58 protein-coding genes, 1 tRNA gene and 1 riboswitch (1 of these 60 running past the window's edge) are annotated in these 57,671 nt (G+C 33.4%); of the genes, 5 read left to right on the forward strand and 54 right to left on the reverse strand.

Annotated features, from left to right (window positions below; genetic code table 11):
• Positions 1 to 320 precede the first annotated feature (320 nt).
• From topA to dprA, 3 genes are all read right to left on the reverse strand, one after another.
• Positions 321 to 2,399: a type I DNA topoisomerase gene (gene topA / locus C7954_RS04120; RefSeq protein WP_134058829.1), complete on the reverse strand. Its 2,079-nt coding sequence runs from the start codon at positions 2,397 to 2,399 to the stop codon at positions 321 to 323.
• Between the two features lie 24 nt (positions 2,400 to 2,423).
• The gene (locus C7954_RS04125; RefSeq protein WP_073155643.1) at positions 2,424 to 2,912 is read right to left on the reverse strand and encodes a DUF494 family protein; all 489 of its coding nucleotides are present in this window, start codon (positions 2,910 to 2,912) and stop codon (positions 2,424 to 2,426) included.
• 63 nt (positions 2,913 to 2,975) lie between these two features.
• On the reverse strand, positions 2,976 to 4,118 hold the full coding sequence (gene dprA / locus C7954_RS04130; protein WP_073155646.1) for a DNA-processing protein DprA: 1,143 nt from the start codon (positions 4,116 to 4,118) through the stop codon (positions 2,976 to 2,978).
• 149 nt (positions 4,119 to 4,267) lie between these two features.
• Here dprA and C7954_RS04135 point away from each other — a divergent pair, with 149 nt between their 5' ends.
• Entirely contained in the window at positions 4,268 to 5,767 is a 1,500-nt protein-coding gene (locus C7954_RS04135; protein ID WP_235817768.1) for a TrkH family potassium uptake protein, read from the forward strand.
• A 52-nt stretch (positions 5,768 to 5,819) separates the two neighbouring features.
• Positions 5,820 to 6,494 (forward strand): potassium channel family protein, encoded by a 675-nt coding sequence (locus C7954_RS04140; RefSeq protein ID WP_073155652.1) that lies wholly within the window; start codon positions 5,820 to 5,822, stop codon positions 6,492 to 6,494.
• Positions 6,495 to 6,581: 87 nt separating this feature from the next.
• Here C7954_RS04140 and C7954_RS04145 read toward each other — a convergent pair whose 3' ends face one another.
• The 5 genes from C7954_RS04145 to C7954_RS04165 all read right to left on the reverse strand — a co-directional run bounded on the left by C7954_RS04145 (position 6,582) and on the right by C7954_RS04165 (position 11,543).
• Positions 6,582 to 7,361 (reverse strand): SIMPL domain-containing protein, encoded by a 780-nt coding sequence (locus C7954_RS04145; protein WP_073155655.1) that lies wholly within the window; start codon positions 7,359 to 7,361, stop codon positions 6,582 to 6,584.
• Positions 7,362 to 7,542: 181 nt separating this feature from the next.
• Positions 7,543 to 7,941, reverse strand: coding sequence for an ExbD/TolR family protein (locus C7954_RS04150; protein ID WP_073155658.1), 399 nt, complete (start codon positions 7,939 to 7,941; stop codon positions 7,543 to 7,545).
• Positions 7,925 to 8,572 (reverse strand): MotA/TolQ/ExbB proton channel family protein, encoded by a 648-nt coding sequence (locus C7954_RS04155; RefSeq protein WP_073155660.1) that lies wholly within the window; start codon positions 8,570 to 8,572, stop codon positions 7,925 to 7,927. The genes C7954_RS04150 and C7954_RS04155 overlap by 17 nt, the downstream gene beginning before the upstream one ends.
• Positions 8,573 to 8,586: 14 nt before the next feature.
• Entirely contained in the window at positions 8,587 to 9,702 is a 1,116-nt protein-coding gene (locus tag C7954_RS04160) for an energy transducer TonB (RefSeq protein WP_073155663.1), read from the reverse strand.
• Between the two features lie 38 nt (positions 9,703 to 9,740).
• Positions 9,741 to 11,543: a TonB-dependent receptor plug domain-containing protein gene (locus tag C7954_RS04165; RefSeq protein ID WP_089719138.1), complete on the reverse strand. Its 1,803-nt coding sequence runs from the start codon at positions 11,541 to 11,543 to the stop codon at positions 9,741 to 9,743.
• A gap of 135 nt (positions 11,544 to 11,678) precedes the next feature.
• A riboswitch (cobalamin riboswitch) is annotated at positions 11,679 to 11,861 on the reverse strand.
• Positions 11,862 to 12,040: 179 nt separating this feature from the next.
• Between C7954_RS04165 and C7954_RS04170 the strand changes: the two genes are divergently transcribed.
• Together C7954_RS04170 and C7954_RS04175 are read left to right on the forward strand one after the other, a co-directional pair.
• Complete coding sequence (locus C7954_RS04170) at positions 12,041 to 12,406, forward strand: YraN family protein (protein WP_073155668.1); 366 nt, start codon at positions 12,041 to 12,043, stop codon at positions 12,404 to 12,406.
• 40 nt (positions 12,407 to 12,446) lie between these two features.
• Positions 12,447 to 13,973 carry a YifB family Mg chelatase-like AAA ATPase gene (locus tag C7954_RS04175; RefSeq protein WP_073155671.1) on the forward strand — a complete coding sequence of 509 codons (1,527 nt, stop codon included), beginning with the start codon at positions 12,447 to 12,449 and terminating at the stop codon, positions 13,971 to 13,973.
• Here the strand turns inward: C7954_RS04175 and C7954_RS04180 are convergent.
• The 35 genes from C7954_RS04180 to C7954_RS04350 all read right to left on the reverse strand — a co-directional run bounded on the left by C7954_RS04180 (position 13,956) and on the right by C7954_RS04350 (position 47,986).
• Complete coding sequence (locus C7954_RS04180) at positions 13,956 to 14,402, reverse strand: QueT transporter family protein (protein WP_073155674.1); 447 nt, start codon at positions 14,400 to 14,402, stop codon at positions 13,956 to 13,958. The two genes, C7954_RS04175 and C7954_RS04180, sit on opposite strands and share 18 nt — an antisense overlap.
• A gap of 117 nt (positions 14,403 to 14,519) precedes the next feature.
• A complete protein-coding gene (locus tag C7954_RS04185; RefSeq protein WP_081374468.1) occupies positions 14,520 to 15,386 on the reverse strand; it encodes a ribonuclease HII in 867 nt (288 codons plus the stop codon).
• Complete coding sequence (gene ylqF, locus C7954_RS04190) at positions 15,376 to 16,260, reverse strand: ribosome biogenesis GTPase YlqF (RefSeq protein ID WP_081374469.1); 885 nt, start codon at positions 16,258 to 16,260, stop codon at positions 15,376 to 15,378. Before ylqF ends, C7954_RS04185 begins: the two co-directional genes overlap by 11 nt.
• 94 nt (positions 16,261 to 16,354) lie before the next feature.
• Positions 16,355 to 16,708, reverse strand: a complete 354-nt coding sequence (gene rplS, locus C7954_RS04195) for a 50S ribosomal protein L19 (protein WP_073155681.1) — start codon at positions 16,706 to 16,708, stop codon at positions 16,355 to 16,357.
• A 31-nt stretch (positions 16,709 to 16,739) separates the two neighbouring features.
• Entirely contained in the window at positions 16,740 to 17,324 is a 585-nt protein-coding gene (locus tag C7954_RS04200) for an RNA methyltransferase (RefSeq protein ID WP_073155684.1), read from the reverse strand.
• Positions 17,317 to 18,069, reverse strand: coding sequence for a tRNA (guanosine(37)-N1)-methyltransferase TrmD (trmD, locus tag C7954_RS04205; RefSeq protein WP_073155686.1), 753 nt, complete (start codon positions 18,067 to 18,069; stop codon positions 17,317 to 17,319). Before trmD ends, C7954_RS04200 begins: the two co-directional genes overlap by 8 nt.
• Positions 18,070 to 18,080: 11 nt before the next feature.
• Positions 18,081 to 18,593 (reverse strand): ribosome maturation factor RimM, encoded by a 513-nt coding sequence (rimM, locus tag C7954_RS04210; protein WP_073155689.1) that lies wholly within the window; start codon positions 18,591 to 18,593, stop codon positions 18,081 to 18,083.
• A gap of 21 nt (positions 18,594 to 18,614) precedes the next feature.
• Positions 18,615 to 18,842 (reverse strand): KH domain-containing protein, encoded by a 228-nt coding sequence (locus tag C7954_RS04215; RefSeq protein WP_073155692.1) that lies wholly within the window; start codon positions 18,840 to 18,842, stop codon positions 18,615 to 18,617.
• Positions 18,843 to 18,861: 19 nt separating this feature from the next.
• Complete coding sequence (gene rpsP / locus C7954_RS04220; protein ID WP_073155695.1) at positions 18,862 to 19,122, reverse strand: 30S ribosomal protein S16; 261 nt, start codon at positions 19,120 to 19,122, stop codon at positions 18,862 to 18,864.
• Between the two features lie 91 nt (positions 19,123 to 19,213).
• Positions 19,214 to 20,554 (reverse strand): signal recognition particle protein, encoded by a 1,341-nt coding sequence (gene ffh / locus C7954_RS04225; RefSeq protein ID WP_073155698.1) that lies wholly within the window; start codon positions 20,552 to 20,554, stop codon positions 19,214 to 19,216.
• 12 nt (positions 20,555 to 20,566) lie between these two features.
• Positions 20,567 to 20,911, reverse strand: coding sequence for a YlxM family DNA-binding protein (gene ylxM / locus C7954_RS04230; RefSeq protein WP_073155700.1), 345 nt, complete (start codon positions 20,909 to 20,911; stop codon positions 20,567 to 20,569).
• Positions 20,912 to 21,056: 145 nt separating this feature from the next.
• Positions 21,057 to 21,980, reverse strand: coding sequence for a signal recognition particle-docking protein FtsY (gene ftsY / locus C7954_RS04235; RefSeq protein ID WP_089716686.1), 924 nt, complete (start codon positions 21,978 to 21,980; stop codon positions 21,057 to 21,059).
• On the reverse strand, positions 21,981 to 25,589 hold the full coding sequence (gene smc / locus C7954_RS04240; protein WP_134058832.1) for a chromosome segregation protein SMC: 3,609 nt from the start codon (positions 25,587 to 25,589) through the stop codon (positions 21,981 to 21,983). It lies immediately after the preceding gene.
• 70 nt (positions 25,590 to 25,659) lie between these two features.
• Positions 25,660 to 25,920: a stage V sporulation protein S gene (locus C7954_RS04245; protein WP_073155710.1), complete on the reverse strand. Its 261-nt coding sequence runs from the start codon at positions 25,918 to 25,920 to the stop codon at positions 25,660 to 25,662.
• Positions 25,921 to 26,082: 162 nt separating this feature from the next.
• Positions 26,083 to 26,793, reverse strand: a complete 711-nt coding sequence (locus C7954_RS04250; protein WP_089722702.1) for a pseudouridine synthase — start codon at positions 26,791 to 26,793, stop codon at positions 26,083 to 26,085.
• 15 nt (positions 26,794 to 26,808) lie between these two features.
• Entirely contained in the window at positions 26,809 to 27,486 is a 678-nt protein-coding gene (scpB, locus tag C7954_RS04255) for an SMC-Scp complex subunit ScpB (protein ID WP_081374470.1), read from the reverse strand.
• 55 nt (positions 27,487 to 27,541) lie between these two features.
• Entirely contained in the window at positions 27,542 to 28,270 is a 729-nt protein-coding gene (locus C7954_RS04260) for a segregation and condensation protein A (protein WP_073155716.1), read from the reverse strand.
• Positions 28,271 to 28,285: 15 nt separating this feature from the next.
• Entirely contained in the window at positions 28,286 to 28,927 is a 642-nt protein-coding gene (locus C7954_RS04265; protein WP_073155719.1) for a site-2 protease family protein, read from the reverse strand.
• A 28-nt stretch (positions 28,928 to 28,955) separates the two neighbouring features.
• On the reverse strand, positions 28,956 to 30,584 hold the full coding sequence (locus C7954_RS04270) for a tRNA nucleotidyltransferase/poly(A) polymerase family protein (protein ID WP_134058835.1): 1,629 nt from the start codon (positions 30,582 to 30,584) through the stop codon (positions 28,956 to 28,958).
• 97 nt (positions 30,585 to 30,681) lie between these two features.
• Positions 30,682 to 32,010, reverse strand: a complete 1,329-nt coding sequence (locus C7954_RS04275; protein WP_073155724.1) for a nicotinate phosphoribosyltransferase — start codon at positions 32,008 to 32,010, stop codon at positions 30,682 to 30,684.
• Between the two features lie 22 nt (positions 32,011 to 32,032).
• On the reverse strand, positions 32,033 to 33,337 hold the full coding sequence (locus C7954_RS04280; RefSeq protein ID WP_073155727.1) for a pyrimidine-nucleoside phosphorylase: 1,305 nt from the start codon (positions 33,335 to 33,337) through the stop codon (positions 32,033 to 32,035).
• 15 nt (positions 33,338 to 33,352) lie between these two features.
• The gene (locus C7954_RS04285; RefSeq protein ID WP_073155730.1) at positions 33,353 to 34,165 is read right to left on the reverse strand and encodes a purine-nucleoside phosphorylase; all 813 of its coding nucleotides are present in this window, start codon (positions 34,163 to 34,165) and stop codon (positions 33,353 to 33,355) included.
• Between the two features lie 103 nt (positions 34,166 to 34,268).
• On the reverse strand, positions 34,269 to 35,453 hold the full coding sequence (locus C7954_RS04290) for an endonuclease Q family protein (RefSeq protein WP_089722700.1): 1,185 nt from the start codon (positions 35,451 to 35,453) through the stop codon (positions 34,269 to 34,271).
• Complete coding sequence (locus C7954_RS04295) at positions 35,453 to 35,986, reverse strand: NUDIX hydrolase (protein WP_073155736.1); 534 nt, start codon at positions 35,984 to 35,986, stop codon at positions 35,453 to 35,455. The genes C7954_RS04290 and C7954_RS04295 overlap by 1 nt, the downstream gene beginning before the upstream one ends.
• A 13-nt stretch (positions 35,987 to 35,999) precedes the next feature.
• The gene (spo0A, locus tag C7954_RS04300) at positions 36,000 to 36,785 is read right to left on the reverse strand and encodes a sporulation transcription factor Spo0A (protein ID WP_134058838.1); all 786 of its coding nucleotides are present in this window, start codon (positions 36,783 to 36,785) and stop codon (positions 36,000 to 36,002) included.
• Between the two features lie 56 nt (positions 36,786 to 36,841).
• Entirely contained in the window at positions 36,842 to 38,521 is a 1,680-nt protein-coding gene (recN, locus tag C7954_RS04305; RefSeq protein WP_089722699.1) for a DNA repair protein RecN, read from the reverse strand.
• 17 nt (positions 38,522 to 38,538) lie between these two features.
• On the reverse strand, positions 38,539 to 39,393 hold the full coding sequence (locus C7954_RS04310) for an NAD(+)/NADH kinase (protein WP_073155742.1): 855 nt from the start codon (positions 39,391 to 39,393) through the stop codon (positions 38,539 to 38,541).
• A gap of 2 nt (positions 39,394 to 39,395) precedes the next feature.
• The gene (locus C7954_RS04315) at positions 39,396 to 40,220 is read right to left on the reverse strand and encodes a TlyA family RNA methyltransferase (RefSeq protein WP_073155745.1); all 825 of its coding nucleotides are present in this window, start codon (positions 40,218 to 40,220) and stop codon (positions 39,396 to 39,398) included.
• On the reverse strand, positions 40,199 to 42,130 hold the full coding sequence (gene dxs, locus C7954_RS04320) for a 1-deoxy-D-xylulose-5-phosphate synthase (RefSeq protein ID WP_089719168.1): 1,932 nt from the start codon (positions 42,128 to 42,130) through the stop codon (positions 40,199 to 40,201). The genes C7954_RS04315 and dxs overlap by 22 nt, the downstream gene beginning before the upstream one ends.
• Complete coding sequence (locus C7954_RS04325; protein ID WP_081374471.1) at positions 42,130 to 42,687, reverse strand: hypothetical protein; 558 nt, start codon at positions 42,685 to 42,687, stop codon at positions 42,130 to 42,132. Before C7954_RS04325 ends, dxs begins: the two co-directional genes overlap by 1 nt.
• A 634-nt stretch (positions 42,688 to 43,321) precedes the next feature.
• Positions 43,322 to 44,203, reverse strand: a complete 882-nt coding sequence (locus C7954_RS04330; RefSeq protein ID WP_133505348.1) for a polyprenyl synthetase family protein — start codon at positions 44,201 to 44,203, stop codon at positions 43,322 to 43,324.
• Between the two features lie 2 nt (positions 44,204 to 44,205).
• Positions 44,206 to 44,478: an exodeoxyribonuclease VII small subunit gene (gene xseB, locus C7954_RS04335; protein ID WP_089722695.1), complete on the reverse strand. Its 273-nt coding sequence runs from the start codon at positions 44,476 to 44,478 to the stop codon at positions 44,206 to 44,208.
• Positions 44,471 to 45,727, reverse strand: coding sequence for an exodeoxyribonuclease VII large subunit (xseA, locus tag C7954_RS04340; protein WP_133505347.1), 1,257 nt, complete (start codon positions 45,725 to 45,727; stop codon positions 44,471 to 44,473). Before xseA ends, xseB begins: the two co-directional genes overlap by 8 nt.
• Before the next feature lie 13 nt (positions 45,728 to 45,740).
• A complete protein-coding gene (gene gltA, locus C7954_RS04345) occupies positions 45,741 to 47,156 on the reverse strand; it encodes an NADPH-dependent glutamate synthase (protein ID WP_089655062.1) in 1,416 nt (471 codons plus the stop codon).
• Positions 47,156 to 47,986 carry a sulfide/dihydroorotate dehydrogenase-like FAD/NAD-binding protein gene (locus tag C7954_RS04350; RefSeq protein WP_073155759.1) on the reverse strand — a complete coding sequence of 277 codons (831 nt, stop codon included), beginning with the start codon at positions 47,984 to 47,986 and terminating at the stop codon, positions 47,156 to 47,158. Before C7954_RS04350 ends, gltA begins: the two co-directional genes overlap by 1 nt.
• Positions 47,987 to 48,208: 222 nt before the next feature.
• Here C7954_RS04350 and C7954_RS04355 point away from each other — a divergent pair.
• Positions 48,209 to 48,295 (forward strand) — tRNA-Leu (locus C7954_RS04355).
• A 121-nt stretch (positions 48,296 to 48,416) separates the two neighbouring features.
• On the opposite strand, the gene C7954_RS04360 is transcribed toward C7954_RS04355, so the two are convergent.
• The 11 genes from C7954_RS04360 to C7954_RS04410 form a co-directional block, all read right to left on the reverse strand.
• Positions 48,417 to 49,619 (reverse strand): pyridoxal phosphate-dependent aminotransferase, encoded by a 1,203-nt coding sequence (locus C7954_RS04360; RefSeq protein WP_089722692.1) that lies wholly within the window; start codon positions 49,617 to 49,619, stop codon positions 48,417 to 48,419.
• 120 nt (positions 49,620 to 49,739) lie between these two features.
• Positions 49,740 to 50,141 carry a transcription antitermination factor NusB gene (gene nusB / locus C7954_RS04365; RefSeq protein ID WP_089655061.1) on the reverse strand — a complete coding sequence of 134 codons (402 nt, stop codon included), beginning with the start codon at positions 50,139 to 50,141 and terminating at the stop codon, positions 49,740 to 49,742.
• A 24-nt stretch (positions 50,142 to 50,165) separates the two neighbouring features.
• Positions 50,166 to 50,402: a DUF2273 domain-containing protein gene (locus C7954_RS04370; RefSeq protein WP_073155768.1), complete on the reverse strand. Its 237-nt coding sequence runs from the start codon at positions 50,400 to 50,402 to the stop codon at positions 50,166 to 50,168.
• A 13-nt stretch (positions 50,403 to 50,415) separates the two neighbouring features.
• Positions 50,416 to 50,955 carry an alkaline shock response membrane anchor protein AmaP gene (gene amaP / locus C7954_RS04375; protein ID WP_089655059.1) on the reverse strand — a complete coding sequence of 180 codons (540 nt, stop codon included), beginning with the start codon at positions 50,953 to 50,955 and terminating at the stop codon, positions 50,416 to 50,418.
• Positions 50,956 to 50,987: 32 nt separating this feature from the next.
• Positions 50,988 to 51,440, reverse strand: coding sequence for an Asp23/Gls24 family envelope stress response protein (locus tag C7954_RS04380; RefSeq protein WP_089716676.1), 453 nt, complete (start codon positions 51,438 to 51,440; stop codon positions 50,988 to 50,990).
• A gap of 27 nt (positions 51,441 to 51,467) precedes the next feature.
• Positions 51,468 to 52,595, reverse strand: a complete 1,128-nt coding sequence (locus tag C7954_RS04385; RefSeq protein WP_073155776.1) for an NAD(P)/FAD-dependent oxidoreductase — start codon at positions 52,593 to 52,595, stop codon at positions 51,468 to 51,470.
• Between the two features lie 43 nt (positions 52,596 to 52,638).
• Complete coding sequence (gene efp / locus C7954_RS04390) at positions 52,639 to 53,202, reverse strand: elongation factor P (protein WP_089655056.1); 564 nt, start codon at positions 53,200 to 53,202, stop codon at positions 52,639 to 52,641.
• A 154-nt stretch (positions 53,203 to 53,356) separates the two neighbouring features.
• Entirely contained in the window at positions 53,357 to 54,424 is a 1,068-nt protein-coding gene (locus tag C7954_RS04395; RefSeq protein ID WP_073155781.1) for a M24 family metallopeptidase, read from the reverse strand.
• Positions 54,424 to 54,870: a type II 3-dehydroquinate dehydratase gene (gene aroQ, locus C7954_RS04400; RefSeq protein WP_073155784.1), complete on the reverse strand. Its 447-nt coding sequence runs from the start codon at positions 54,868 to 54,870 to the stop codon at positions 54,424 to 54,426. The genes C7954_RS04395 and aroQ overlap by 1 nt, the downstream gene beginning before the upstream one ends.
• Positions 54,852 to 56,456 carry a 3-dehydroquinate synthase gene (aroB, locus tag C7954_RS04405; protein WP_073155786.1) on the reverse strand — a complete coding sequence of 535 codons (1,605 nt, stop codon included), beginning with the start codon at positions 56,454 to 56,456 and terminating at the stop codon, positions 54,852 to 54,854. Before aroB ends, aroQ begins: the two co-directional genes overlap by 19 nt.
• Before the next feature lie 118 nt (positions 56,457 to 56,574).
• Positions 56,575 to 57,671 carry the 3' portion of a type IV pilus secretin PilQ gene (locus tag C7954_RS04410; protein ID WP_073155789.1) on the reverse strand. 256 nt of this gene lie beyond the right edge of the window, so only the last 1,097 of its 1,353 coding nucleotides appear in the window; its start codon lies beyond the right edge, outside the window; its stop codon occupies positions 56,575 to 56,577.

The raw sequence follows: 57,671 nt of genomic DNA on the forward strand, positions 1-57,671 counted from the left end.
TTTATTCCTTTCATATTTGTTGTAGGTAACAAATATTATATCAAAAGAAGGAATAAGTCGCCAATTTTTTATCTAATTTTTTTGTAAAGTGGTGTTTTGTTTATATTAACATGTTTTTATAAAAAAAGTCAAGTTTTTGCTCTTAAATTCACAATATTTTTCATATATATTTTAAAAATTCATGTTGTTAACGTTATTATATTAGTTATAATTATCTGATTATCGAAAACGCTTTCGCAAAATGAATTTTTAAAGCTTTCCCCAAAATTATAAACAAACGCAAAAATTGGAGAAAGCTAGCTAGTCAAAAAGTTCAGTAATTAATCTGCTTTTTCAGTATGTCCACATTCTTTGTTCGTACATTTATAATGTTTACCTTTGGCCTTAGTGGTTTTTTCTACCATTAAACTGCCGCATTCGGGGCAGGGCTTTTTAACCGGTTTGTTCCAACTCATAAAATTACAATCAGGATAATTACTGCAGCCATAAAATGTTCTACCTTTTTTAGATGTTCGCTCAATAATTTCTCCATCTTCACATTCCGGACAGTCAACCCCAGTTTTGATCAAATAAGGTTTAGTATTTTTACATTCCGGATAACTTGAGCAGGCTAAAAACTTACCATAACGACCATACTTAACAACCATTGGACTACCACATTTTTCGCAAACTTCATCTGTTTCTTCTACAATTTGAACACTTTCCATATTTTCTCTCGCATTTTCTAAACGTTTATAGAAAGGTTCATAAAAATCTCTTAAGATTTTTTTCCAATTTTCATTACCTTTTTCAATTTCATCAAGTCTCTTCTCTAAATCAGCAGTAAACTCAATATCTGTTACATCAGGAAAATATTCGGTTAATAATTCAGTAACAGTTTCTCCAAGCTCTGTTGGTTTAAAATACCTTCCTTCTTTTTCCACATAATCTCTAGATTCAATTGTAGAAAGTGTAGGAGCATAAGTACTTGGACGTCCAATCCCTTCTTCTTCCAGAGTTTTTACCAGTGTTGCCTCAGAGTATCTTGGAGGTGGAGTGGTAAAATGCTGTTCAGGGTTTGTTTTAACTAAAGAATATTTATCTCCCTCGTTTAAAACAGGAAGATCAATATCATCTTCTTTTGCTTTACCAGTTAAAATTAAATGTCCCGGAAATAAGAGGCGGGATCCACTTACTCTAAATTTATATTTTTCTCCAGCTTTAAATTGAGCTGAAATGCTTTCGTAAAGTGCAGAACTCATCTGGCTTGCTACAAATCTTTTCCAAATTAAATCATACAGCTTAAATTGATCTTTAGATAAATGTTTTTTCATCTTCTCAGGTGTTCTCTGAGTATCAGTAGGTCTGATTGCTTCATGAGCATCCTGAGCATTAGAATTATTTTTAGATTTCTTCTTTGAATTTTTTAAGAATTTATCGCCAAATTTATTTAAAATATAATTTTTAGCTCCATTTTTTGCTTCATTAGATAATCTTGTACTATCAGTTCTGATATATGAAATCAAACCAACTGTACCCTCACTACCAACATCTATACCTTCATATAGCTGCTGAGCTATATACATAGTTTTTTTAGCAGTAAAGTTTAATTTATTTGAAGCGCGCTGCTGTAAGGTTGAAGTTGTAAAAGGAGATTTAGGATTTCTTCTTCTTTTTCTCTTTTTTACCTTTATTATTTCAAACTCTTCATTTTTTATGTCTTCAATTACCTGATCTGTTTCTTCTTTACTTTTTAAATTGAATTTTTTATTATCAATTCGATATAAATCAGCCTTAATTACTTCCCCGTTTTCATTTTTTAATTCAATTTCTAAACTCCAATATTCTTCCTCTTCAAAATTTCTTATTTCTTTTTCTCTCTCACAAATTATTTTAACAGCCACTGATTGAACTCGACCTGCACTTAAACCCTTACGAACTTTTTTCCATAACAAAGGACTTAAGCGATAACCAACTATGCGGTCCAATAATCTACGAGCCTGTTGTGCATCTACTAAGTCTTTATTAATTGTACGCGGATTTTTTATTGCATTTTTAATTGCGGTTTTAGTTATTTCATTAAATTCTATCCGGTTATTTTCTTCCTCTGATAATTTTAAGGCATAAGCTAGATGCCAGGAAATAGCTTCTCCTTCACGGTCAGGGTCAGTTGCAAGAAAAACTTCGTCACTTTTTTTAGCAGCTTTTCTTAATTTATTTAATGTCTTACCCTTACCTCGAATTGTAATATAATTAGGTTCAAAATCATCTTCTAAATCAATACCTAATTTACTTTTTGGTAAATCTCTAACATGCCCCATCGAAGCTTCTACCTTATAATTTCTTCCCAAAAATTTCTTAATTGTCTTTGCTTTTGCAGGTGACTCTACAATCACCAGATTCTTTTTTTTCTTTGCCATTAAATTTATACCTCCAGTAAACTCTTAGTTTACTCTCTGTTGTTTTAATAAACCACTGTTAAATTCCTTAAATTCAGCCGAAATTGTCATTAATGATTCAGAATCATCTACTACCTCATTAATTATTTCCCAAACAAGATCTGTTTCTAAATTATTAGCAGCAGCCAGCTGAGACATCCTAAATATAATAATTTCTAACTCATCTGCAGTCAAAATACCCATTGCATTGAGTTTTAGAATTATAGATTTCATTTCTTTAGTAAAATAAAAATTTTCTACTTTTGTAAACACGCGATTATAACCACTAGGCATTTCTTGATCTATATAATAGTCATTATCACTAACAGAAATCACTTCACTAAATAGAATATCAAATGCTTCACTAATATTTTCAATAGTATGTCCTTTGTCTTCAAGTTCTATTACTATATCTTCTTGTTTTTTCCATAAATCTACATCATTCAGCATCTTATGAATTAATATACTTAAAATTTCTATGACTTTTTTATTCATATTATTCTGGCATTTCTGCCTTTAGGCCTCCCTACATTAAGAAAATCTTTAACTAGTATATTATTATATTGGTTTAAGTAGATTTTGTAAACCCTTAAACTGATATTTTTTTCCTTTTAATCGAATTATAATATTCATCAATTCTAATTTTACCAGTATTCTATCAACTTTTTCTGTAGTCAAATTACTTAATTTAATTAAATCATCATAATAAATTTCTATTTCATGCTGAAAAAGTTTTAATATTTTTAGCTCATCATGATTTAAATCTGGATATACCTTATTGATCAGCTTCTTACTTTCTAAAAAGTCATTTTTACTTTCTTGCTGCTGCAGATATTGGTTCAGATAATCGGTAATATCACTCACCTTCGTAAAAATTGCTGCTCCCTTTTTTATAAGTTTGTTGCAGCCAACAGAATTAGGCCTATCAATATTTGCCGGTACAGCCATGATATCTTTACCCTGCTCTAAAGCATAATCAACTGTAATTAGAGTTCCACTTTTGGCTCCGGCCTCTACTACTAGTATTAAATCTGCGAGAGCACTAATAATCCTATTCCTTCTGGGAAAGTTTTGAGCTCGAGGCGGAACTTCTGGATTAAATTCCGTTATCATTAAACCATTATCAGCTATTTTTTTAGATAATATATTGTTTTGAGAAGGATAGAGATAATCAAAGCCATTGCCTAATACGGCTGTTGTTATTCCAGCTTCTACAGATAATGCCCCTTTATGAGCAGTACCATCTATCCCGTTGGCTAAGCCGCTAATTATATTTACACCCATTTTAGCTAATTCTGCTGCAGTTCTAGCGGCAATTTTTCGACCATAAACAGTAGAATTTCTGGAACCGATGATGGCAACTGCTGGCAGCTGAAAGTTTAAGGTCCCCTTATAAAAGATAACAGGGGGTGGATCATAAATGTTTCTTAACTTTTGAGGATATTTATTATTATAAAGCGTTAGATATTTAATTTTTTTGTCATTTAATTCCGCTATAATTTTTTTAGCATTAAAATTATTTTTAGTTTTATTAAACTCTTTAATTTGAGAATTCTTTAAACCTAATTTTTTTAACCTGTAATTACTAAAGTGCCAGATTGATTCTAGATTATCTAATTTAACAGTTAAATTCTCAATAGTTTTAGGCCCAAAACCACTTATCCTGTTCAAAAAAATTATTACCAGAGCATTAATATCCATAATTTACCTCCTTGAGTTTATTTATATTATATATCCAAAAAAATCTAATAGCAAATTTAATTTAGAATTTAAAGGAAGATTCCAATTGTTATTGAATAGTATAATTAATCGAGACTATTTATATTTTATTTCTGGATTTTTATTAAGGAGTGATTTTATTGCTCAAATCTACCAAATACAACACTATTCTATATTTTCTAAGCATACTTGCGTTTATTATAGGCTTTATTATTGTAATCCCTTTATTACTAGCTTTTTTTTATCAGGAGGGAATTAATATTTATCAAGCCTTTTATTACACGATAATTATTTCTTTAATCACAGGCACAATTTTAAAATTGCCAACCGATCCCGAAAATATTTATATTGACCTGACAACAGCAATGCTCTTATGTGCCTTGGGCTGGATTATAGTTTCAATTTTAGGAGCTCTTCCTTTTATGATCGGTATTGAAAAATCTTTTGTGGATTCATTTTTTGAAGCAGTCAGTGGTTTTACAACAACTGGAATTACTGTCTTTACCGGACTTGACTCAATGCCCAAGTCTATTATTTTTTGGAGAAGTTTAATGCAGCTTTTGGGTGGTTTGGGTATTTTAACTTTTTTCCTTTTAATTTCAACTAGAGCTAAGGGAGAAACCTGGCAGTTATTTAGTGCAGAAAGCCATAAAATTAATGTTTCGAGGCCGGTGCCAAATGTTTTTAAAACTGTAAAAATACTCTGGATGATTTATTTAGGTTTTATGCTTTTAGAAAGTATAATCTTGATTTCTCTGGGTTTAGCTCCATTTGATGCTTTAACTCATAGTTTTACAACCCTCTCAACCGGTGGGTTTTCACAGTATGATGCCAGTATAGCCCATTTTGCCGATAGTGGTTACAGCAATTATATTTTAATTGAATATGTTATAACATTTTTTATGTTTTTAGGTGGAGTCAATTTTTTACTTCACTTTAGATTTTTTACTAAAGACTATGAAAGCATTAAGAAAAATAGTGAATTGAAGACCTTTTTGAGATTAATCTTATATTCTACAGTTTTTATTAGTTTTTTAATTATAATTTTAAATACTGCTGGTGATTTTAATGCTGAAGAAATTTTCAGAAAAACAATTTTTCAGGTAACCTCTATCATTACAACTACTGGTTTTGGAACTCATAATATTAATTCTAATTTTTTTCCAGCTGCAGCCAGACAGATTTTTATAGTCTTTATGTTGATCGGAGGTAGTGTTGGTTCTACATCTGGTGGAATTAAAGTAATGCGTTTAAATATTTTAGGGGGTTTATTTAAAAGAGAAGTCAAAAAAATATACCTACCAAACCATGCAGTACTACCTGTAACTTTAGATAAAAGTATTATTAATAGTGATGAAATAAATAAACTTACAGGCCTATTTTCTTTCTGGCTGTTCATGATTGTTATTGGAGGTATAATAACTTCTATTTTTTCTGATCTCAATGGCTGGCAGGCTTTTTCAGGTATGTTTTCTGCAATGGGAAATATAGGGCCATTCTTCTTTTCTGTTGAAAAAATGGCTTCACTTTCTCCGATCATTAAACTGACTTATATTATTGGAATGCTGGCCGGAAGGTTAGAAATTTTACCGATTATTATCTTATTTTCTAGAAAAGCCTGGAGAGATTAAGAACTATTGAAATTATTATTATAAATTTATATCAAAATTGGAGGTAAAATAAATGTATATAATTATAGCTGGTGGAGGTATTGCCGGTAGGAATCTAACTAAAAATTTAGTTCAAAAACATGATGTAATTGTAATTGAGAAAGAACAAAGTGTTGCTGAAAAAATATACAGCCGTTATGGAGCAGTAACTGTCTTAGGAAGTGCGACTAGAATTGATATTTTAAAAGAGGCTGGTATTGAAAAGTGTGATATAGCAATAGCAGTTATGAGAGATGATGCTGATAATCTTTCTTTTTCACTTTTAGCTAAAAACTTTGGGGTAAAAAAGATCTTAGTCAGAATGAGAGAGCCTGAATACGAAAATGCCTATCAGATGGCTGGTGCCACCAACATTGCAGCTACTATGGAATTAATTGTTGATCGTTTTATTACTGATATTGAAGAACCTGATGTAAGAAAAGTTGCCTCTTTAGGTGATGGAAAAGCTGAAGTTTCGATCTTAACTATCCCACCTGAATCATCCATTTCGGGTATGAAGATTTCAGAAATAGTTAGTCAAAAAAACTTTCCTGAAAACTGTGTAATTGCAGGTATTTTTGACAAGGCTCAGGATAGATATATAGTCCCCCGAGGAAATAGGGAAATATTTGCTGGTAATCAAGTTTTTTTAGTGGCCTCAAAAGATGATATGGAAAGTGCAGCTGATTTTTTACTTAATAAAAAATAGGACATTTGCCTAAATGTAAATAATTAACAAAAGCTGAGTACAGAAAACCGCACTCAGCTTTTATTATCTGTTCTATAAAAATTATATTTAGTATAATTCTACTTCTGCTGAAACTGAAACATTTATATTTACCTTTTGTTCAGCCAGTGGAACTTCTGAAAATTTAGCTGATTCAGCACTTCTTGTCATTGACCTCAAAACATCATTACCGTAAATATTCTGCTGACCAAAACTAATTTTTTTAATTCTGTAATTTTCTTTATCTAAGTTTTCAGCCATAAAAGCTGCCTTTTCTTTTAAAGAATTCAAAGCCATAGCTGTAACTTCTTCTAAAGCCTTTTCATTACTTTCCAAGCGGTAATTTATATTTACAACTCTATTAGCCCCGGCATTTAACAATTTCCCCAGCAATACCGGAAGTTCTCCTAAATTCTTAGTACTAAACTTAATCTGATTACTAACTCGATAGAAGGTTACTTTTTCTTCTTCATCTTCATCATCTAATGATATATAATTAGTATAAGGATAAACTCTAAAACCCTGTGTTTCAATGTTTTCTAATTCTTCTGCTTCTAGAATTGACATTAATTTACTTACAATTCTATTATTTTCTTCAACTGCAGTTGACTGTTCTCTGCTTTCATTTTCAAAACCAAGTACTACCTCAACTACCTCCGGATCATATTCACGCTGTTGATTAATACTTAAACTAGTAGTAATATAGTCTTCTTCAACCTTTTTTTCTGCAGGCCCTTCTTTTTCTGCTGTTTGTACTGCTGGAGTATTAAAATATAGACCATTTACAACTAAAACTGATAATAAAATTAAAGCGATAAAAACTAAAAACATTCCTAGATTTTTACTCATAAAAATCCCTCCATTTAACTTTTATTAATATTATTGCATTTTTATCTTTACCCTATTTATATAATTCTAATAAGATTGTAAAATTCCTTTATTAATTTTAATGATATTTTTATAGTTTAATGATCTTTGACCCTCCTCGGGCAAGTCCACGCGGTTTGCAAGCAGACTTTCACTCTATCACCTAATTTTCTTCACGCAAAGCAAATGAAATGTTTTGAAAGTTTTTGTTTTTAAATTTTTCAATTAAAAATACAACTGCTTCAAAATTACTTTCTTTGTCAGCATAAATCTTTATTTTATTATTTTTTTCAGCGTTTAAATCAGTTATTAAATTATCTATATCTTGTCGACTGTACTCTTTTTGATTGTAATAGATTTTATTATTTTGATCCAAAAAGATATTAACCATCTCTACATTTTTAGTTTTTCCAATACTGCTGTCCGGTACCGTAATATTATATAGGGCTTCTTCTCCCTGCAGTGTTGAAGAAACTAAAAAGAAGATTAACAATAAAAATACAATATCGATCATCGGGGCCAGATTTAAAGTTGAGCTCTTTTTTTTAGGCTGATAACTCATTCTTTTTCAACCCCTTTTTAGTTGTCTCCTCTATTTCTTTTTTGAAAAGCATACTCTCACTTTCCAATCTTAAATTATTCAGCTGATTGTGTAGCTTCTCAATTTTTGCATAAAAATAATGATAAAATGCTGCAGCAGGTAATGAAATTATTAAACCAGCAGCTGTCGTAAATAGAGCTTCAGAAATACCTAAAGCCATCTGTTCCGGGTTCCCCCCTAGACCTAAGACCTGAAATGTTTTGATCATTCCACTAACAGTTCCTAAAAGGCCTAAAGTTGGCGCTACCTGGGCAATAAAATTTAAAAATCCTAAACGTTTTTCTAATTCTGGCAGCTGATCAACTTCCTCCGCATCAAGATAAAGTTTAAATTCTTCTCTACTCTGTGGATTTCTTTTTAATGTATTATAATATATTTTTGCTGCAATTCCTTTTTGATTATGCAAGATATTATCCCCTAAATTACTTTCATCAAAATCTTCAATAGCTTTTAAATATTGTTCTTTATTAATTGTTCTATAATTTAAAATAAAAACTATAGTTCTTTCAAATATTATAAAAAGCATTAAAAATGCAGCTAAAAGCAGTGGGTATGCTACAACTCCTGCAGTTTCTATAAATTCTGTAATCATTTATCTTACCTCCTTTAGTTCAACTCAAATTTTATTGGCAGATTTACTATTACTTCGATCTTTTCCCCATCTTTTTCAGCAGCTTTAAATTCCCAATCACCTACCGCCTTCAGAGCAGCCTGGTCAAACGACTTATAACCCGAGCTTTGATTAATCTTCAAATCATGTGTTTTTCCTTCTTTATCAATTCTTAAAGAAACTATAACCCTACCCTCTATATTTCTTCGCCTTAAATTAGAAGGGTATTCTGGCTGGCTATATTTACTAACCCCTGGTTTTTTAATTGAATCTGAATTACCTTTTCTTAGATCATAAACTTTATTTTCTTGATCAGCTTTATTTTTCGCTGCAGCAGAATTATCAGAGTTACTATTTTGAATGGTCTCAACTTTTTTTACTATTTTAGCATCTTTACTATTTATTGCTTCAGCTGTGCTGCTCTGATCTGATTGAAGATCTGCAGCTTCATTTTCTTCATTAACCTTATTTGTTTCAGCTGACTCCGATTTTTTATCTGCTTCGGCTTCCAAATTAGCTATATAACTATCTAAATCAAATTCATCTTTTTCATTTTGTTCTTCCTGCTCTACAGATTCTTTTTTTTCTGAGTTATTTGCTGAGTTCTGCATCCAGGCTGGTGGCTCAGCTGTTTTTTCTGCTTTTTCTAATTTAGTTTTTTTATCAATTTGTTCATTTACATCATTCTTTTCCTGCTGCTTATCTTCTATATTATTTACTTTTGATTCTTTTAGTTTGTTTTCTGTTTGTTTAACTTCTTTTTTTGGTGTTTTCTTTTCTGCTATTATCTTATTTTCAACAAAGTCTTCCTCTTCTTCAGTAATTTCATCCTTTTTTTCAGCTAAACTATTTTTATCTACTTCCGCTTCATCATTTTGAGCCTGAGCAGCTGTTTCTTTTGTTTGGGGGTTTATTTCATTATTGACATCTGGCTGGTTTTCTTCCCCAGCAAGCTGTTTAGAAGCAGATAATAATAGTTCTATTTCAACTTCTTCTTTTTTCTTAATTTTTAGATCTTCTGCCAAAAGCTTTAAAGACCCAGCTTCCAGCAGTAAGATAAGGGATAATGATAAGAGGAAGGCTGTTAGATATATTATTTTGTTATTCTTCATTATCATCATCCTTTCTATAAGTTAATTTGTAGGTTTAACTAGAATTTGGTGCTGAGATTAACCATAAAGTTGCGGCCTGGCATTGGATAACCGTCTACTACTTCATAATCTTTGTTAAAAAGGTTGTTGATAGAAAATAATAAATCTATTTTCTGATTAATTATATTTATTGGAACATTAATGCTTGAATCTACAACAAAGTATGAAGGCATTTCTGTACCACTAAATCCATCAATATTATCTGAAATTAATTTACCTGAAACAAAAAATGTTTTTTCGTCTTTTTTATACTTTAAAGAAATTTTAGCATTGTGGTAAGGATTACCGGCTATTCTATCTCCATTATTATCCTGACTGTCTAAATAAGTATAGTTAAAACTGGAACTTAATTTTCTAGTGAGTTGATTATCTATATTTAGTTCTATTCCTTTAAATTCTGATTTATCATCAACATTTTTCATTGTGTTCGGAGAAACACTGTAATCATTTGTAATTAAATTAGTTACTTCTCTATAAAAATAACTAACACTTCCCTTTCCAATTACAGAATTAAATTTTAGACCAATTTCATAATTATCACTTTCTTCAGCTTCAAGATCTGGATTACCTTCAAAACCCGGGTAATGCCAAGCTGGATTGGCTGCATAAACTCCATATAAATCATCAAAAGTTGGGGCTCTAAAAGCTTCAGAATATGAGATAAAAGTCTTATAATTTTTATTTAAATTATAATTAATAGCAGCTTGTGGACTTAAATTAGATCCATATTCCTCATGATCATCATATCGGGCTGCAAATATAAGATCTAATTCAGAATTGAAATTCCAATTATCTTTTACAAATAATGCTTTATTAGTATTTTCTTTATTCCCGTTTTCTATATCTGTACTTTTTACTTCATCCCTTTTAATTTCAACACCATAATTAAATGTATGGTTATCTAAATAATTAATATTATTTAAAATAAAACCACTCTGATCTTTTTCATGTAATGAATTACTGGAAGGGTATTCTCTCTGCCTATCATTCTTATATATTCTAAAATTTGTTTCAATCGCTTCTGTCTGTCTTTTCCAGGATAAAGATAAATTTTGCTCTTCATCATTTTGATCTAAATTATTAATTACTTTATCAGAAATATTATTATTAAAAGTAAAGGTTATATCTGAATATTTACTTATATTATTATTTATTTTCAGAAAAACATTTTCCTGATCAAAATTACTTTCTTCTAAATAAGTATCAGAACTTTTATCTAAATAAGATAAATAAATACCAAAATCATCAATTTTTTCATTATGAGAAAGTTGGTAAGTATTAGTGTTTTCAGAACCTAAACCTAAATCTAATTTAGTGACAGAAATATCTTCAATATTTTTTGTAATTATATTTACTACTCCCCCCATAGCATTAGCTCCATATATAACTGAAGCAGGTCCTTTAATTATTTCAATTTTTTCAATATTAGCTGCACTAATAATTGATAAATCCAAACCACCATTATGGTTATCATTATAAGGAACACCATCAAATAGGACCAAAACTTGATCAGAACTTGCTCCTCTAATTTTAACACTTTTTGTTCCAACCTGACTGCCATTATCTTTAATATAAACTCCTGTATATGTATCCAGAAGTTCTGCTACATTCTGGGCATTACTTCCTTCAATCTCCTCCTGATCAATAACTTCAATACTAACCGGAGTATCCATAATACTTTCCTCATAACGGCTTGCTGTCACAACAACTTCTTCTAAATCCACAACTTCTTCCTGTGCACTTACCGGCACTGCTAAAATTAAAAGTGCTGTAAGCATGACTAAAACTTTTTGCTTTAACATTAATAATTCCTCCCTGTTTTTGTCTGCTCACAGCCACCCTAGACAAAATAGGCTATACAATAGAAAAAGACACCCAGGTAAATTGAGGGTGTCTATAAATATTTAAATAGCCCACAACCAGTCCTGTCTCGAAGATGGCTGTTATCCTCTTAGGCAGGTCTCCTGACTTTACAGCTTTACTGATTAACCTTCCCCATTATAATCTAAATGAGTGATTTTAATCAGCCTACTGATTTACAGTGGCGGACCCGTTCAGGAATTTCACCTGATTCCCTATTATCTTCCATTTAAAGAAGCACCTAAAAAGAGAACATTATTTTCTTTTCTATTACTTTTATTCTAGTAATTTTTAAAAAATCCTTTAAATTAGTATTAATTATTTTAAAAATTTTTGAATTTAGCTTAAAATAAAACTTTGTGAAAAAATTATAAAAAAATAAAGGAGTTTCTAATTATTTACATAATTATATATTATATCTAATAAAGGAGGTTTTTTTATGGCGTTACATAATAAAATTGGTGTTTTAGGTGAAGAAATTGCAGTTAGGTATTTAAAAAAGGAAGGTTATTATATTGTTGAGCGAAACTATAGGAATAAATTTGGAGAAATTGACATCATCGCTGCTAAAGAAAGCTATACAATTTTTGTTGAAGTGAAAAGCAGAAGTTCAGAAAATTATATTGAACTGGCACAATCACTCTATCATAAACAGCTGCACAATATCCGGCAAGCTGCAATTTTTTATTTTTCTGAAAAAAATATTCATTTAAGTTCAATTCGCTTTGATTTAATTGCACTAAAGATTGATCCAGATGCTAAAAAAATTGATAAACTCAAACATTTTACCAATATTATCAATTAATTATTTTATTTAAAGGTCAGACTTAAGGAAGGAGAAAATTATGTATTCATATCTCTATTCAGCGGTTATTCATGGAGTTAAAGCAGAAATTGTCAGAGTTGAAGTAGATATTTCTAGAGGCTTACCCGGTTTCAATATAGTTGGCTTAGCCGGTAAAACTGTACGAGAATCTGCAAAAAGGGTTCGTTCAGCTATTATAAATTCCGGTTTTGAATGGCCGGTTAAAAAAATAACTGTAAACCTGGCTCCGGGAAATATTAATAAATATGGTTCTCATTTTGATTTAGCGATAGCTGCAGTTTTATTGGAATGTTCGGGCCAAATTAAAATTAAGAATAAAAACAAAAAGTTTTTTGCTGGTGAATTAAATTTAAATGGAAATATAAATCATGTCAAAGGTGTCTTATCTATGCTGTTAGCAGCTCAAGAAAATAATTTTAAGGAAGCTGTGCTTCCAGCTCAAAATAAGAAAGAATCATTTTTAGTCAAAAATTTAAGCTCTTATCTAATCAAACATCTGCGGGATGTTGATAATTTAGAAGATAATCAAGAAAATATATTAATCACTCCCAAAACAGAAATTAAACCAGCTGTAGATTATACTGATCTTTCTGATATACGAGGTCAAAAAAATGCTAAAAAAGCTATTATCACTGCTGCAGCTGGAGGTCATAATTTACTTTTAATTGGACCACCAGGCTGTGGTAAAACAGTTTTAGCAGAATCAATTGTACAATTATTAGCCCCTTTAGATAAAAAGGAATTATTAGAAACTGCTTCAATTTACAGCATCAACAATAATTTAGAAGAATTAAATTTGGTCAAAAAAAGGCGTCCATTTGTTGCACCACATCATTCTATTACAGCCGCTGCTTTAATTGGAGGTGGTCATATACCTGTTCCAGGGGAGATATCTTTAGCCCATAATGGTGTCCTGTTTTTAGATGAACTACCCGAGTTTAAAAGCAGTGTACTGGCAAATTTAAGAGAACCCTTAGAAAAAAAGAGAATTAAGATTGTAAGACAACAGGGCAGTTATTACTTTCCAGCTGATTTTCAATTTATTGCAGCTATGAATCCCTGTCCCTGCGGTTTTTCTGGTGTCAAAGATAGAAGCTGTAAATGCTCAGAAAGAGATATTGTTAGATATCAACAAAAATTATCAGGACCCTTAAAAGATCGAATTGATTTACAGATTGAAGTTTTACCTTTAGAAAAAGATGAAATATTAACTACTCCTCCTACAGCTAAAGATCAAAATTATACTGATAAAATAGAAATAGCCCGCAAAATGCAGGCTGAAAGATATCTAAATTCTAATTTGAAAAATAACTCTGAACTGCTTTTAAAAGACATCGAAAAATACTGCCAGCTTGATCAAAAAAGTCAAAAGATATTAAATCAGGCCTATCAAAGACTTAAGTTGAGTGTCAGAGGTTATATTAGATTAATGAGGGTTGCAAGAACAATAGCTGATTTAAATAATAATGATCTGATTAAAGAATCGGATTTAATTGAAGCTGTCGATTTTCGCTGGTATGCAGAAAAATCAGAAATGCTTCTTTAAATATTTAATTAGTGGAACTCCTAAAATTAAAACTACTGCTGCTTCACTTAAGCCAATTTGAATTACATTTAACCAGTAAGGAAGATCAAATAAAAGATGCAGATAAATACTAATTAAAAATGCATTAAATAAAATTGGGCTTAAATAAGCAAAAAAATTGTCTTTGTTTTTATAAGTAACATAGGCAGCTAAAAGAGTAACTAAACTACCTCCAACTATATCAACCATACCAAGACCACCAATAACATTAGCCAGCATTACACCTAAAAATAAAGCCGGTACAGCTTCTGGAAAAATTATTGGTAAAACCGTTAAAGCTTCTGCTGCTCTAAACTGGATTGGCCCAAAACTAATAGGAGCCAAAAAATAAGTGATTACAACATATAAGGCTGTAATTGCTGCACCTCTGGCAATTTTTTGTGTATCCATTTTCTTATCTCCTTTCCAAGAGCTTATTTAGATTTTAAATGAATTATTAACATTCAGCATATTTTATATATTATTGAGCTAGCCCCTCTAATCTTGGACAAGCTTTAATATGATTTATTAATCTTTTAATTTTCTTTTTGGTACTCTGCCAAAGGATTTACGATGAACTGGTGATGATCCATGTTTTTCTAAAGCTGCAATATGCTCAGCTGTTCCATAGCCTTTATTTGACTTAAAATTATATTGAGGATATTTTTTTGCATATTTAAAAATAATATTATCCCTGCTTACCTTAGCAATAATTGAAGCTGCAGCAATTGCATTAATATCTGCATCACCATCAATTATTGCTTTCTGTTCCATAGTTAAATTAGGAATTAAGGCATTTCCATCAACTAATAAAATATCAGGATGCTTATCTAAATTTGGCAGTAGATTTTTCACTGCTCTCTTCATAGCCACAAAAGTGGCTTCTCTAATATTATATTTATCAATTTCGCTGCTGCTTGCCTTACCAACTCCAACCAGAGCCTTAGAATAAATTTCCTCATATAATTCCTCTCTCTTTTGACAGGAAAGTTTTTTAGAATCATCGAGTCCATATATTTTTCGTTCTGGATCTAAAATTACTGCTGCAGCAACTACCGGACCAGCAAGTGGACCTCTGCCTGCTTCATCTATACCAACGATCAGCTGATATCCCTGAGCAGAAAGTTCAGCCTCAATTTCATTCATCTGCTTCCATTTAGTAATGACTGCTTCTTTTTTTGCAATCTTTCGCTCCAATTGAGCTGCAATCTTTTGCACCCCTTTACGAGAATCTGCTTCTAAAATTTCTATTATTTCTGGAAGTTTTTGGTCAACTTCTAAATCAGAAGTCAATTTTTTAACCTCTTTAATTGTAAGTTCACTTATCTTAGTGAAGTCTTTTAGATCATTCTGCTCTTTAGATTTCTTTGTTTTAAAATTTTGATCATTCCTCATTATCAGTTTCCACCTTCAGTTCAGCTGCTTCTGCTGGTTTTTCTAGAGTGATTCTACCCAATTTACCGTCTCTAAAATCATTAATGACTATTCCGGCAGCACGATTGCGATCAACTTTACCTCCAGTCATTAAGCAGCCTCTTTTACGAGCTATATCAGCCAGTATATCGTAAGCCTGTGTTTCTAAATAATCAAGTCCGTAAGCATCTAATAGAAGATCTTCATTGATCTCAATTATAAAATCAATTAATTTATAAGCAGCAAGTTCTGCGTCAAAAATGTCATTATCAACAGCCCCAGTTAAGGCTAATTTATATGCCTTATCCTCATCAGAAAATTTAGGCCACAAAATACCAGGTGTATCAAGCAATCTAATTTTTTTGCTGACATTAACCCATTGTCTACCTTTAGTAACACCAGGTTTGTTACCAATTGTAGTGATTTTTGAACCAGCTAATAAATTTATCAGTGCAGATTTTCCCACATTGGGAATACCAATAATCATTGCCCTCAGGCGGCGAGGGTTTCTACCCTTTTGCGCCAGTTTAGAAGCAATTTGATCATAAGTATTATTTAAAATACTCTTTAGCTCACTAACTCCGTCACCTGTTAATGAATTAAGTAAAACTGCATCTTTATCTGTTTGATTTTGAAAAAAATCAATCCACTTCTGATTAAATTCAGCATCAGCCAGATCTTTTTTATTTAAAACAGTAACTTTTGACTGCTCATTAATTAATTTTCTTAAATCAGGATTCTGACTGCTGATTGGAATTCTAGCATCAGCAACTTCGATTACTATATCTACTAATTTTAAATCTTCTTTTAGTATTCTCTTTGCTTTGGCCATATGGCCGGGATACCACTGTATCATAATTAAAACTCCTTAAAAATAATAAAATTTATTAAAAATTTAGCTTTAGATATTGAAAAAAGGTGGAGAAGTTCCCCACCTTAGTCTCAAATAATTACTTTCTTTCTTCTCTTTTTTCCTTAATTCTAGAAGCTTTACCTCTTCTGTCACGCAGGTAATAAAGGCGAGATCTTCTAACATCACCACGACGAACCACAGTAATTGTATCTAATTTAGAAGTATGGAGGGGAAAAGTTCTTTCCACACCTACACCGTGAGCGATCTTACGAATAGTAAAAGTCTCATTCAGACCACCACCATTTCTACGGATAACTACACCTCTAAATGGCTGTAATCTTTCTTTTCCACCCTCAGAAATTAAAACTTTAAGATCTAATGTATCTCCAACAGCAAATTCTGGGATATCATCACGAATTTGTTCTTTTTCTATTTCATTGATAATATTCATCTATAAACCTCCTCTCAAAAAATATTTAAATTTATGCTTCCCACCAGGGATCAGATAACAAGCGGTCCATAATTATCGAAGCAGCACTTCTAACTGAAAGATGATTAAAATCGCCTCTACCCCAGATTGGATAAAGCACATAATCACAGTCAGCAACCATCTCTTTAGTTAATCCATAACCGGTTCCATAAATAATTAAAAATGGACGATCAATCTGCTGCAGTTCCTTTCGCATATCTTTATAAGAAATGTTATTAGGATATTCTCTAGCATCAGTAGCAATCAGCAGCGGCTCTTTTCCGGTTTCTTCTCTGATATTCTCTTTTGCTTCCTCTAATTCAGAAGCAATTTCGAGAACAGAAAAAGCCTGATGACGATTATATACATAATCCGCACCTCGACCACCGGTCCAGTAATCTCTAACTCTTTCCACTAATTCCTGCTGTGACTTTAAATTATTTATTATATAGTATTTTTTTATATCATATGTTTTTGCAGCTCTTGAAATATCGTGTAAATCATAATTTGTTACAGTTGTTGTTATGATTTCGTCCAATTTGTTATAAATAGGATTATGGACTAATCCAAGATAGACATCTGCCTCAATATTACTCATTAACTTCACCCTTTAGTTCCAGCTTTATTTCTTTAAGTAATTCAATTTCTTGATCACTAAATTTTTTATCTTCCAGCAGGTCTTTTCTTCTTAAAAAAGTTCTCTTAAGAGACTCTTTTTTGCGCCAGCGCTCGATTAACTGATGGTTACCGCTGAGTAAAACATCAGGAACCTTAAGACCATTAAATTCTCGTGGTCTGGTGTAATGGGGATGTTCTAAAAGTCCATTATAAAATGAATCATTTTTAGAAGAATCTTCATCACCTAAAACTCCAGTTAAAAGACGAGAAATAGAGTCTACAAGAACCATTGCCGGCAGTTCTCCACCAGTAAGTACGTAATCACCGATAGAAATTTCTTGATCAACAATAGTTTCTCTAACCCGCTCATCTACACCTTCATAACGACCACAAATTATTGTTAAACCTTTCTCTTTACTCAGATCTTTAACTAAATCTTGACTCAATTCCTTACCCTGTGGACTCATTAAAATTGTTTTTGACTTATGCTCTCTTTTATTTTGAGTATCCTGCCAGGCTTTAAAGATCGGTTCTGCCTTCATCACCATACCAGCTCCCCCACCATAAGGTGGTTCATCTGTTGTATGATGTTTATCTTCAGCAAAATCACGGATATTAACTGTTTTAATATCTATCAAATCTTTTTCTCTGGCTCTTTTTAAAATACTCTCACTAAAAGGTCCCGCAAACATTTTAGGGAAAAGAGTTAAAATATCAAAAAACATAAATTCAGCTCCTAAAGATCTAAGATTCCTGGTATCGGATCAACAATAATCTTTTTATTCTCAAGATCAATTTCTAAAATCATCTCACGACTGGCAGGTAACATATATTTTTTATCCTGGCCTTGGACCAGAAAAATATCTGTACCTGAAGTATCAACCACATCTATTAATGTTCCTAGATATCTGCCAGATTCTAAATAGACTTCACAGTCAATCAAATCACTGACATAAAAATTATCTTCTGGAAGTAAATATTTTTCAGACTTATCAATCAAAACCTGATAATTTTTAAGTTTTTCAGCTTCATCAATAGAATTGACAGCAAAAAACTTAATTATTACAAATTGTTTATGGAAACGAATATATTCAATTTCCAGCTCTTTTAACTCTTTTCCTCTTTTTAGATATACAAAATCTAAATCAAGGAAACGCTCGGGAATATCAGTTGTTGCTTTGATACGCACCTCACCTTTATTTCCCTGAAAACGAGTTATTATTCCAATTTCTAAGTAATTATCATTCAATTATTTCACCAGCCTGAAAATTTATTTAATATCAACCTTTACATTCGTTCCTTCTTTGGCTGCTGCAGCGTTAACAACGGTTCTAATTGCTTTAGCAATTCGGCCTCTCTTACCAATAACTTTACCCATATCTTCATCTGCAACAGAAAGTTCTACAGTGATAGAATTTTCTTCTTCAACCCTGTTAACTGAAACTTCTGAAGGATTATCTACAATTGATTCGGCAATAAATTTTATTAGTTCTTCCATGGAGAAAACCTCCTTTTAATTACTCATTACCGTGATACTTTGCCATTACACCTGACTTCTTTAATAAAGTCTTAACTGTATCTGAAGGCTTCGCACCATTGTTTAACCACTTGAGTGCTTTTTCCTCATCAATGTTATAAGTTTCTGGTTCAGTTGTAGGATCATAAAAACCTAATTCCTCTACAAAATATCCTTGAGGAGCTCTCTTGGAATCAGATACAATAATTCTGTATGATGCATTACGCTTACTTCCCATTCTTTTTAAACGAATTTTAACCATCTATCAAACACCTCCTCTCATTCGCACTTAAAGTGCAAATTTGATCAGGGCCAAAAGCCCATCCTTTAAATTTTAGTAATTACTTTTTATTTTAATTAAAAAATGGTAGATTTAAGCCTCCACCTTTTTTCATTTTTCCACTATTTAACTGCTTCATCATTTTCTTGATCTGTCTAAACTGTTTTAAAAGCCTGTTTACTTCCTGAATACTGGTTCCACTACCCTGAGCAATTCTTTTTCGACGGGAGCCGTTTATTACTTCCGGATCTCTTCGTTCTTCAGGAGTCATTGATGAAATAATAGCTTCAATATAGTCAAGCTGTTTATCATCAACCTGCATATTTTTTAGCTGTTTGGCTCCACCCATTCCCGGAATCATTCCAAGAATTTCATCCATGGGGCCCATATTTCTAACCTGTTCCATCTGTTCCATAAAATCTTCCAACGTAAACTCATTTTTCCTTAATTTTTCTTCTAAAGCCTTAGCTTTTTCCTGGTCGATGCTTTTTTCAGCCTTTTCAATTAAGCTTAAAACATCACCCATACCTAAAATTCTGGAAGACATTCGGTCTGGATGGAATGTTTCTAAGTCGGCTAATTTTTCACCAGTACCTGCAAATTTAATTGGTTTACCTGTGATAGCTTTAATTGATAAAGCTGCACCACCACGAGCATCACCATCCATCTTAGTTAAAACAATTCCATCGATATCAAGACGCTGGTCAAAGTTTTTAGCTACATTAACCGCATCCTGACCGGTCATTGCATCAACAACCAGCAGAATCTCATCAGGTTCAACTGTACCCTTAATATTTTCTAGTTCTTCCATCATTTCCTGATCTATATGCAGCCGACCTGCTGTATCAAGAATAATAGTGTCACAGTTATGAGAAGCAGCATAATTAATACTTCCCTTAGCAATATCAACCGGATTACTGTCCTCTCCCATTGAAAATACAGGCAGTTCTAATCTTTCACCTAAAACCTGCAGCTGTCTAATAGCAGCCGGACGGTAAACATCGGCAGCAACTAATAATGGGTTTTTACCATCTTTGGATAACTTACGGGCCAGCTTACCAGCACTGGTAGTTTTACCAGAGCCCTGAAGACCAACCATCATAATAATTGTTGGCGGCTCAGAAGAAATCGCAATATCTTCTTTGCTGCCTCCCATTAGTTCCTGCATTTCTTCATTTACAATTTTAATTACATGCTGTCCGGGAGTTAAACTTTCCATAACTTCCTTACCAACAGCTCTCTCTTCAATTTTGGAAATAAAGTCTTTTACAACTTTATAGTTTACATCTGCTTCTAAAAGGGCCATTTTAACCTCTTTTAAAGCAGCCTTAACATCTTTTTCTGTCAGCTTACCCTTGCCTCTTAACTTATCAAAGGTATCCTGCAGTTTTTCAGCCAGACTGGAAAAAATCATAATATACCTCCTCTAGAGGATCGATTTGATCGATTCTAGTTTTTTGCGTAAATCTTCATTCTTATCTTCGGCTAAAATTCCTTTCTCAGTCATAATAGCCTCTAAATCATTTATATTCTTTCTTATCTTATTGTACTTTTTTAAAAGACCTAATTTAGCTTCATAGTCTTCAAGACTTTCTTCACTTCGGTGTAAATGATCGTAAACTCCCTGCCGGCTGATACCAATATTATCGGCAATTTCCGAAAGAGATAAATCATTATAGAAGTAGCTTTTAATAATTTGACGCTGTTTTTCTGTTAATAATGAGCCATAAAAATCAAATAACATTGTTATTTTAATTGTTTTTTTTAGCAAAAAAATCACCTGTAAAGTTAATTTACTTAACACAGGTGATAGTATATGATATTTTGGAGCTTTTGTCAAGCTGAAATTTACAAAACTCTCTTTATTAATATCTGGATTAACAAAGAATCTGCAGATATCTTAGCTAAGGACTTAATTATTCTTCACTGCTAAAAAGAGCCTTTATAAATTCATCTGGATCAAAGTTCTGCAGATCTTCTGCTGCTTCTCCGACTCCGATTAGTTTAATTGGAATTTGAAGCTCATTTTTAACTGCAATGACAATCCCACCTTTGGCAGTACCATCAAGTTTAGTTAAAGCTATTCCATCAACATTAACAGCATCATTAAATAATTTAGCTTGAGAAATTGCATTCTGGCCGGTTGTGGCATCTAAAACTAGCAGTACTTCGACTCCAGCTTTTATTTCAGCTGCCTCCCTGTCGATTACTCGTTTTACCTTTTTTAACTCTTCCATTAGGTTAGTTTGAGTGTGCAGACGACCGGCTGTATCTACAATTAAAAGGTCAACACCTTTGGCTCTAGCCGACTGAACCGCATCATAGGCAACTGCTGCTGCATCTGAACCTTCCTGCTGAGCAATTACATTTACTCCCAGGCGGTCACCCCAAATTTGCAGCTGCTCAATCGCTCCAGCTCGAAAAGTATCTCCAGCTGCCAGCATTACTTTTTTGTCCTGATCTTTATAACGACCGGCAATTTTGGCAATTGTAGTAGTTTTACCTGCACCATTAACACCTACAACCATTATAATATTTAAATCCTTATCAAAATTAAATCCACCCTCATCATTCTGCAGCAGGCTCTTTAATTCTTTTTGGAAATACTGCATCAATTCTTCAGGTTCTGTAATTTCTTCTTTTTCAACATCATCCTTTAATTTATCAATTAAGGTAAAAGTAGTTTTAACACCAACATCTGCCTGAATTAATACTTCTTCTAACTCTTCAAATAATTCATCGTCAATATTAGTCCTACCTGTAAAAATATTTGTTACCTTATCTACAAAACCTTCTTTTGTTTTTTTTAGTCCATCTTTTAATCTCTGTAAAAATCCCACTTATAAAGCCTCCTTGATATAGTTATCGTTAAATTTTTCTGTTTGATCCAGTTTTAAAGACACCAGACGTGATACACCAGATTTTTCCATTGTTACACCGTAGAGAGAATCAACCTCTGTCATCATGTAGCGGCGGTGAGTAATTATAATAAACTGAGCTACTTTTGCATATTTTTTAATGAAGCTAGCAAAACGAACAATATTAACATCATCCAAAGGAGCATCAATCTCATCTAAAACATAAAAAGGACTTGGCTTAACCTGAATGAAGGCAAAGATTAAAGCAATAGCAGTTAAAGCCCTTTCTCCACCTGATAAGAGAGATAAACTCTTCAGACTTTTACCAGGTGGTTGAGCATGGATTTCTACTCCAGTTGTTAAAAGTTCTTCCGGATTAGTTAATTCTAATTCGGCTTTCCCTCCCTGAAATAAAGCTTTAAAAACCTTGGCAAATTCTTCTTTTACCTGATAAAAAGTTTTAGCAAACATTTTTTCCATCGACTCTTCAATATCAGAGATTACTAATTCAATTGAATTTCTGGCATGTTTTAAATCATCCTGCTGTTCATGCAGATAATCTAATCTTTCTTTTAATTCAGCAAATTCTTCCACAGCTGCTTCATTAACCGGGTGTAATTTTTCCATCTTCTGTCTTAAAAATTTGATTTTTGTCTCAACTTCTGCTTCATCTTCATCCTTAATTTCTATTAAATTAGTCATATCAATTTCTGCTGGTTCTAAACTGTAATCTTCTAATAAAATTGATTTTATATTTTCTAGTTTATCATCTAATTTAGTGTAATCTAAATCAAGCTGATGAAAATTATCTTTAATCTTATTTAAATCCTGCTGCAGTTTTTTTGACTCTTTTTCTTTAACTTCAACCTGCTGCTCTAAATCTTTTAGCTCTTTAGTTAAGTTTTCTTTTCGCTCTTTTAATTTTTCACCTGCAGCTTCCAATTTTTCTTTTTTTTGCTGCAAATTGATTCTGCGATCAGTAATTTTTTCTAAATTGCTATTAATAGCTTCTATTTCTTGTCTGCAATTTTCAATTTCTTCGATTTTATACTCTAAATTTTTTTGCATTTCAGTTAGTTTTTCCTGAGCGTTATTCCTTTTTTCAGAAATTCTGGCTCCATCTAATTCTAGCTCTTTTAGCTGGGGCTCAATTTCAGCCATATTTTCTTTTTTAATATTTAAAGCGGCTCTGAGATCATTGATATCGATATTTAAATCATTAATCTCAATTTTTAATTCTTTAATTTTTTTCTGCTTAGCTTCAATTGAATTCTGACTGCTTTTTAAATTGTTATCCAGATTAGAAAAATTATTATTTCTTTGATCTTGATTAACTTTTAGATCATTTAAATTTTCTTCAATCCTATTTTGGCGGTTTATTATATTGTTTTCTTCCATTTTTAAGGACTGCAGTTTAGATTTTATACTTTCTAGTTTTTCCTGTTTTTGATCAAGATTTTTTTTATCATTTTCTAATTTTTTGACAAGGGATTTCCCTTTTTGCTGTAATTTAGCCTTTTTCTTTTTCAGTTCTTTAATTTTGCGACTGCGTCCAATTAAGTCGCGGCTGCTGCTGGAACTGCTGCCCCCAGAAATTGCTCCTCCCGGATAAACAACATCTCCTTCCGTGGTAACAATTCTAAAGCTTCTTTTGCTGTTTTTAGACATTTTAACAGCATGATCAAGATTATCGCTGACTACTATCTGTCCTAAAAGAAAATTGAATATATTTTCAAGACGCTTCGGAAAATCTACCAAGTCAACTGCCAGGCCAATAAAACCTTCCTGCTGAGAGAGCTGATTTAAATAATGATTTCTTAAACGGGAACCATTAACCATATTTAGTGGTAAAAATGTTGCCCGGCCTCTATTATTTTTCTTTAAATATTGAACAGCATCACGAGCAGTCTGATCGTCTTCAACAATAATATTCTGCATTTTAGCACCAAGAGCAGTATCTATAGCCTGTTCATACTCGGCCTTAACAGAAACTATTTCGGCAACTACGTCAATCAAACCGCTAAACTGCTCTCTTTTTTCTAAAATACTGCGCACACCATTATAATAACCTTCATAACTATCCTGCATCTCTTCCATCAGCTGCAGCCTGGAGTTATAATGCTGATAATTTTCTTTAGTTTCTAAAAGTAAGTCCTTACCTTCTTCTAAAGCTTCTGCTCCAGTTTTGACCTGCTCTTTTAATTTTTTTAAAAAAGACTCAGTTTCGTCAATCTCAGCTTTTATCTCTTTTAGTTCTGCCTCTACCAATGCTGCTTTATCTTTTTTCTCACCAATTTTAGAGCTGATTTCGGCCTGAGATTCCGATATTTCTTCAAGTCTGGCCTTAGAAATTTCAACTCTTTCTTTTAACCTTTCCAGAGCTGATCGTTCTGCCTGTATTTCTTCTTTTTTTCTTTCAATCTTATTTTTTTTAATTTCAATCTGCTGCTTTAAGCTTTCAATTTTTTTACTGCTGTTTTTAATTTTACTTTTTAAATTATCTATTTCATTTTTTATATTCTGCTGATCAGAATTAATTAGTTCAAAATTTTCTCGGGCTTTTTTAACTTCACTTTCTTCCTGCTGAAGCTCTGTTTTTAATTGAACTAATTTTTCTTTTAAATTATCTTTGTTTTTTATGTAATTGTTTTTTCTTTCTTTCATTACATTTAAATTATTATTAATTTCATTTACCTTATTTTGATTTTGAAAGTACTGCTTGCTAACCTCTTCTTTTTCATTTTTTACAGTCTTCAAGTTATCTTTGAAATTATCAAGTTTATATGTTAGGGCATTATAGCTGCTTTCTTTTTCAGTTAATTTCTTTTGCACATTTTTTCTTTTCTGGCTCAGTTCTTCAAATTCTGATGAATGCTCCTGCCACTGCTTATTTAATAAACTAATCTCTAAATCTGAAAGTTGATCTTTATAGCCCTTATATTTCTTAGCCTTTTTGGCTGCTTTTTCTAAGGGATCATGGCGTTTTTCCAGCTCATCTACTATATCATAAATTCTATTTAAATCAGTATTAGTATTTTCTAATCGTTTTTCAGCTTCTTCTTTTCTGGACTTATGTTTCATTATTCCAGCAGCTTCTTCAAAAAAGAGGCGCATTTTATCGGGCTTTGATTTAATAATTGAATCAATTCGACCCTGACCGACTATTGAATAACCATCACTTCCCAGTCCACTATCCATTAAAAGCATTTCAATATCTTTTAAGCGGCAGGAAGCACCATTGATTAAATAATCACTGCGGCCATCATCTTCAACCTGACGCCCCAGAGTCAATTCCTGGCCCTCAACCGGCAGCTCTCCATTCGAATTATCAAAAAACAAAGTTACACTGGCCTTCTTTTTCGGGCTTAGTTCTTCACTTCCAGAAAATATAATATCTGACATTCTGCTGCCGCGCAGATTTTTGGCACTCTGCTCACCTAAAACCCAGCGGATTGCATCAACGATATTACTTTTACCACTGCCATTTGGACCTACTACGGCAGTGATATTTTCTTCAATTTCTATATCTGTTTTATTGGCAAAAGATTTAAATCCTTTTAGCCTAATTTTTTTAAGAAAAATATTAATCACCAACCTCACAATTCAGCCTAATTTGCATTTAAAAACCTATCCGCATGGATAGGTTTTAAAAGCACCTGATTTATCTCGGCTCAACTAAAAATTTAATAGCTGTTCTTTCTTCTCCATCAATTTCAATTTCTACAAATGCAGGTATCATAATTAAGTCCATTCCATTCGGAGCAACATAACCTCTAGAAATTGCTATTGCTTTGATAGTCTGATTAACTGCTCCAGCCCCAACTGCCTGTAGTTCTACTTGTTTTTGATCTCTTAACACTGCTGCTACAGCACCAGCAACAGCCTTTGGATCTGATTTTGATGAAACCTTTAATTCTTCCATAAATAATCTGGCTCCCCCTTAAATTTATTCTGATATTTTTAAAATAGGTGGAGAATCTTAAGTATTATCTAATTAAACCTGAAAATACTTAACTTGAGAATATTTAAACAGCTAGTTATCTAATTCTTGATTGAAGAAGATTTTCCTTCTTTATCGACTTAATTAGGCCAGTTTTTTTAATCTAACCACTTCCTGATCACTTAAATATCTAAAATCGCCCTCTTTAACCCCGTCTAAGGTTAAAAAAGCAAAACCAATTCTCTGTAGAGAAATTACTGAAAACCCTGCTATTCTGCACATTCTTCTTACCTGTCTATTTCGACCTTCATGAATTACAATTTCAAATTCTGTTTTATCACCTTTATAATTAATATTAGAAATTTCTGCTGGTGCTGTTTTTTGACCGTCAATTACCATTCCTGCTTCAAATTTTTCAAAATCTTCCTGACACACTTCTCCCTGAGCCAGCACCTTATATTTTTTATCAACCTCTTTTTTAGGATGAGTTAATTTGTAGGTTAAATCACCATCATTAGTCATAATTAAAAGTCCAGAACTATCATAATCAAGTCGCCCTGCTGGATATAATCTCTGCTTTAAATCAGGTATTAAATCCATAACCGTTGGCCGTCCTTCTGGATCAGAAACAGTTGTGATATAACCTTCGGGCTTATTTAATAAGATATATCTTTTCTTTTCCTCACTAATTATTTCTTCATCAACAATTATTTCATCCTCTTCAGGATCTACTTTAAAACCCATTTCAGTAACAACTTTACCATTGACCTTAACTCTACCTTCTGCTATTATCTCTTCTGACTTTCTTCGGGAAGCAACCCCGGCATGAGCCATAACTTTCTGCAGTCTTTCCATTTTTCCACCTCTAAATTATTCAATTTCTTCTTCATCTTCTTTTTTATCTTCTGCTGCTGCTTTTTTAGCAGCTTCTTCAATTTCTTCGGCAAATAATTTTTCAACTCTTTCTATTTCTGGCAAATCATTTAAATCTTCAATGTCTAGATATTCTAAGAACTGATCAGTGGTACCATAGATAATTGGATTACCAATAGTTTCTTTTCTGCCAACTTCTTCTATCAGCTCATATTTACTTAAAGTGCTTAGAGTTCGCTCAACACTAACGCCTCTAATTTCTTCGATTTCCGATCGAGTAACAGGCTGTCTATAAGCAATAATAGCCAGTGTTTCCATAGAAGCAGTAGAAAGAGAAGAAACCTTTGTTATATCAAATAACTGCTCAATTTCAGCTGCAAACCCTTTTTTTGTCTGGAATAAATAACTGTTATTATATTCCTTTAACTGAATACCGAATTCTAGACTCTGATATTTTTTATCTAAATAAATAATAATTCTTTCTAATTTTTCATCAGAAAAAGAAGTTATTTCTTTAATTACTTGATGTGGCAGCTTTTTTTTACTGCTGAAAATAAGAGCTTCAACCAGAGCAATATCCTTTGGCTTTAAGTCTTCAAAACCCAAATTATCGAGAATTTGCTGATCTTTTTCCCTTCTTTTATTGCTTAGGTAACTAATATTATCTTCACTCATTAATTGACCCTCCTCGGGGCAAGCCCACAAAGTTTGCAAGCAGACTTTCACTCTATCACCTTTCCATACTTATTCTAATATCTGAAAAATTACTTTCCTGGACTACTTTAATTCTTTTGCGCTTCATTAATTCTAATAGTGCCAAAAGACTTACTACTATCTCTAATTGATTGTTTTCTTCTTTGATAAGATTAAAAAATGATATTTCCTGATTAAGCTGCCTGATATCCTTTAAAATATCTCTAATCTTATTACCAATATTAAATTTCTCTTCTTTTAAGTATTCAAGTTTAGGATTTTTAAGAACTTCTGTTTCTTCTTCTTTTTCAGCAGTAATCGCCTTAACAACAAGTTCATGTAATTCAGATGCAGATATTTCTAAGTCAAGCTGCAGCATTTCAGGCATTAATTCTTCTAAATCAACCTGGGCCCGATAGCGGCTGCCTGCTTCAGCCTCCCACTCTTTTAAAAGCTGAGCAATATTTTTAAACAATTCGTACTCTCTTAAGCGTATAATTAATTCATGTTCGCTTTCTTCCTCCTCGGCTTCAGCTTCAGCTGGGAGTAGTGCTTTTATCTTTATCTCAATTAGCTCAGCAGCAATAATCAAAAATTCACTGGCCAGATCAATATCAAATTCCCTCATCTGATCTAAATAATCAAGGTATTGATCAGTAATTCTGGCAAGTGAAAGTTCTGAAATATTAATTTCATTTTTTTTGACCAGCTTATACAAAAGTTCCAGCGGACCTTCGAAATCATCAAGCACAATTTTATAATCCATAACTTAACCTCTCTCCTATAATAATAGGCCGTATACCGTATTAACCAATGGTCCAATGACACTCCACAAAACACCTGTATAAGCCAACAGTAATAACAAGATCATTCCATAAGGTCCTTCCAGTTTGCGAATATATTTATCAAATTTAGGTGGTAAAATCCCCATCAATATTTTTGAGCCGTCAAGTGGCGGCACCGGTAAAAGATTAAAAAAACCCAAACTTAAATTAATAATAACTGCCAGCTGGAAAAAAACAAAAATAGTCTGAACTAAATTACCATAACCAGCCATCTGCAGCTGATAAAGAGTGGATGAACTAAAAAAGACAATAACTCTAGCAATGAGGGCAAATACTGCTGCTAGAAAAAAGTTAGCACCAGGGCCAGCTAAACTAACCAGCATCATCCCCTGCCTTGGATTTTTATAATAATTTGGATTAATCGGCACCGGTTTTGCCCAGCCAAAACGTCTAGTTAAAATCAAAACCAAGCTCCCCATTGGATCAAGATGTGCAAGGGGATTTAAAGTTAATCTTCCTTGAGATTTAGGAGTTGGATCTCCCAATTTATAGGAAGCATAACCATGCATAAATTCGTGTAGTGATAACGAAAATAATAAAACTGGAATTAATAATAATAATTCGTAAATTGTATTCATATTCCACCTCTTATAAAAGACAAATAAACTAAATAATATTTCTTAAATATTCCAATGCCTGCTGGCGATTGGAAATATTTTCTCTTAAAATTTGATCTCTAACTTCTAACAAATATTCCTTTATTTTAGGTCCCTGTTCTAAACCAAGCTCTAATAAATCATGACCCGAAACAGGTATTTCTATTTCTTTCCTTAAGCGCAGATGCTTAAAAATTTCTTCAACATAATCCTGCTTAAAATTTATAATTGTAAATAATAATAACTCTTCAGGCTGATAAGATTCCAATTCTCTGTATCTTAAAGCTGGATCTTTAGTATCAAAAACTGAAGTAGAAATAGACTCCCAGCTTTTCCTGATAAATGTTTTCTTTTCCGGGATTGAAAGCGGCCAGGACTGAATTACGCTTTTTTTACTATTATAAAACAAAATTATTAATCTGACAAGAAAATGATTAACATTAATTCCCTTCTCCCGGCTGAGAGCAAGAATTTTTTCTCCTTTTAGAAAATCAGCATCTCGATCAGCATCAAATTTAAAGTTATCTTTAATTAATTTTAAAACAGGAATCTGATTTAATAAAATTGAAGAAAATTGAGAGATATCTTTCTGAGCTTTAAATAAATATGACAGCTCAGTAAAAACTCTTTCAATTGCTAGTTTATGGTAATCGTAATTTTTTAATGAACGGCGGCTTAATTCAACGGTTTCTGCACTCAATCTAAAGTCTTTTAGAGTCTGAAAACGAATACCTCTTAAAATCCTTAAAGGATCATCCCTAAAACTGTAGTTATGCAGCACCTTTAGAATCCGATTATCTAAATCATAAAGACCACCAAAAAAATCATAGAGTATTCCTTTCCGATCAGGATGCAGATCAATAACCAGTGTATTTACTGTAAAATCTCTTCTAAATAAATCAGAAAAAAGATCAGCCTTTTCAACCAGCGGTAGTGAACCGGGAAAATGATATTTTTCCTCTCTGCAGCTGGCTATATCAATGGAGTAACCGTATTCATTATGCAGAAAACCGGTAGAAAATACACTATTATAATCATATTCATATCCATATTTTTCGGCTAAATGCTTGAAAAAATCTTTCAAATCTCCATCTAATAAAATATCCAGATCCTTATTTAATGGTAGATCAATTAAGATATCACGAACCTGTCCCCCAACTAAATAGAGATTATATCCTAACTCAGCAGCCTCTGCAGCTAAAAACAACAGCAGTTCTCTTCTTTCCTGCGGCAGTTCAGCTAAAAGATTTGATTTATAGTGTAAAAAAGAGGCCTGCTCATGATTGTTCTGTCTGTATTTTTTGAGTAAATCAAGCCCCTTATCCAAATCAATACTCAAACTTTTATACTTTTCGCTATTATGATAGGGGATATCATGTTCACCAGATTTAATTTTACCCAAAAATTGAATCTTATATTTTAATAAATTAACACTTTCTTTGTTAAAATAAACATTATCCTGGTCAATTAAATACTGATCTTCCTTATAATACCTATAATCAACCTGATCAATATGTGCTGCTGCTTTTTTGAATTCAACTTCTTTGAGATTATTCACCTTGATGATTTGATCATTATAAGTATAATATTCCTCAGCTACTGAATTTAAAAGTTTTTTTAATAAATTATTATTTTTCATCTGCTGCTCACCACTTTAAAAGACTGCCTCGATCGAGACAGCCTTAATTATAGTCTTAATGATACTTCTTAAAATAATATTTCTAAAATCGAACTTGCTAATTAATTTTCTTTAAATCTATTTTCTTTAATTTGGGATTATCTGCAGCTGAGCGGCCAACTTTAGACAACTCAATCCATTCCCCATCGATTTTAACTTTAACAACATCTCCAGTAAAATCATTTTTAGTTCCCTCACAAGAGCAATTTGATAAAAGCCAGCTGCCCACTCCATAGATATCCACCGGTACCTGTGATGATTCAAAGCGGTCAATTTTTTCCGGATTAAAACCACCAGTTGCAATTATTTTTACATCCTGGCAGTAATTTTTAGCAATTTCTAAATCTTCCGGTCTCAAATCCCAATCTTTATAGGCATCATCCAGAGCCTTTCTCAGATTGAAAATCAAACGGGCATTAACCCCATTATCCAATTCTTTTTTACCAAGTGGCTCAACGCTTTTATCTCTTAAATCAGAGGAATTGTCTGGCCTAACTCCAAATAATTTATATCTTTTTGCTTCTTTAACTTGATCTGATTTTAAAAGCTCAAGGTATTTGTCAAACATTGTCTTTAAAACTTTTAGACTGGTGGAGACACAGTTATTTTCAAAATCTACCAAAGCAATTCTGTTAACATCAAGCGGCATTAATCTGCAAAACTGCAGCATTGATTCTGCAGTATCTCCTAAAAATGAAGCTACATAAGAATGGCTAATAGTTCCACCACCCTTTCCACCCCACCAGGCTCCCTGCTCATCAGTAGAAATATAGCGCTGGGTATTTGTTCCATATTCATTATTGTAGGCATTCACTCCCAGAGAATAGGCATAACCATGCATTGCTTGCGATTTATAATGAGTAAATCTAGCCGGGAAAAAGAGAATATCCTTACCCCGAGCAGCAACCATAACTTTATAAACATTGGTTGCAATTCTAGAAACCTCAGTTAAGGAGCCTAAAATAGGGGTTTCTAAAATTGAAAAATCACGATAACGACCTCTAATTTTGATTACAGGATCAACATTATGTGGATTTCCTTTATAATAAGCTTTTTCTCCATCATGACAGGCTTCAATTTTTAATTTAGATGAAGTATTAACAAAATTTCCATCCTCATTTTTATAACCTGCAGCTGTTTTTAAAATAGAAAGTGCTTCATCTATCCCACCTAATATACAAAAGGGTTGACGTCTGGGAAAAATCTGCATTTCTACTTCGATATTTCCTATATCCTGCCCTTTGAATTCATAATCTTCTTTTGATAACTTAGTTAAAATACGCGCAATGTTGCGGAAATAGACATCGGAATACCACCCCTCTGCCATTCTTTCTCGATCAAGCTGAAATAATTTTGTCTCCAGACGCTTCCCATTAAAAATTGTCATAAACTCACCCCAAAAAAATTTCTTATTTAATTATTTCATAAAGCAATTTATTTTTTTTTGTTTTTGCTTCTGTTATTGTAAAAGCAGATAACAGTTTAGCTTTTGCCTCTTCTAAATTTTTACTTTCATTATAATGCAGAAGGGCTAAAGCATCTCCAACTTCAACCCGGTCTGCCTTCTTTTTCTTTAACTCCAATCCAACTGCTAAATCTATTTTAGATTCTTTATTTTCCCTACCAGCACCCAGAATCATTGCTGCCAAACCAACGTCCAGTGCCTTGATTTCGGAAATATAACCTGCTTTTTCTGCCTTAACTTCAACAGTATCAGCAGCTGTTGGTAGTAAGGAAAGATCTTCAACTACTTCGGCATTTCCTCCCTGAGCTCTAATCATCTCAGCAAATTTAGCCAGTGCTTTTCCATTCTTTAAATTTTCTCTTAAAACTTCTTTTCCCTTTTCTAAATCTTCAAATTCACCTGCAAGCTGAAGCATTGCTGCTCCTAACTCTACACAGAGTTCAGTTAAATCTTCCGGTCCCTGCCCCTTAAGAGTTTGAATAGCCTCTTTAACTTCAAGAGCATTACCAACTGCATTTCCTAAAGGTTGATTCATATCAGTAATATAAGCAGCTATGTTCCGACCAAGATTTTTACCAATCGCAACCATCGCTTCTGCTAATCTTTTAGCAGAGTCAAAATCCTTCATAAATGCACCATTACCCGTTTTTACATCAAGCACTATCGCATCAGCCCCACCTGCCAGCTTTTTACTCATAATACTGCTGGCAATTAAGGGAATAGATTCCACAGTAGCAGTTACATCTCGTAAAGCATAAAGTTTTTTGTCAGCCGGGGTCAAATTACCTGTCTGCCCCATCACTGAAACTCCATGCTGATTTACATTGTCAAAAAATTTATCGCGACTTAGTGATGTATTGAAATTAGGTATTGATTCGAGTTTATCGATTGTACCTCCGGTATGACCCAGTCCCCTACCTGACATTTTAGCAACTGGAATTCCAGCAGATGCTGCTAAAGGTGCTAAAACTAAAGTTGTAGTATCTCCAACACCTCCGGTGCTGTGTTTATCAACTTTTATTCCTTTAATTGGACTTAAATCTATCATATCACCTGATTCGGCCATCAGCATAGTTAAATCTGCAGTTTCCTCTGCATCCATCCCCTGAAAATAGACTGCCATCGCCCAGGCTGACATCTGATAATCAGGAATATCTCCTTCAACATAACCTTTAATTAAAAACTCTAATTCATCTTTAGTTAATTTTTGACCTTCTCTTTTTTTATATATTATGTCATATGCTCGCATATATAAACCCTCCAACTAGATATTTTTGATAATACCTCTCATCAGTTTGATAAAATCAGGTCTAACTTTTTCTGCAATTTCTACAACCTCTTTGTGATTCAGTGGTTGTGGCAGTACACCTGCAGCCATATTAGTAATACAGGAAACTCCAACGATTCCTAAGCCCATATGGTTAGCAGCAATTACTTCTGGCACTGTTGACATACCAACAGCATCAGCACCAATTGTTCTTAAAAATTTAATTTCAGCTGGTGTTTCATAACTAGGCCCTGATTCAGCCGCATAAACTCCTTTACGAGTTAAAATTCCATTTTCTCTTGCTGCATTTTCTGCTATTTCAATTAGCTCTTTATTATAGGCCTCTGACATATCAGGAAAACGAGGACCAAATTCAGCAAAATTTTCTCCAATCAGCGGATTATCTCCCATTAAATTAATATGATCAGAAATAATCATAAATTCACCAGCAGAAAATTCCTCATTTACTCCCCCAGCTGCATTGGTTAAAATTAATTTTTCAATACCAACTTCTTTCATTATTCTAACGGGCATCACAAGTTCCTGCATTGAATAACCTTCGTAATAATGAGTCCTTCCCTGCATAGCAATAACTTTTTTGGCTTCCAATTCGCCAATTACAAAGCGTCCTGCATGACCTTCTACTGTAGAAATTGGGAAGTTTTTAAGTTCACCATAATCAATATAGATTGGGTTTTCGATTTCTTCAGCCATAACTCCAAGTCCGGAACCTAAAATAAGTCCAATTTCCGGCCTATAATCAAGTTTTTCAGTAATAATCTGAGCATTATTTTTAATGTCTTCAAGCATAAATTAAAACCTCCATCTTTAAATTTTTATTTTTTTCCGGATCAACCCCGGCTAAATTTTTGGTGTTATTGTGCCTTAAGATTCTTATTTCATACCACTTTCTTTAAAAAATTACCTTACCATAAGTTCCGCCACCACCAGATTGAAAAGTAAATTCCTGCTGACGGGCCTTTTGAATTTTCTTGAATATTCTGCTGCTCATACATTCTTGTAAATCTGCAGCAGCTAAATTATGAATTACATCCATTTCTGTTCCACAATTTTCAAATAATTTGGCCGCTGTTTTTTTACCAATACCAGGAATATCAAGTAAAGGAACCTGATAAATATATTCTGCTCGATAAGGTGGATGCTGTGGGGTTTTCATTTCTGCAATTTCTAAAATCCTATCCTTTACCCCCACCACTACTTTATTAGAATCACATTTAGGACACTTAGTTACTGCCTGTTTACCACTAAATATACTATCACATTCTTCACAGTGAGATCTATGATATTTACCTAACTCAGGGTTTAAACCATAATTTTTTATAATCTTATTACCTGCTTCTCTTTTTAAAGCCTTAATTACTGAATTATAATTTAAAGCCTCTAATTTCATTATGTTATATTCTCTTGCAATCTTAGGTAATGAATGGGCATCAGAATTACTTAAAAATGATTTTCCGCTTAATTCCGGCATTAAATCAGCCATTTTAGTATCCGCACTTAAGCCAAGTTCTACTGCCGGAATCTTATCCCATTCTGCTGGGCTGAAAATTTCAGAGTAAGTATCAAAAGCTCTTCCATAAAAACTTTTATGGGGAGTAAAAATATGAGCAGGAATCATTATTCCACCGTGATAATCAACAATTTTTAATAATTCTTTTCCGGTTAAACTCGCAGCCTGAGAGCTTAAAGTTATATTCGAAATATAATTATCCATAGTGCTGCTGAATTCTTTAATCTGATTAATTTTCGGAAAAAATGAGAGATAATGAACCTGACCTCCATTTTTCTCCCTACTTTCGATTTCTGCTCCCGGCAAAATTAAAAGCTGATCCTGATAAAGAATTCCACCTTGATCCAGTTCTTTCATTTCATCAGCAGCCAGCATTTGATCGATATCGTTTAAAACCACCGGAGAAGCACAGTCAATAATCCCTATAATATCCAAACCTTTTTTGAAAGCTGCTTCTTTTAAAATATTAGGGAAGTTTAATTTTCTGGAAGCCGTAATCTTAACTGGACTGCCGTCACTACCTCCCCCAATGTGCAGATGTAGATCTACAAAAAACTCTTTTAACATTAAAAATCACCAAGATAATACATGACAGCAATTAAAGTTTTGCTGTCTTTTATTTTTCCTGACTGAAAGAGTTCTTTTAATTCACTTTTTGATTTGGGAACAACTTCAATGTATTCTCCTTCTTCTAAATCTGTACCGACAAATTCTAAATTTTCAGCTTGATAGATATATATTTTTTCTGTGCTGTAACCGGGGGTAGGAAAAAATTCGAATAGTTTGCTGAACTTTTCAGCAGTATAACCAGTTTCCTCTCTCAGTTCACGGCTGGCACAGTCTTCTGCTTTTTCTCCAATTTCTAATTTACCAGCTGGGATTTCATAAATTACTTCATCAACTGGATAGCGATATTGTTTAATCAAAAGAATTTTTCCCTCTTCATTTTCAGCAAGTACTGAAACACCACCGCTGTGTTCTACTACCTCTCGTGCAGTTTGATGTTGATTAGGAAATTCAACCTCATCTCTAAATAATCTTAAAATATTGCCGTCATATATTGTTTTTCCTTTAATTTTCTTTTCTTTCTTAATTTCCATGTTCTGCCTCCATTTATGACACTTTTAGTCCAACCATTATTTCATCTGCTATTCTGGCTATAAATTGTGAATTTGTCGGTTTATTATTTTCACTTAGATTATTGCTGAAATATTTTTCCAATGCATCTTCATTTCCACGTTTCCAGGCTACATCAATTGCATGTCTAATTGCTCTTTCAACTCTACTTGAGGTAGAATCAAATTCTTCTGCAACCTGGGGATAAAGCTTTTTAGTCACAGCACTCAACATATTCATATCATTAATCACCAATTTTACTGCATAGCGCACATATCTATAACCTTTGATATGAGATGGAATCCCCAGTTCTCTAATTATTTTTGTAATATATGGTGTGTAATTTCCTTTTTTAAGTTCTGATTCTATTTCTTGTAGAAATAGATCAGAATTCTTATCATCTGAATTCATTAATAAATTTATTCTATCTATTAACTTATCTAAATCAAAAGGTTTCATAATATAATAATGAACCCCCAAATCAAAAACATTCTTCATTATTTTATCATGACCCATTGCTGATAAGGCTATAATTTTCATATCTTTAATCAAATTTTCAGAATTAAGTTCTTCTAAAACACCAACACCATCAAGATAAGGCATTATTAAATCTAAAATCATTAAATCAGGATTCTTATTATTTTTTAAATATTCCAGAACCTGTTCTCCATTATGCAGAATTTGTACAACATTGAAATCACTATTTAAATCGAAAAATTCAGCCAGCAGCTGGCAAAATTCTTTATTATCATCAACTATTAACACATCAACAGACTTAGTCATTTTAAACCTCCAGTTAATTATTTAATTTTACATTTTTTCTCCTTCAGCTTAATTTTTTAATCTTTTGCCAAAAGCACCATTTCTTCTGCATGGGCCAGAGTTTTATCTGTAATTGTAGCACCACCAATCATTCTTGCAATTTCAGCAACTCTTTCGTCTTTATCTAAAGCATAAATTTTTGTAAAAGTCCTATTTTTACCTCTTTCCTTTTTGATTAAAAAGTGATGATTAGCTGCACTTGCTAATTGCGGCAGATGTGTTATACAAATAATCTGTCTTTCGGCTGCAATTTGGCTTAATTTTGCAGCCATTTTAGCAGCTGTTTTACCACCAACACCGCTGTCAACCTCATCAAAAATTAAAGTATCTACCTGATCAAGAGCTGCCGTAATTGTCTTTAAAGAAAGCATTATTCTTGATAATTCTCCCCCAGAAGCTATTTTGGCAAGTGATTTTAAATCCTCACCTCTATTAGGAGAAATTAAAAATTCAATTTGATCAGTCCCATCAGCCGTAATCTCTTTCTGCTTAAAATCAACTTTAAATCTGACATCTTCCATTGCTAAATCTTTAAGCTCAGCTTTTAATTTAACCTCTAATTTTTTAGCATATTCTTTTCTGAGCTGAGATAGCTCTCCTGATTTTTTTAAAATTTCTTTTTTAAATTTATTATTTTTCTTAGTTAGAGATGAAATCTTTTCCTCAACATTCTCTAATTTATCTCTTTTTTGATAAAGTTCTTCTAAATATGAAAGCACGGTTTCTATATCTTCACCATATTTTCTGAGCAGGGTGTTTATTAAATCAAGTCGATCACTAATAATTGCTATTCTTTGCTCATCATAGTTAAAAGCACTTTCAAAATCACCCAGATCAAAAACAAATTCTTCTAAACTATAATATATATCAGCAAATTTCTTGTTTAACTTTTTTAAACGTTGATTATAGTCTTCGATTTCCACAAATTTATTTTTTAAAACAGCAAGCCGGTCCATTATGCCCTTCTCACTGTAGTCATCACCACTTAAAGCGCTTATCAGTTCGGCCACAACTTGGTAAATTTCTTCAGCATGGGAAAGAGACTTATATTCTTCTTTTAAATCCTCATATTCGCCTTTCATTAACGAAGCTTCTTCTATTTCATCGATTTGAAAATTTATTATATCTAATTCTCTAGCCCTTTGAGAATCATCAATTTCAATTTCTGCTAGCTCTTTTTGAACCTTATTTAGCTCCTGATAAAGTGATTTTATATTATTTTTCAAAGGTTGAATTTCCTGGCCGATAAAAGCATCAAGAATCATCAAATGGGAGCCCGGATCTAAAAGCAGCTGATGTTCGTGTTGGCCGTGAATATCTATCAAATAACGACTGATTTTTTTTACTATTTTGAGGGTAGCCAGCTGACCATTAATTAGAGTCCGATTGCGTCCATTTTCTCTAATTTCACGGGCAATCAAAATTCCGGAATCTTCTTTTTCGATTCCGGCTTCAGTTAAAATTTTATTGATAATTGTTAGTTCTTCCGGCTGAAAAAAAGCTGAGATATAAGCGGCTTCTTTACCACTTCGAATTACATCAGTATTTGCGCGTGCACCTAAAAGTAAATCTAAGGCCCCAATTATTATTGATTTTCCAGCTCCGGTTTCTCCACTTAAAATATTTAAACCTTTTTTGAAATTGATATTAACCTGATTTATCAGTGCAAAATTTTTAACCTGTAAATCACTGAGCATAAGTTCTCCTCCTGTAATTAGGCAAGATTCATTTTTTCTTTAATTGTAGTATAAAAAGTACGATCGGGTAATTTAATAATTGAAAGTTCCTGATCAGCACCACTGATTAGGATTTCATCACCCGGCACAATTTCGTTTTGCTGTCTACCATCAGCACAACCTTTAACAGTATGTCCATCACTATCAATTTTTATTCTTATTTCTTCCTGTTCAGAAATAACCATTGGTCTCAGATGTAAATTGTGAGGGCAAATAGGCGTGATCAGAATAGCTTTAATTAAATGTGGATTAATGATTGGACCACCAGCAGATAAAGAATAGGCGGTAGAGCCGGTTGGAGTTGATATAATTAATCCATCACCTCTAAAATTATTAACTAATTCTTTGTTGATAAATAGTTCAATTTTTAACATATGAGATTCGGGATCACGGTTGATAACATAATCATTTAGCGCATAACTGCTGGCTATTTTTTGATCAGAACGGTAATGATTTATTTGAATCATCATTCTTTTTTCTATATTATAATTATCATTATCAATCATCTCTAAAGCCTTGGTTAATTCTTCAGTTTCAACATCGGTTAAAAAACCAAGATGACCAACATTAATTCCCAAAAGTGGAATATCACTGCCGATAAAATGGTGAGAACTATGTAAAAACGTACCATCACCACCAATTATAATAATATAATCTGCTTCTTTTTTTATTTTTTCATAATCGGCTTCTTTCTCAGTTTTATCAAGCTGAAAAGCAGCTTGCTTTTCAATTAAATAATCTTTATTTCTAGCTTCAAACCACTGCATAGCCCTTTTGGCTACAGTAAAAGCTTCTTTTTTATCAATATTTACTATTAAAGCAGCTCTATCCATCTTTATCCCCCCAACTCTAAATGTGCAGACTCGATTACTTTTAAAATCTTATTCTTCCAATTTTCTCGATCAAAATCTTTAATCTGATCCCTATATTTTAAGCGTATCAAAAATTCTATGTTTTTACTTGAAGCCCCGGTTATCGGTGAATAATTAAGATCCAAAGGCTCCATTCCTTCTTTAAGAAAAAAATCACTTAAACTACTTAGCACCTCCTGGTGAACATCAGGGTCCTTAACGACTCCATTTTTGCCAACTCTTTCTCGACCTGCTTCAAATTGAGGTTTTACTAAAGCAATAAATTCACCGTTTTTTTCTAAAAATTTCTTGACTCCGGGGACAATTAATCTTAGAGAAATAAAAGATACATCAGTTACGACCAGCGGAACTTCTACCTCCAACTGATTTTTTTCTAAATGGCGAAAGTTGCAGCGTTCTAAAACTTCAACCCGCTGATCCTGCCGTAATTTCCAGGCCAGCTGACCATAACCAACATCTATCGCATATACTTTTTTTGCCCCCTGCTGCAGCAGACAGTCAGTAAAGCCTCCAGTTGAAGCTCCAATATCGATTACTTCTTTACCGGCAGGATCTATATTAAATACTTTTAAAGCTTTTTCAAGTTTATAGCCACCGCGGCTGACATAAGGGTTTTTATCACCTTTGAATTCTATTTCAGCCCCTGGATCAATTTGGGTACCTGCCTTATCTTCCCGCTGACCATTGACAAAAACTAAACCAGCCATAATTGCTCTTTTGGCCCGAGACCTGCTTTTAAACATTCCTCGCTCAGTTACTACAATATCTAATCTTTTTTTTCTGGCCATAATTTCTTTACCTCCTCTGCTTTCGAAAGCAAAGAAAGTGCATTTTCTAAAATTCCACGGGCATCAAGCTGATATTCTTTTTTCATTTCTTCCATTCCACCGTGGGTTACAAATTCATCTCCAATCCCGATTCGCTTAATGTTTTTAACTGCGACTCCTCTATCAGCTGCTAATTCTAAAACAGCAGAAGAAAAACCGCCTGCCAAAACCTGTTCTTCAGCAGTTATTATATTTTTCGAGTTTTTAAGCGCTTTTAGGATAATTTCTTCATCCAGTGGTTTAATAAAGCGGGCATCAACAACTGCAGTTTGATAGCCATTATTATTCAATATTTCAGCAGCTTTTTGAGCAGGAATAACAGTTGAACCAACTGCTAAAATTGTAAGATCCATATCTTCTTTGATCTCAATTAATTCTTCCGCTTTTCCAATTTCAATTTGCTGCAGTTCTTCAACTTTGCGTGGTGTATATTCTCCAGCAGCAGTTCCCCGGGGATAGCGAAGTACTGCAGGTCCTTCATAGTTTACTGCTGTATAGAGCATCTGCTGCAGCTGTTCTGCATCTTTGACAGCCATCATCACTAAGTTGGGTACCGGCCTCAGAAATGAATAATCAAATAACCCCTGGTGTGTTTCACCATCATTACCAACAATTCCGGCTCTATCTACAGCTATTGTCAAATCAATATTCTGCAGAGCAGCATCATGGATCACCTGATCATACCCCCGCTGTAGAAAAGTAGAGTAAATAGCAGCTACTGGTTTCATGCCTCCACGGGCCAAACCGGTGCTCATAGTTATCGCATGCTGTTCAGCTATCCCTACATCATAATAGCGCTCTGGATATGCCTCAGCAAAAATATCCAATCCGGTTCCAGCTGCCATTGCCGCAGTAACTCCGGCAATTTTTTTGTCTGCAGCAGCCATTCTGCTTAAAGTCTCACCAAAGATCTGGCTGTAACTCGGCTTTAATTTAGATTTCTTAGAACTGCCATCCTTAATATTAAAGGCTCCAACTCCATGAAATTTATCGGGATTCTTTTCAGCAGGTAGATAGCCTTTTCCTTTTTTAGTTACAACATGTAAAAGCACAGGCCCTTTAATCGCTTCTGCCTGTTTAAAATGCTTCATCAACTCTATAATATTATGTCCATCAATTGGACCCAAATAATTAAAACCAAATTCTTCAAAAAGCACACCCTGAATAAAACTATATTTCAAAGCATTTTTAACCCGATCTACTGTGTTAGAAACCGTTTTTCCAATCCGGGGAATTTTGTTAATTAAAAATTCTATATCTTCCTGAACTCTTTTTACTGTGGGATCATTTCTTAAAGTCGAGAGATAATTGGAAATTGCCCCAACATTATTGGCAATCGACATTTCATTATCATTCAAAATAACATTAATATCGGCTCCAATATGACCGGCATGATTTAAAGCTTCAAAGGCCATACCTCCTGTCAGAGCACCATCACCGATTACCGCATAAATATCTCCCATTTGATCTAAGTTTTCTCGGGCTAGAGATAGACCAACTGCAGCTGAAATTGAAGTGCTGCTGTGGCCAGCTCCAATTATATCATGAGGAGATTCCGTACATTTGGGATAACCACTGATTCCGTCCTTTTGTCTCAAACTTGAAAAGCATTCCTTACGACCTGTTAAAATTTTATGAGTATAGGCCTGATGTCCAACATCCCAGATTATTTTATCTGTAGGAGAGTTTAAATAATGATGAAGGGCAATTGTTAATTCAACTGTCCCTAGATTTGAAGCAAGATGCCCCCCAGTTTTCGATATATTTTCTAATAAAAACTCTCTAATTTCAGCAGCCAATTCTTTAAGCTGTGAAGATTTTAAACGTTTTAAATCATCAATTCCATTGATTTTTGATAAATAATTTTCCATTAATTCCACCTCTTTTTTAAAAAATCATAAATTTTGTCATAGATAAGATGAAAAAATGCTAAAAACCTACCAACTAAAAATATAATTTCTGTTGATTTTTTCATTCCGTAATATTTAAAAAAGGCTTTACCTCCAACTGTCAGGGATGATGCCAATCCTATAATTACAAGATTTGTCCAAAAATTAGAAAAGCCGTAGTAATTGATTAAATCAATTGCAATTACAGCTCCAATTGCTCCACTTATTGTTCCACAAATATCCCCAACAATATCACACATTAAACTCGCTACTTTATCTCCATTTTGGGCAAGAAAAAGAGAAGTTTTTGCACCAAAAATTTTCTTAGCAGCTTTAGCATTAAAGGGTTCAGTTCTAGAAACAGTTGCTGCCACTCCAACCATATCCGCTAAAACTCCTACTATTATAATAATTAACAGTATTATTACTGCCATCGGTAATGGTACAAAACGCACCTGTGTTTGAGAAACTGAAGAAACACTTACCGCAATAAAAAAGGTCATTATAGCAATAATAATACTGCTCTTTAAATTATCCAAAAATATTCACCTCTATTTTAAAAATAACAGATGGTAATATAATAGATAAATGCTGTGTCATAGGTCCAGCAGGTTTTCCCCAGGAATTCCCATCTGTCACCATCTGGGAGATTTCTCTTTAAATTCCCGCCGCAGGGTCTCCCTCTACAGAGCTGGATTGCCACTAAGAACACACTTTAATCCCTATTATATCCCCTTATGGACAGTCTAGAAGTTTTCCTTTACAGCATTTAAACTATCTTCTAGCTTCTTTTGCAGTACAAGTTTCCAGCAGGTTCAACATAGAGCTGGATCCAAGCATCTATGTTTTGCTACTGTCTCCAGTACCACTTCAAAGCAGGCTACACTGCTCAACCTTACGATCAAAGCAGGTGAACCTAGCCTTGCTATGTATTATATAACTCGACCAGGCCTCCGCGGGAAAGGGGTCAACGCCCACATGCCATTGTGGATCGCCCCAAACCCTTATCTCCCTGCAACAGCCCCCGACTGGGCGTCAGCAGCCATTACAAAGAACTTCATCGATGTGCCCGTTGACGGATTTTTAGCCCCGCCTTCAAAGATAGTATGCTGACTAGAATACTGCACCATCTGCATTTTAACTAATTATAACATATTTATTTAGACCCTTCAATTAATGCTGTCTCTTTAAGATATAATCAACTAAAGCCTTTAAGTCTCCGGCTTTTTCTCCAAAAATATCTAATTCGACTTTAGCCTGAGCTGCATGTTCTTCAGCTGCCTTTTTAGCAGCTTCCAGGCCCAATAGTTTAGGATAAGTTGATTTATTTAACTCCTCATCGCGTCCTACAACTTTACCCATTTTTTCTGTATCTCCTGTTTGGTCAAGCAGATCATCAACAATTTGAAATAAAACACCTATATTTTCTGCATAAGCCAAAAGAGCCTTTTCTGCACTGGCATCATATTCTGAACAGTAAACACCATTTAAAACAGCTGCTTTAATTAAAGCTCCTGTTTTTGCTTGGTGGACTTTCTGCATTTCCGCCAGCGTTAACTCTTTGTTTTCTGCTTCTAAATCTAAAATCTGACCGCCAACCATTCCCTGCTGTCCAGAATATTTAGCAGTATTGGTAATTATTTTAACTTTAGCTGCAGGATCTAAATTTAATCCAGCTAGTACTTCAAATGCATATGTTAAAAGAGCATCTCCAGCTAAAATTGCTGCTGCTTCTCCAAAAACAAGATGATTTGTTTTTTTACCGCGGCGGAGCTGATCATCATCCATTGCCGGCAGATCATCATGGATTAATGAATAACTGTGGATCATCTCTAAAGCAGAGCCAGCCCTCAAGGCAGCCTCATAATTTCCTGATAATAATTCTGCTGTTAATAATGTTAAAACAGGTCTGATTCTTTTACCACCAGAAAGCAGAGTATACTGCATGGCTTCTGTTAATTGAGGAGCTGTTTCCTCTTCTAAAGTCATTAACTCTTCCAAATCTTTTTCGACTTCTTCAGCTTTGCTTTTTAATATTTCCTTTATCTGCTGCAAAATTAATCCTCCTCAATCACATTTTCAAAGGGGACCTCTCTTTTAAATTCATCATTTTCTTTGATCATTAACTCAATTTTCTTTTCAGCTTTGTCTAATTTTTGATTACAAAATTTTAGCAGCTGCATTCCCTGATTAAATTCTTTTAATGTTTGATCAAGGGAAAGGCCTCCTTTTTCAAGTTCTTCTACAATTTTTTGTAACTTCTCTAAAGCTGATTCAAAATCTAAATTTTCAAGATCAAGCACATCTTCTTTATCTTTTTTATTAGTCATTATTATCACCAACTTTTCTAGTAGCTTTTACTTCTAATTCTGCAAGTCCATCACTTAAACGAGCATTTAAAATTTCTCCAGTTTTAATTTCATCTACAGATTTGATAGTGTTCTCATTTTCATCCTGAAGAATTGAATAACCACGATCTAAAGTCTGAAGTGGACTCAAATTATTTAGTTTCTGATATAATAATTGGTATTTATTTTCCCAGTTCTTGTAATCTTTTTCGATTTGATGGATTAAACCAGTCTCCAGTCGATCAAGTTCCTGCTCATAGCTGCGGAAAAGTTCTTCTGGAGAGCTGAAGATTCGTCTCTCGAAAATACTCTCTACCTTATTTTTATATTCTTTGATTTTTGTAGAACTGCTGTTTAAAAGCCTTTTAGTTAAATTTTCCAATCTATTTAAAATTTCTTCCCTGTTTGCAGTAGCCAGCTCAGCAGCTGCAGAAGGGGTAGGTGCCCTTAAATCAGCCACAAAGTCAGAAATGGTGAAATCAGTTTCATGACCAACTCCACTAATCACCGGTAGTTTAGAATTATAAATAGCTCTTGCCACCTCTTCTTCATTAAAAGGCCAGAGATCTTCAATTGAGCCTCCACCACGACTGATAATAATTAAATCTATGTCATCACGGCTGTTTAAATACTTAATACCAGCAGTTATTTCGCCCTTAGCCAAATTACCCTGAACATGAGCCGGAACAATTAAAACAGAAAAATTACCACTGCGTCTTTTCATCACGGAAAGTATATCCCTAATGGCTGCTCCAGTTGGGGAGGTAACTATTCCAATTTTTTTGGCCAACAGTGGTATTTCTTTTTTCTTAGACTCAGCAAATAAGCCTTCTTTTTCTAAATTTTCCTTTAATTTTTCAAAAGCCTCATATAATTTACCTTTACCAGCTTTTATCATTTCGCGGGCATAAAACTGATATTCTCCCCGCTGGGCGTAGATATCTAAACTACCTCTAGCTTCAACCTGCATCCCTTCTTCTGGTTCAAAATCCAGAGAAGAATTATAGCCTTTAAACATTACACTTTTCAGCTGAGAGTTTTTATCTTTTAGAGTAAAATACATATGACCGGAGCTGTGGTGATAAAAGTTTGAAATCTCACCACTTATCCAAAAATCAGAAAGAAGAGTATCTTCTTTAATTAAAGCCTGAAGATACTCTGTAATTTCTGCTACTGTATATATCTTTTTTTCTTTTTTTGCAAATAAATTGTCCTGATATAAATCTGACATAAAATCAACCACTCTATTTTTTAGATTTGTTTAACAGATAATTTTTGATATTTTCTGCTGCAGTTTTCCCAGCACCCATTGCTTTGATAACAGTTGCAGCACCAGTTACTACATCTCCTCCAGCATAAACTCCTTCTCGGCTTGTCTGCTGGTTCTCATCGACTTTAATTCCACCCCAACTTTTTGTTTCAATATCTTTAGTATTAGAAGTTAACATGGGATTAGGATTCTGACCAATAGCTATGACAACTGTATCTAAATCCAGCATCCAGTTAGAGCCTTCAATTGGAATTGGACGTCTTCTGCCTGAATCGTCTTTTTCTCCAAGCTTCATTTTTAAACATTCCATCTTATCAACTCGACCATCTTTACCGTGAATTGCAACTGGATTATTCAGCAGTTTAAACTCAATTCCTTCTTCTTGAGCGTGATGTATTTCTTCACTTCGAGCAGGCATCTGTTCGGCAGCTCTTCTGTAAACTATGTATACATCTTCTGCTCCCAGTCGTTTTGCAGTTCTAGCCGAGTCCATTGCTACATTACCGGCACCAACGACAGCTACTCGATCACCGACAACAACTGGAGTTCTATATTCAGGATATTTATAAGCCTTCATCAAATTAACTCTGGTTAAAAATTCGTTTGCAGAATAAACTCCATTTAAATTTTCACCTGGAATATTTAAAAATCTAGGTAAACCAGCACCTACCCCGATAAACATTGATTCATAACCCTGATCAAATAGTTCCTCAACTGTAATGGATTTGCCAACCACTACATTCAACTTAATTTCAACACCAAGTTCTTTAATTGCTTCTACTTCCTGATCAACTATCTTTTTAGGCAGCCTAAATTCGGGAATACCGTAACGTAAAACACCTCCGGTATCATGTAAAGCTTCAAAAATAGTTACATCAAGGCCATATTTTGCCAGGTCAGCTGCTGCAGTTAAACCTGCTGGTCCAGCTCCAATTACAGCTACCTTTCTGCCTTCTAACTCAGGTATTTTCAGCTTTTCTACCTCTTCAGCTTTAGTTCGATCGGTTCCTTTTTCCATATTATAATCTGCCACATATCGCTCTAAGCGGCCAATTGCTACCGGTTCATTTTTTATTCCCATTACACAGACATCTTCACACTGTTCTTCCTGAGGACAAACTCGACCACAAACAGCAGGCAAATTATTTTTACTCTTAATTATCTGATTTGCTTTGACAACATCTTCATCTAAAATTGACTGAATAAACTGCGGAATTGGTACATGAACCGGACAGCCTTCAACACAGGGCTGATGTTTACACTGCAGGCATCTTTCTGCCTCAGCTATCGCTTCTTCATCACTATAACCAAATGGAACTTCATCAAAGTTTTTTATCCGTTCTTCCGGTTTTTGCTCCTTCATTGGAGTTTTTTTCTTTTGTAAAGCCATTAATTATCCTCCTCAACTTCTTCTTCATGAACTAAATCGTCTTCGTTTTGATAAAAGTTCAATCTATTCATTAGTTCTTTAAAATCAACCTGGTGAGCATTAAATGCCGGTCCATCAACACAGGTGAACTTTCTTTCTCCACCGACAGTTACCCTACAGGCTCCACACATTCCAGTTCCATCAACCATTATCGCATTTAAACTAACTATAGTTTCTATTCCATACTCTTTAGTCATATCTGCAACCGCTTTCATCATCGGAACCGGTCCAATCGCTACTACTAAATCAATATCATCCTCGTCTTCCAACAGGTCCTTTAAAATATCTGTAACAAAACCATGGTGCCCATAGCTGCCATCATCAGTAGCAATATATACTCGATCACTGTATTGATTTAATTCATCTTCTAAAATAATTAAATTTTTAGTTCTGGCCCCTGTAATACTTATTACTTCAGCGCCCTGCTCATAAAAACCTCTAACTTTAGGATACAAGAGAGCTGTTCCAGTTCCTCCACCTAATAAAACAACTTTTTCATAACCCTCCATATCTATGTGATGCCCTAAAGGACCGACAATATCCTTAATATAATCACCTTTATCCATCTTTCCTAATAATTTAGTCGAATATCCAACTTCCTGAAAAATTATGGTAATAACTCCTGTTTCTCGCTCATAATCAGCTACAGTCAGTGGGATACGTTCTCCCTTCTCATCTACTCTTAATATTATAAAATTACCTGGCTGAGTTTTTTCTGCAATCAAAGGTGCTTTAACCTTCAATTTTTTAATAGTTGGTGCCAGAACTTCCTTCTCTAAAATTTCGTACATAATTTACCTCCTCGTTTTTTAAAAAAGCAAAATATTTCTGCTGCTTCTATCAATTAATTCTTTACCAGGACCACTAAATCCTTCTTATTTTGAGAAATAATCAACATTTAAACCAAGTTATTTTTTTCATTAAGTTTTACTGCAATAATTTTGAAAATTAAGCAATATCTAAAAATTACCTTGACAAAAATAATATTTTAAGTTAGAATATTATTTGTCAACGCGAAAGTGGCGGAACTGGCAGACGCGCTAGGTTCAGGGTCTAGTGGTCTCACGACCGTGAGGGTTCGAATCCCTCCTTTCGCACCATTTTAAAATTATAACCGCAGTTTAAAGAGCAGAGTTTTCTGCTCTTTTTTATTTGCCCAAATATTATTTACATTAAAGATTGAAGCTAAAAGTTGATAAATTTAAACTTTTTCTACTCCTTTTAGGCTTCAAGTCTAGCTGCAAAATCAGCAATCCTACTGATACCTTCTCTAATTTTCTCTTTACTTAAAGCAAAAGATATCCGAATAAAATTATCCATTCCAAAAGCTATTCCTGGAACTACTGCCACCTTATTATATTCCAATAATAAATCGGTAAAAGAAAGTGAATCTTCAATTTCCTGTCCCTCAATCTTTTTTGAAATCAGTTCTGAAATATCAATGAAAAAATAAAAAGCTCCAGCGGGTGTTATTGTTTTAAGACCTGCAATATCAGCCAACAATTTTGCGGTTAAATCTCTTCTTTCTTGATAAATTTGGCAGCGGTCTTTGACTATTTTTTTTAGCTCTGGACTGGCTAATGCTTTAGCACTTGCATACTGAGCAATTGTATTAACATTGGAAGTGGTATGACTTTGAATTTTTGTCATCTTAGCTATCCATTCACTGCTGGCAAAACCTAAGCCAACTCTCCACCCAGTCATCGAATATGATTTTGACATTCCATTAACAACTAAAATCTTTTCTTTTAGCTCCGGAAATAATTCAATCATTGATGAAAAATCCCGTCCATCATAAAGAAGTTTATCATAGATTTCATCACTGATAATAAAAATATCCTCAGCAGCAATAATCTCAATCAGCTGCCTTAGTTCTGATTTTGAATAAAAGTGACCGTCGGGATTAGAAGGAGAATTAATAATGACTGCCTTTGTCTGAGCTGTAATAGCTGCTTTTAATTCAGCGGCTGTTAATTTATATTTATTTTCAACCTTTGTTTCAATAAAGCGAGGTTTACCACCTGCTAGTTTAACTATTTCAGGATAAGAAACCCAATAAGGCTTCGGAATTAAAATCTCATCTTCAGGTTCTACAATTGCTGATAAAGCATTAAAAAGTACCTGTTTCCCCCCATTACAAACAATAACTTCATCAGTTGAATACTCATAGGAATAGTTATCTGCAAAATAATTTACAGCAGATTCCTTTAATTCCGGTAAACCAGAAACTGAAGTATAGCCAGTGTAGCCTTTATCCATCGCTTCCACAGCAGCCTTTTTTATGAATTCAGGTGTTGGAAAATCGGGTTCCCCCGCCCCAAAGCTTACTATATCTTCTCCATCTGCGGTTAATTTATCTGCTTTTTTACTTACCGCAAGTGTTTTTGATTCTTCAATTTTTGCTATTCTTGCTGAATAATCCATCATCACACCCCATTAAATTATTGATTTCTTGAGCCTCTATTTTGTAAGCAAATATTACTACATAAAATATACCATAAAAACAGTTAAAAAACAAAAAAAAGAAGGCCCAAAGCCCTCTTTTTAAGCAAATTTTGATAGTATTCCATTAATAAAAGAAGGTGAACTATCATCTGCATATTTTTTTGCGATTTTTACCGCCTCATTAATAGCAACTTTAACGGGAATCTCATGCTGAATTTCATAAGCAGCAATTCTTAAAATATTCCTATCAATTGCCGGCATTCTCTCAATATCCCAGTTAATAGCATATTTATTGATCTGAGCGTCCAGCAGCTCAAGTTCCATTATAATCCCTTCCAGAAGTTCCGCGGCATATAAATTTTCTTCTATAATACCCTTTTCAGCAATAAAATTATCATAAGTATTTTTATAATTTTCTAGATCAAGTTTTTTTCTGATATCTAGACCATAAAGAATCTGTAAAACCCAGATCCTCTGTTTGTGTCTTGAAACTTTTTGCATAAAGCAAATACCTCATTTCTAACTCTATTTAAATCTTTCCGGAATAATTCTTAAAATAAAATCTTTCAAGTCTTCTTCAAAACGCCAGCGCATCCCAAAATAATAGCCAAGCAGAGTAGTTAAGCAGAGCAATAAAGTTTTAAAAAAACCGATTGTTAAAATTAAAATACCGATAATTAAACCAACTAAAGCTCCTATAATCTTTCTCCGGTTTTGGTATATAAATTGAGATAATTCCTCTTTTAATTCTTTTTTATCCATTTTAGAGACCACCTCATTCTACATTTTTAGGCAGTTTATTATCCTTTTTTACATCATCAATGCGAATCTGTACTTTTTCTACCTCTATTCCTGTAGTTTTTGTAATATAGCTTTTTAAATCCTGCTGGATGTTTTCACTAATAGCAGGTAAATCTCCAGGAACAGTTAGATCTCCACTCAAAATAATCTTTAAGCCAGCTTCCATTTCTTCCAGCTTAACTTTAATATTATCAAATTTCTCTTTTTCTTTAACTCGATCTTTTATTAAATTTGATAGAGCGGAGATTGTAATTGTAATATCTCCAGATTCAGAAGTTAATAACCTGGTTGATTTAAACTTTTTATCAGTAAAATAAGGATAGATCACAAGCAAAGACATAAAAAGGAAGACAAGATATACAACTGCAATCTGCCAATTATTATAGCTTGTGGAAATTAAATCAGGTATAAAGTTTGCTGATAAAAGTCCAAAACTATATAGAGAAAGAGTAATAGTTAAAACGATAAGAACTAAAGCAATTAAAAAAGAAAATATGTTTTGTATAATTTTCATTTGGCTTAACCCCCAATCATTTTCAAAGAATGTTATTCTTTGTCTTCTGCTTCCTCTACTTCTTCTTTTTCAACTTCTTCAACTTCTTCCTGATCGTCTTCAGGAAAATTAACCCCCTGAACATGAACATTAACAGCCTTAACATCCAAACCTGTCATCCCTTCAATCGCCTGTTTAACATTGTCCTGAATTTTCCAGGCAACATCTGGAATTGAATTTCCATAATTGATAATTACATACACATCTACTAAGGCAGTTTCATCTTCAACTTCAACTTTTACACCCTTGCTTAAATTTTTTCTGCCAAGCATATCTGCTAAGCCGCCAGCAAGACCACCGCTCATCCCTGCAACTCCATCAATTTCTGTAGCTGCCAGGCCTGTAATAATTCCTACTACCTCGTCAGCAATTTTGATACTTCCTTCATCGATATTTTCAGCTTCTAAATTTTCTGCTTTCAGGTCTTGATTTTTTTGGTCACTCATTTTTTAACCTCCTTCATTTACTAAAATTTATCGTTTAATATCAGCCAAAATTTGATTTTGGTCAGAATATTGACCAACAATTAAAACTCCAATTTTTTCGCCATTATTTTTAATCAACTTTACATAAGTATCATTATCTACAATAATTTCTTCTTCATATTCTCCTTCTTTATTTAACTCACCTAAAGAAACAACATTTATACCTGCAACTTTCAATTTATGGGAAGGAACATAACCATCAAATTCAGCTTCGCCTCCACTCATTATTGTACCAGCTACTCTTCCCTGAGCCAGAGCAGGAGGCCAAATTCCACAAATTTCACCTTTATATTCTGCTACATCACCAGCAGCGTAAATATCAGGATTTGAAGTCTGCATTTTACTATTTACTTTAACACCTATATTAATTTCAAGATCAAGATGTTCGATCAAAGATGTATTTGACCTAATTCCAGTTGAAATCAAAACAAGATCTGCTTCAATTTCCCTGTCTTTTAGAATAACTTTTTCTACATTCTGCTTACCTTCAAAGCCTTTTGTGCTGGCATCAGTAATTACTTTTACATTATTAGCCCTAAGTTTCTGTTCAAGGAGATCTCCTCCTTTTTTATCAAGCTGCATTGGCAGCAAATAAGGGGCCACTTCTAAAACAGTAGTGTCCAGACCGGCTTTAGCAAAATTATAAGCGATCTCTAAACCTAAAAGTCCACCACCTACTACAACTGCTTTTTTAGCATTTTCAGCCGCCTTATTAATAACTTTTACATCAGCTGCAGTTCTTAAAGTAAAAATATTTTCCAACTCTACTCCAAAAAACGGAGGAATAAAACAATGAGAACCGTTTGCTAAAAGTAATTTATCAAATTTATATTTGCCATTATCACTTTTAATAAATTTATTTTTCCCATCAACTTCTATAATTTTTTCGTTAAGATGGAGATCAATATTATTATTTTCAAACCACTGCTGATCATTAATAATAATATCTTCTACATCAACTTCGCCAGATAAACATTCAATCAGCCGTGGTCTATAATAAAATGGATAATTTTCATCAGTGAATATAGAAATTTGATCATTTTCTTTTCTATTTTTTAAAATCTCTTTTACTGCAGAAACTCCAGCCGCACAGGCTCCAATAATTAAATAGTTCATCTATTATCGCCCCCATTAATTATAAATTGATTTTTAGACCTTTTTAACTATTAACTCTTTCAATATATTCATTACTTCTTGTATCTATTTTTAGAATATCCCCTTCTTCAATAAATAGAGGAACCTGAACTACTAAACCAGTCTCCATAGTAGCCGGCTTATTACCACCAGATACTGTATTCCCTCTAATGTTAGGCTGAGTATCCTCAACTTTTAATTCAACAAAAGTAGGTAAATCAATATCAATTGGACGTCCTTTGTAAACAGCTATCTCCAATTCCATATTTTCTTTTAAATATTTAACCTTATCTCCAAGCTGTTCCGTACTGAGATGAAATTGGTCATATGTATCATTATCCATAAAAATATAGTCATTACCATCCCAGTATAGATACTGCATTTTCTTTTTCTCAACGTGAGCAGTTTCTACCTTTTCTCCAGCTTTAAAAGTTTTGTTAATCGTATATCCTTCTTCAACATTACGTAATTTTGTTCTAACAAATGCACTTCCTCTACCAGATTTTGAGTGTTGAAATTCTATAACCTGATAAACTTCTCCATCCAGCTCTATTGTTAAACCTGTATTAAAATCATTTGTTGAAATCATTTTAAACACCTCCACTATTTTTTACTGCAGTTCAATTATAGCAGAAATTAGCTTTTTAAACAAATTATTGCCTTTAAATAATACAACTCCTGCTGATATTTTAGTTTGAAGATGCTGTGCTTAAATATAATAATTTGATCAAACAATCAGTTTTTTACAAGATAATTAGTTCTTTAGGAGCGGAATTCAAAACCTCACAGCCGTTTTCTGTAATTAAAAGATCATCTTCAATTCTGACTCCACCAAGACCCGAAACATAAATACCCGGCTCATCTGTTACAACCATCCCAGGTTTCAAAGCAGCTTCAGATGTATAAGAAAGTCTTGGGCTTTCATGAATTTCAAGTCCTAAACCATGACCCAATCCATGACCGAAGTTATCCTTATAACCCGCTTCAGCTATAAAATCTCTGGCGATTTTATCTGCATCAAAACAGCTCATTCCGGCTTTGATTTCAGCAATTACTTTTTCTTGGGCTGTTAAAACTAGTTCAAAAATATCTCTTAGTTTATTATCCGGTTCTCCCACAGCAATTGTCCTTGTTATATCAGAGTGATAGCCCTGAACTACTGTTCCAAAATCAATTGTAACCAGATCGCCCATTTCAATTTTTTTGTCTGAAGCCACCCCATGTGGAAGTGCTCCTCTTTTCCCGGAAGCTACAATAAAATCAAAAGCATTGGCCTCTCCCCCCTGTTTTTTCATAAAAAATTCCAGTTCTAAAGCAACTTCTCTTTCCGTTTTTCCCGGCTGAATAAAATCAACTAAAAATTGAAATCCCTGGTCGGCAATTTCTACCGCTTTTTTAATTTTATCTATTTCAAATTGATCCTTGATCATTCTCAATTCTTCCACAATCGAGTCCTGTGGATTCAAAGATTCAATCTTTAATTTTTCCTTTAATTTTTGGTAAGTTTTAAAATTTAAATCCTGGCTTTCAAAACTTAGATTTTTAATTTTTTTCTTTTTAAGCAGCTCCGAAAATCCTTCTGCAAAATTACTGCTAATTTCTTCAATCACACAGCCATTAGTCTGATCAGCTGCTTGATCTAAATAGCGAAAATCAGTAATAAAAATGCTTTCATTTTGAGTTATTAAAAGTTTACCGGCAGTACCGGTAAATTGACTTAAATAACGAATATTTTCTTTTTTAGTCACTAAAAAAGCTTCTATTTGCTTTTCTTTTAATTTTTCTTTAAGTTTATTTATTCTCTTTTCCATTAATACTTCCCCTTTCTTAAAACATCTTTTAGACCCCAAAGGCCTAAAATATAACCATAAGTTCCCATCCCACTAATCTGAGCAACTGCTGCTTCTGCAGTTATTGATTTTTTTCGAAATTCTTCCCGGCGGTAAATATTGCTGATATGTACTTCAATTACCGGCAGCCGAACTGAGGCCACTGCATCCCTCAAAACAACACTGGTATGAGTCAGTCCTCCTGGATTAATAATAACACCAGCCAGTTCTTTATAGTTCTGATGTAAATAGTCAACAATTTCTCCTTCGTGGTTGCTCTGCATAATTTCTAGCTCTAAATCTAATTTTACAGCTTCTGCTTCCAATTCTTTATTTAACATTTCTAAATTTTTTGTCCCATAAACTTCTGGTTCTCTTACACCCAACATATTTAAATTTGGTCCATGTATTACAGCCACTTTTTGCATAAATATTCCTCCATATATTCTTGAATATTATTATGATCAAATCTATCACTTAAATAAGTATCACCAATATCATTAATTAAAACCCACCACATTTTATTGTCGGCAATTTTTTTGTCATGAGCAATATAAGATGCAAGTTCTGATGCCTCTATTTTATCAGAGGGGAAAAGCTGATAATCATAAATATTAATCAGCTCGATGATTTCCTGAAAAGACTCATTATTTAATTTGCCAATTTTATTTGATAAAAAGGCTGTAAAAGCAATTCCCATCACCACAGCTTCTCCGTGTTTATATTTGAATTTTTCTGCCGCTTCCACTGCATGACCAAAACTATGGCCTAAATTCAGTTTTTTGCGTAAGCCCTGGTCTTTGACATCATCACTGACATAATAATCTTTCATCTGCAGAGAAATTTTTGAGATTTCAAGCATCAGATTTTGGTCTAAATTTAGAAATTTATCTTTGCTTTCTTTAAGAATTTTAAAAAGAGGATTACCACCTAAAACAGCATATTTTATAACCTCACCCAACCCCGATTTAAGCTCTTCTAAAGCCAGAGTTTTTAACCATTCAAGTTGGTAATAAACAAGTTCTGCCTGATAAAAGCTGCCTATTAAATTTTTAGTGTTTTTAAAATTAACAGCCGTTTTACCCCCAACACTGCTGTCCAGCTGTGAAATTAAAGTCGTCGGCATCTGAATCAGTTTAATTCCTCTTAAAAAAGTAGCAGCCGCCAGACCACCGAGATCTCCAATTGTTCCACCACCAAAAGCAATTAAATAATCAGAACGGCTGAAATTATTTTCATATAAAAGATTATAAATTTGTTCTAATACTTTTAAATCTTTGATCTTTTCCCCAGCTTCCAGTTCAAGTTTGATCAGTTCAGCTGCATTTTTCTCTAAAAGATTGATAGTCGGCTCAGCATGTTCAGCGACAACTTTTTCATCAGCTAAAAGCAGCACCTTTCTTCTTTTGATTTTAGCTGTTATTTTAGCAAAACTTTTTTTATTAAATTCCCGGTCAATGATTACTGGATAACTTTGATCCTGATTCTTTATTTCAATGGTTAATTTTTGATCAGGCAGTTCAGAAATAATCAAATCTACTATTTCTGCAGCTGAATACTTTTCGCTGTCAATATGAAATGGAATTTCTGCATAATATGAATTTCTTTCTTTTAAAAGCGACTGAACCACTGCTGAGGGCTGATCAACTTCTAAAAGCGGCCTCACTATCTCACTCTCTTTATTTCTTTCTAATACTGCTTCTGCAGTTATATCAAGACAAAAAGCCTCTGATTTATTAATAATCATCTTTCGGATTTCCTGATTTAAAACTGCACCACCACCTGGTGCAAGGACAAGATCTTCTTTAGAATTTAAAAGTTCGGCAATGACTTCTTTTTCTACTTTTCTAAAATATTCTTCTCCCTCTAACTCAAAAATCTGCTCAATACTCATTCCTTCTCTTTCAGTTATTAAATCATCACTATCATAAAACTTAAAATTTTTGCGGGCAGCCAATTTTTTGCCGACTGTAGTCTTTCCCGCTGCCATAAAGCCAGTTAAAACAATTTTCATCTGCTTCTTTCCTCCTCAAAATCTTCTCTAAAATTTATAATATAAAGAGCTGTATTTAGAGAAAAATTCAGGGTTTCCCCTGAATTAAATTTCTCTAAAAACTGTAAATATCCTTTTTTTATTTATTTAAAATTTCTTCTATTTCTTGAGCAGTTAATGTTTTAAATCCTCTATTATCTATATTCGTCTTTTCCCCCTTAATCTCCTGCTTTTTATCTGCAGTATTTATTGATTCTATTTCAACAGCATCTTCTACCTTAGTTTCATTTTCAGCAGCAGCTCCTCCAATGAATTCTTTTTCAGGTTTTTCAGTTATAATTTCAGGGGTAATAAATATTATTAACTCTGTCTCAATATCATTTTTTTCTTCAGCTGAAAAGAGCCTTCCCAAAAGTGGAATATCTGCTAAAATTGGAACTTCTCTTACCGAGCGCAGCTCATCTTTTTTTATTAGACCTCCAATAGCAAGTGTTTCTCCGTTTTCTAAAACCACTGTTGTTTCAGCACTGCGGGAGTTAACAGCAGGCAGTCCATCTGCCAGGATCTGGCCAATGCTGTTTACTGAAGGTTTTATTTCTAATAAGACTTCATTATTGTTTAAGATTTTAGGCAAAAACTCTAAAACAATACCTGCTTCAATATAACTAATTGTTGAAACAGTCTGTTCATCTTCGATCCTTTCTAATTTGACCGGTATCTGATCGCCAATGATTAATTTAGCTTTTTTGCGGTCGACAGTCATTAAGCTGGGATTTGCCAATATATTAGACAAACCCTCTTCATTTAAAGCTCTTAATGTCTCAGGCCAGCTGGCTTTTAACTTATCTATATCCCCGGCTTCGTTTTTTATTATTTTTAACTCTGATAACTGGTTTGGATTGATTCCCAGCTCTTTAATCTTAGTTCGGCTTATTTCTTCAACTCTGGCTTTAATCATAATTTGTTTTTGCGGCTGGTCAATCTTTTTAATTATATTTTCTATTTCGCTGATATTGTTTTTCTCACAGCTGACTATTAGCCCCTCACTATTTAAATTAATTATTTTAATTTTTTCAAAATTAGCTATTAAAATATCAGCAGCCGCTTCTGAACTTAGATTCTTTAATTTAAAATTTCTGCTGATAACTTCTTTATTTCTTGCAGCTAACTTTTCGGCTGTACTGATATAAATTATCTCATTTTGGTAACTATAATCTAGATCAAAACTATCGGTTA

Source organism: Halanaerobium congolense, assembly GCF_004366375.1.
GTDB lineage: Bacteria > Bacillota > Halanaerobiia > Halanaerobiales > Halanaerobiaceae > Halanaerobium > Halanaerobium congolense.

What these genes read in the sequence shown, in the direction of transcription:
- topA (WP_134058829.1), bottom strand. Translation starts at nt 2,399, where the DNA reads ATGGCAAAGAAAAAAAAGAATCTGGTGATTGTAGAGTCACCTGCAAAA.
- C7954_RS04125 (WP_073155643.1), bottom strand. Translation starts at nt 2,912, where the DNA reads ATGAATAAAAAAGTCATAGAAATTTTAAGTATATTAATTCATAAGATG.
- dprA (WP_073155646.1), bottom strand. Translation starts at nt 4,118, where the DNA reads ATGGATATTAATGCTCTGGTAATAATTTTTTTGAACAGGATAAGTGGT.
- C7954_RS04140 (WP_073155652.1), top strand. Translation starts at nt 5,820, where the DNA reads ATGTATATAATTATAGCTGGTGGAGGTATTGCCGGTAGGAATCTAACT.
- C7954_RS04145 (WP_073155655.1), bottom strand. Translation starts at nt 7,361, where the DNA reads ATGAGTAAAAATCTAGGAATGTTTTTAGTTTTTATCGCTTTAATTTTA.
- C7954_RS04150 (WP_073155658.1), bottom strand. Translation starts at nt 7,941, where the DNA reads ATGAGTTATCAGCCTAAAAAAAAGAGCTCAACTTTAAATCTGGCCCCG.
- C7954_RS04155 (WP_073155660.1), bottom strand. Translation starts at nt 8,572, where the DNA reads ATGATTACAGAATTTATAGAAACTGCAGGAGTTGTAGCATACCCACTG.
- C7954_RS04160 (WP_073155663.1), bottom strand. Translation starts at nt 9,702, where the DNA reads ATGAAGAATAACAAAATAATATATCTAACAGCCTTCCTCTTATCATTA.
- C7954_RS04165 (WP_089719138.1), bottom strand. Translation starts at nt 11,543, where the DNA reads ATGTTAAAGCAAAAAGTTTTAGTCATGCTTACAGCACTTTTAATTTTA.
- C7954_RS04170 (WP_073155668.1), top strand. Translation starts at nt 12,041, where the DNA reads ATGGCGTTACATAATAAAATTGGTGTTTTAGGTGAAGAAATTGCAGTT.
- C7954_RS04175 (WP_073155671.1), top strand. Translation starts at nt 12,447, where the DNA reads ATGTATTCATATCTCTATTCAGCGGTTATTCATGGAGTTAAAGCAGAA.
- C7954_RS04180 (WP_073155674.1), bottom strand. Translation starts at nt 14,402, where the DNA reads ATGGATACACAAAAAATTGCCAGAGGTGCAGCAATTACAGCCTTATAT.
- C7954_RS04185 (WP_081374468.1), bottom strand. Translation starts at nt 15,386, where the DNA reads ATGAGGAATGATCAAAATTTTAAAACAAAGAAATCTAAAGAGCAGAAT.
- ylqF (WP_081374469.1), bottom strand. Translation starts at nt 16,260, where the DNA reads ATGATACAGTGGTATCCCGGCCATATGGCCAAAGCAAAGAGAATACTA.
- rplS (WP_073155681.1), bottom strand. Translation starts at nt 16,708, where the DNA reads ATGAATATTATCAATGAAATAGAAAAAGAACAAATTCGTGATGATATC.
- C7954_RS04200 (WP_073155684.1), bottom strand. Translation starts at nt 17,324, where the DNA reads ATGAGTAATATTGAGGCAGATGTCTATCTTGGATTAGTCCATAATCCT.
- trmD (WP_073155686.1), bottom strand. Translation starts at nt 18,069, where the DNA reads ATGTTTTTTGATATTTTAACTCTTTTCCCTAAAATGTTTGCGGGACCT.
- C7954_RS04215 (WP_073155692.1), bottom strand. Translation starts at nt 18,842, where the DNA reads ATGGAAGAACTAATAAAATTTATTGCCGAATCAATTGTAGATAATCCT.
- rpsP (WP_073155695.1), bottom strand. Translation starts at nt 19,122, where the DNA reads ATGGTTAAAATTCGTTTAAAAAGAATGGGAAGTAAGCGTAATGCATCA.
- ffh (WP_073155698.1), bottom strand. Translation starts at nt 20,554, where the DNA reads ATGATTTTTTCCAGTCTGGCTGAAAAACTGCAGGATACCTTTGATAAG.
- C7954_RS04245 (WP_073155710.1), bottom strand. Translation starts at nt 25,920, where the DNA reads ATGGAAGAATTAAAGGTTTCATCAAAATCAGATCCAAAGGCTGTTGCT.
- C7954_RS04250 (WP_089722702.1), bottom strand. Translation starts at nt 26,793, where the DNA reads ATGGAAAGACTGCAGAAAGTTATGGCTCATGCCGGGGTTGCTTCCCGA.
- scpB (WP_081374470.1), bottom strand. Translation starts at nt 27,486, where the DNA reads ATGAGTGAAGATAATATTAGTTACCTAAGCAATAAAAGAAGGGAAAAA.
- C7954_RS04260 (WP_073155716.1), bottom strand. Translation starts at nt 28,270, where the DNA reads ATGGATTATAAAATTGTGCTTGATGATTTCGAAGGTCCGCTGGAACTT.
- C7954_RS04265 (WP_073155719.1), bottom strand. Translation starts at nt 28,927, where the DNA reads ATGAATACAATTTACGAATTATTATTATTAATTCCAGTTTTATTATTT.
- C7954_RS04270 (WP_134058835.1), bottom strand. Translation starts at nt 30,584, where the DNA reads ATGAAAAATAATAATTTATTAAAAAAACTTTTAAATTCAGTAGCTGAG.
- C7954_RS04275 (WP_073155724.1), bottom strand. Translation starts at nt 32,010, where the DNA reads ATGACAATTTTTAATGGGAAGCGTCTGGAGACAAAATTATTTCAGCTT.
- C7954_RS04280 (WP_073155727.1), bottom strand. Translation starts at nt 33,337, where the DNA reads ATGCGAGCATATGACATAATATATAAAAAAAGAGAAGGTCAAAAATTA.
- C7954_RS04285 (WP_073155730.1), bottom strand. Translation starts at nt 34,165, where the DNA reads ATGCTTGAAGACATTAAAAATAATGCTCAGATTATTACTGAAAAACTT.
- C7954_RS04290 (WP_089722700.1), bottom strand. Translation starts at nt 35,453, where the DNA reads ATGTTAAAAGAGTTTTTTGTAGATCTACATCTGCACATTGGGGGAGGT.
- C7954_RS04295 (WP_073155736.1), bottom strand. Translation starts at nt 35,986, where the DNA reads ATGGAAATTAAGAAAGAAAAGAAAATTAAAGGAAAAACAATATATGAC.
- spo0A (WP_134058838.1), bottom strand. Translation starts at nt 36,785, where the DNA reads ATGACTAAGTCTGTTGATGTGTTAATAGTTGATGATAATAAAGAATTT.
- recN (WP_089722699.1), bottom strand. Translation starts at nt 38,521, where the DNA reads ATGCTCAGTGATTTACAGGTTAAAAATTTTGCACTGATAAATCAGGTT.
- C7954_RS04310 (WP_073155742.1), bottom strand. Translation starts at nt 39,393, where the DNA reads ATGGATAGAGCTGCTTTAATAGTAAATATTGATAAAAAAGAAGCTTTT.
- C7954_RS04315 (WP_073155745.1), bottom strand. Translation starts at nt 40,220, where the DNA reads ATGGCCAGAAAAAAAAGATTAGATATTGTAGTAACTGAGCGAGGAATG.
- dxs (WP_089719168.1), bottom strand. Translation starts at nt 42,130, where the DNA reads ATGGAAAATTATTTATCAAAAATCAATGGAATTGATGATTTAAAACGT.
- xseB (WP_089722695.1), bottom strand. Translation starts at nt 44,478, where the DNA reads ATGACTAATAAAAAAGATAAAGAAGATGTGCTTGATCTTGAAAATTTA.
- xseA (WP_133505347.1), bottom strand. Translation starts at nt 45,727, where the DNA reads ATGTCAGATTTATATCAGGACAATTTATTTGCAAAAAAAGAAAAAAAG.
- gltA (WP_089655062.1), bottom strand. Translation starts at nt 47,156, where the DNA reads ATGGCTTTACAAAAGAAAAAAACTCCAATGAAGGAGCAAAAACCGGAA.
- C7954_RS04350 (WP_073155759.1), bottom strand. Translation starts at nt 47,986, where the DNA reads ATGTACGAAATTTTAGAGAAGGAAGTTCTGGCACCAACTATTAAAAAA.
- C7954_RS04360 (WP_089722692.1), bottom strand. Translation starts at nt 49,619, where the DNA reads ATGGATTATTCAGCAAGAATAGCAAAAATTGAAGAATCAAAAACACTT.
- nusB (WP_089655061.1), bottom strand. Translation starts at nt 50,141, where the DNA reads ATGCAAAAAGTTTCAAGACACAAACAGAGGATCTGGGTTTTACAGATT.
- C7954_RS04370 (WP_073155768.1), bottom strand. Translation starts at nt 50,402, where the DNA reads ATGGATAAAAAAGAATTAAAAGAGGAATTATCTCAATTTATATACCAA.
- amaP (WP_089655059.1), bottom strand. Translation starts at nt 50,955, where the DNA reads ATGAAAATTATACAAAACATATTTTCTTTTTTAATTGCTTTAGTTCTT.
- C7954_RS04380 (WP_089716676.1), bottom strand. Translation starts at nt 51,440, where the DNA reads ATGAGTGACCAAAAAAATCAAGACCTGAAAGCAGAAAATTTAGAAGCT.
- C7954_RS04385 (WP_073155776.1), bottom strand. Translation starts at nt 52,595, where the DNA reads ATGAACTATTTAATTATTGGAGCCTGTGCGGCTGGAGTTTCTGCAGTA.
- efp (WP_089655056.1), bottom strand. Translation starts at nt 53,202, where the DNA reads ATGATTTCAACAAATGATTTTAATACAGGTTTAACAATAGAGCTGGAT.
- C7954_RS04395 (WP_073155781.1), bottom strand. Translation starts at nt 54,424, where the DNA reads ATGGAAAAGAGAATAAATAAACTTAAAGAAAAATTAAAAGAAAAGCAA.
- aroQ (WP_073155784.1), bottom strand. Translation starts at nt 54,870, where the DNA reads ATGCAAAAAGTGGCTGTAATACATGGACCAAATTTAAATATGTTGGGT.
- aroB (WP_073155786.1), bottom strand. Translation starts at nt 56,456, where the DNA reads ATGAAAATTGTTTTAACTGGCTTTATGGCAGCGGGAAAGACTACAGTC.